The organism is Oceanispirochaeta sp. M1 (assembly GCF_003346715.1).
Classification (GTDB): Bacteria; Spirochaetota; Spirochaetia; order DSM-2461; family DSM-2461; genus Oceanispirochaeta.
This window is the reverse complement of sequence record NZ_QQPQ01000022.1, coordinates 1-57,671: the sequence shown is the minus strand read 5'-3', so window position 1 is coordinate 57,671 and position 57,671 is coordinate 1. Positions and strand designations below refer to the sequence as shown.

51 protein-coding genes and 2 tRNA genes (1 of these 53 running past the window's edge) are annotated in these 57,671 nt (G+C 44.8%); 14 read left to right on the top strand and 39 right to left on the bottom strand.

Annotated elements, in window-relative coordinates:
• The 31 genes from DV872_RS15965 to prs all read right to left on the bottom strand — a co-directional run.
• On the bottom strand, positions 1–92 hold the 5' end (the start) of the coding sequence (locus tag DV872_RS15965) for a type Z 30S ribosomal protein S14 (RefSeq protein WP_114630951.1). Its footprint begins 94 nt before the window's first position; 92 of the gene's 186 nt are visible here — the first part of the coding sequence; it begins with the start codon at positions 90–92; its stop codon lies off the left edge, out of view.
• Between the two features lie 10 nt (positions 93–102).
• Positions 103–651, bottom strand: coding sequence for a 50S ribosomal protein L5 (rplE, locus tag DV872_RS15960; RefSeq protein ID WP_114630950.1), 549 nt, complete (start codon positions 649–651; stop codon positions 103–105).
• Positions 651–968 (bottom strand): 50S ribosomal protein L24, encoded by a 318-nt coding sequence (gene rplX, locus DV872_RS15955; protein WP_114630949.1) that lies wholly within the window; start codon positions 966–968, stop codon positions 651–653. The genes rplE and rplX overlap by 1 nt, the downstream gene beginning before the upstream one ends.
• 12 nt (positions 969–980) lie before the next feature.
• Positions 981–1,349 carry a 50S ribosomal protein L14 gene (gene rplN, locus DV872_RS15950; protein WP_114630948.1) on the bottom strand — a complete coding sequence of 123 codons (369 nt, stop codon included), beginning with the start codon at positions 1,347–1,349 and terminating at the stop codon, positions 981–983.
• Between the two features lie 15 nt (positions 1,350–1,364).
• Positions 1,365–1,628 carry a 30S ribosomal protein S17 gene (gene rpsQ / locus DV872_RS15945; protein ID WP_114630947.1) on the bottom strand — a complete coding sequence of 88 codons (264 nt, stop codon included), beginning with the start codon at positions 1,626–1,628 and terminating at the stop codon, positions 1,365–1,367.
• 2 nt (positions 1,629–1,630) lie between these two features.
• On the bottom strand, positions 1,631–1,831 hold the full coding sequence (gene rpmC / locus DV872_RS15940; RefSeq protein WP_114630946.1) for a 50S ribosomal protein L29: 201 nt from the start codon (positions 1,829–1,831) through the stop codon (positions 1,631–1,633).
• Between the two features lie 2 nt (positions 1,832–1,833).
• Positions 1,834–2,250, bottom strand: coding sequence for a 50S ribosomal protein L16 (gene rplP, locus DV872_RS15935; RefSeq protein ID WP_114630945.1), 417 nt, complete (start codon positions 2,248–2,250; stop codon positions 1,834–1,836).
• A gap of 3 nt (positions 2,251–2,253) precedes the next feature.
• On the bottom strand, positions 2,254–2,955 hold the full coding sequence (gene rpsC / locus DV872_RS15930) for a 30S ribosomal protein S3 (RefSeq protein ID WP_114630944.1): 702 nt from the start codon (positions 2,953–2,955) through the stop codon (positions 2,254–2,256).
• On the bottom strand, positions 2,956–3,318 hold the full coding sequence (gene rplV, locus DV872_RS15925) for a 50S ribosomal protein L22 (protein WP_114630943.1): 363 nt from the start codon (positions 3,316–3,318) through the stop codon (positions 2,956–2,958). It lies immediately after the preceding gene.
• Between the two features lie 7 nt (positions 3,319–3,325).
• Complete coding sequence (rpsS, locus tag DV872_RS15920) at positions 3,326–3,607, bottom strand: 30S ribosomal protein S19 (protein ID WP_114630942.1); 282 nt, start codon at positions 3,605–3,607, stop codon at positions 3,326–3,328.
• 9 nt (positions 3,608–3,616) lie between these two features.
• Positions 3,617–4,441, bottom strand: a complete 825-nt coding sequence (rplB, locus tag DV872_RS15915) for a 50S ribosomal protein L2 (RefSeq protein WP_114630941.1) — start codon at positions 4,439–4,441, stop codon at positions 3,617–3,619.
• 15 nt (positions 4,442–4,456) lie between these two features.
• On the bottom strand, positions 4,457–4,771 hold the full coding sequence (rplW, locus tag DV872_RS15910; RefSeq protein ID WP_114630940.1) for a 50S ribosomal protein L23: 315 nt from the start codon (positions 4,769–4,771) through the stop codon (positions 4,457–4,459).
• Between the two features lie 8 nt (positions 4,772–4,779).
• A complete protein-coding gene (gene rplD / locus DV872_RS15905; protein WP_114630939.1) occupies positions 4,780–5,406 on the bottom strand; it encodes a 50S ribosomal protein L4 in 627 nt (208 codons plus the stop codon).
• A 9-nt stretch (positions 5,407–5,415) separates the two neighbouring features.
• The gene (gene rplC, locus DV872_RS15900; protein ID WP_114630938.1) at positions 5,416–6,036 is read right to left on the bottom strand and encodes a 50S ribosomal protein L3; all 621 of its coding nucleotides are present in this window, start codon (positions 6,034–6,036) and stop codon (positions 5,416–5,418) included.
• Positions 6,037–6,058: 22 nt separating this feature from the next.
• The gene (gene rpsJ / locus DV872_RS15895; RefSeq protein ID WP_114630937.1) at positions 6,059–6,367 is read right to left on the bottom strand and encodes a 30S ribosomal protein S10; all 309 of its coding nucleotides are present in this window, start codon (positions 6,365–6,367) and stop codon (positions 6,059–6,061) included.
• Positions 6,368–6,421: 54 nt separating this feature from the next.
• Positions 6,422–7,609, bottom strand: coding sequence for an elongation factor Tu (gene tuf, locus DV872_RS15890; protein ID WP_114630936.1), 1,188 nt, complete (start codon positions 7,607–7,609; stop codon positions 6,422–6,424).
• Between the two features lie 379 nt (positions 7,610–7,988).
• Positions 7,989–8,459, bottom strand: a complete 471-nt coding sequence (gene rpsG / locus DV872_RS15885) for a 30S ribosomal protein S7 (RefSeq protein WP_114630935.1) — start codon at positions 8,457–8,459, stop codon at positions 7,989–7,991.
• Between the two features lie 11 nt (positions 8,460–8,470).
• Positions 8,471–8,845, bottom strand: coding sequence for a 30S ribosomal protein S12 (gene rpsL / locus DV872_RS15880; protein WP_114630934.1), 375 nt, complete (start codon positions 8,843–8,845; stop codon positions 8,471–8,473).
• Positions 8,846–9,157: 312 nt separating this feature from the next.
• Positions 9,158–13,396, bottom strand: a complete 4,239-nt coding sequence (rpoC, locus tag DV872_RS15875; RefSeq protein ID WP_114630933.1) for a DNA-directed RNA polymerase subunit beta' — start codon at positions 13,394–13,396, stop codon at positions 9,158–9,160.
• 17 nt (positions 13,397–13,413) lie between these two features.
• Positions 13,414–16,911 carry a DNA-directed RNA polymerase subunit beta gene (rpoB, locus tag DV872_RS15870; RefSeq protein WP_114630932.1) on the bottom strand — a complete coding sequence of 1,166 codons (3,498 nt, stop codon included), beginning with the start codon at positions 16,909–16,911 and terminating at the stop codon, positions 13,414–13,416.
• A gap of 92 nt (positions 16,912–17,003) precedes the next feature.
• Positions 17,004–17,375, bottom strand: a complete 372-nt coding sequence (rplL, locus tag DV872_RS15865) for a 50S ribosomal protein L7/L12 (protein WP_114630931.1) — start codon at positions 17,373–17,375, stop codon at positions 17,004–17,006.
• A 102-nt stretch (positions 17,376–17,477) separates the two neighbouring features.
• Positions 17,478–18,008, bottom strand: a complete 531-nt coding sequence (gene rplJ, locus DV872_RS15860; protein WP_114630930.1) for a 50S ribosomal protein L10 — start codon at positions 18,006–18,008, stop codon at positions 17,478–17,480.
• A gap of 3 nt (positions 18,009–18,011) precedes the next feature.
• Entirely contained in the window at positions 18,012–18,686 is a 675-nt protein-coding gene (gene rplA / locus DV872_RS15855) for a 50S ribosomal protein L1 (protein ID WP_114630929.1), read from the bottom strand.
• Between the two features lie 3 nt (positions 18,687–18,689).
• Positions 18,690–19,121 carry a 50S ribosomal protein L11 gene (rplK, locus tag DV872_RS15850; protein ID WP_114630928.1) on the bottom strand — a complete coding sequence of 144 codons (432 nt, stop codon included), beginning with the start codon at positions 19,119–19,121 and terminating at the stop codon, positions 18,690–18,692.
• A gap of 74 nt (positions 19,122–19,195) precedes the next feature.
• Positions 19,196–19,750: a transcription termination/antitermination protein NusG gene (gene nusG / locus DV872_RS15845; RefSeq protein ID WP_114630927.1), complete on the bottom strand. Its 555-nt coding sequence runs from the start codon at positions 19,748–19,750 to the stop codon at positions 19,196–19,198.
• Positions 19,751–19,777: 27 nt separating this feature from the next.
• Positions 19,778–19,957, bottom strand: coding sequence for a preprotein translocase subunit SecE (secE, locus tag DV872_RS15840; RefSeq protein ID WP_114630926.1), 180 nt, complete (start codon positions 19,955–19,957; stop codon positions 19,778–19,780).
• A 114-nt stretch (positions 19,958–20,071) separates the two neighbouring features.
• A tRNA-Trp gene (locus DV872_RS15835) sits at positions 20,072–20,145 on the bottom strand.
• A 10-nt stretch (positions 20,146–20,155) separates the two neighbouring features.
• Positions 20,156–20,332, bottom strand: a complete 177-nt coding sequence (rpmG, locus tag DV872_RS15830; RefSeq protein WP_114630925.1) for a 50S ribosomal protein L33 — start codon at positions 20,330–20,332, stop codon at positions 20,156–20,158.
• 64 nt (positions 20,333–20,396) lie between these two features.
• Positions 20,397–20,469: transfer RNA gene (locus tag DV872_RS15825), tRNA-Thr, on the bottom strand.
• Between the two features lie 134 nt (positions 20,470–20,603).
• Entirely contained in the window at positions 20,604–21,986 is a 1,383-nt protein-coding gene (locus DV872_RS15820) for an FGGY-family carbohydrate kinase (RefSeq protein WP_114630924.1), read from the bottom strand.
• A 20-nt stretch (positions 21,987–22,006) separates the two neighbouring features.
• The gene (gene prs, locus DV872_RS15815) at positions 22,007–23,242 is read right to left on the bottom strand and encodes a ribose-phosphate diphosphokinase (RefSeq protein WP_114630923.1); all 1,236 of its coding nucleotides are present in this window, start codon (positions 23,240–23,242) and stop codon (positions 22,007–22,009) included.
• Between the two features lie 178 nt (positions 23,243–23,420).
• Between prs and DV872_RS15810 the strand changes: the two genes are divergently transcribed.
• The 7 genes from DV872_RS15810 (at position 23,421) to DV872_RS15780 (ending at position 31,339) form a co-directional block, all read left to right on the top strand.
• A complete protein-coding gene (locus DV872_RS15810; RefSeq protein ID WP_114630922.1) occupies positions 23,421–24,485 on the top strand; it encodes a BMP family ABC transporter substrate-binding protein in 1,065 nt (354 codons plus the stop codon).
• Between the two features lie 30 nt (positions 24,486–24,515).
• The gene (locus DV872_RS15805; protein ID WP_114630921.1) at positions 24,516–26,027 is read left to right on the top strand and encodes an ATP-binding cassette domain-containing protein; all 1,512 of its coding nucleotides are present in this window, start codon (positions 24,516–24,518) and stop codon (positions 26,025–26,027) included.
• Entirely contained in the window at positions 26,024–27,064 is a 1,041-nt protein-coding gene (locus tag DV872_RS15800) for an ABC transporter permease (protein WP_114630920.1), read from the top strand. Before DV872_RS15805 ends, DV872_RS15800 begins: the two co-directional genes overlap by 4 nt.
• Entirely contained in the window at positions 27,061–27,897 is an 837-nt protein-coding gene (locus DV872_RS15795; RefSeq protein ID WP_114630919.1) for an ABC transporter permease, read from the top strand. The genes DV872_RS15800 and DV872_RS15795 overlap by 4 nt, the downstream gene beginning before the upstream one ends.
• A 175-nt stretch (positions 27,898–28,072) precedes the next feature.
• A complete protein-coding gene (locus tag DV872_RS15790; protein WP_216664402.1) occupies positions 28,073–29,722 on the top strand; it encodes a Na/Pi cotransporter family protein in 1,650 nt (549 codons plus the stop codon).
• 30 nt (positions 29,723–29,752) lie between these two features.
• Entirely contained in the window at positions 29,753–30,058 is a 306-nt protein-coding gene (locus DV872_RS15785; protein WP_114630918.1) for a hypothetical protein, read from the top strand.
• A gap of 27 nt (positions 30,059–30,085) precedes the next feature.
• Entirely contained in the window at positions 30,086–31,339 is a 1,254-nt protein-coding gene (locus tag DV872_RS15780; protein ID WP_114630917.1) for a FecR domain-containing protein, read from the top strand.
• Here DV872_RS15780 and argH read toward each other — a convergent pair.
• The 4 genes from argH to DV872_RS15760 all read right to left on the bottom strand — a co-directional run bounded on the left by argH (position 31,325) and on the right by DV872_RS15760 (position 37,499).
• On the bottom strand, positions 31,325–32,695 hold the full coding sequence (argH, locus tag DV872_RS15775; protein WP_114630916.1) for an argininosuccinate lyase: 1,371 nt from the start codon (positions 32,693–32,695) through the stop codon (positions 31,325–31,327). The genes DV872_RS15780 and argH overlap by 15 nt on opposite strands.
• A gap of 100 nt (positions 32,696–32,795) precedes the next feature.
• Positions 32,796–35,732: a hypothetical protein gene (locus DV872_RS15770; protein WP_114630915.1), complete on the bottom strand. Its 2,937-nt coding sequence runs from the start codon at positions 35,730–35,732 to the stop codon at positions 32,796–32,798.
• Positions 35,729–37,168: a hypothetical protein gene (locus DV872_RS15765; RefSeq protein WP_114630914.1), complete on the bottom strand. Its 1,440-nt coding sequence runs from the start codon at positions 37,166–37,168 to the stop codon at positions 35,729–35,731. The genes DV872_RS15770 and DV872_RS15765 overlap by 4 nt, the downstream gene beginning before the upstream one ends.
• Complete coding sequence (locus DV872_RS15760; RefSeq protein ID WP_158547006.1) at positions 37,152–37,499, bottom strand: chitobiase/beta-hexosaminidase C-terminal domain-containing protein; 348 nt, start codon at positions 37,497–37,499, stop codon at positions 37,152–37,154. Before DV872_RS15760 ends, DV872_RS15765 begins: the two co-directional genes overlap by 17 nt.
• A gap of 290 nt (positions 37,500–37,789) precedes the next feature.
• Between DV872_RS15760 and DV872_RS15755 the strand changes: the two genes are divergently transcribed.
• The 4 genes from DV872_RS15755 to DV872_RS15740 are packed head-to-tail and all read left to right on the top strand — an operon-like array spanning position 37,790 to position 45,461.
• Positions 37,790–40,642: an adenylate/guanylate cyclase domain-containing protein gene (locus tag DV872_RS15755; protein ID WP_158547005.1), complete on the top strand. Its 2,853-nt coding sequence runs from the start codon at positions 37,790–37,792 to the stop codon at positions 40,640–40,642.
• Entirely contained in the window at positions 40,626–43,361 is a 2,736-nt protein-coding gene (locus DV872_RS15750; RefSeq protein ID WP_114630911.1) for a FecR family protein, read from the top strand. The genes DV872_RS15755 and DV872_RS15750 overlap by 17 nt, the downstream gene beginning before the upstream one ends.
• Complete coding sequence (locus DV872_RS15745) at positions 43,351–44,760, top strand: hypothetical protein (protein WP_114630910.1); 1,410 nt, start codon at positions 43,351–43,353, stop codon at positions 44,758–44,760. The genes DV872_RS15750 and DV872_RS15745 overlap by 11 nt, the downstream gene beginning before the upstream one ends.
• Positions 44,757–45,461 carry a hypothetical protein gene (locus DV872_RS15740; RefSeq protein WP_114630909.1) on the top strand — a complete coding sequence of 235 codons (705 nt, stop codon included), beginning with the start codon at positions 44,757–44,759 and terminating at the stop codon, positions 45,459–45,461. The genes DV872_RS15745 and DV872_RS15740 overlap by 4 nt, the downstream gene beginning before the upstream one ends.
• 17 nt (positions 45,462–45,478) lie before the next feature.
• Here the strand turns inward: DV872_RS15740 and nudC are convergent, their stop codons facing one another.
• A complete protein-coding gene (gene nudC / locus DV872_RS15735; protein ID WP_158547004.1) occupies positions 45,479–46,297 on the bottom strand; it encodes an NAD(+) diphosphatase in 819 nt (272 codons plus the stop codon).
• A gap of 61 nt (positions 46,298–46,358) precedes the next feature.
• Here nudC and DV872_RS15730 point away from each other — a divergent pair, with 61 nt between their 5' ends.
• Positions 46,359–47,465 (top strand): metallophosphoesterase, encoded by a 1,107-nt coding sequence (locus DV872_RS15730; RefSeq protein WP_114630907.1) that lies wholly within the window; start codon positions 46,359–46,361, stop codon positions 47,463–47,465.
• 74 nt (positions 47,466–47,539) lie between these two features.
• On the top strand, positions 47,540–49,075 hold the full coding sequence (locus tag DV872_RS15725; RefSeq protein ID WP_114630906.1) for a hypothetical protein: 1,536 nt from the start codon (positions 47,540–47,542) through the stop codon (positions 49,073–49,075).
• A 46-nt stretch (positions 49,076–49,121) separates the two neighbouring features.
• On the opposite strand, the gene clpB is transcribed toward DV872_RS15725, so the two are convergent.
• Positions 49,122–51,701, bottom strand: a complete 2,580-nt coding sequence (clpB, locus tag DV872_RS15720) for an ATP-dependent chaperone ClpB (protein WP_114630905.1) — start codon at positions 51,699–51,701, stop codon at positions 49,122–49,124.
• A 171-nt stretch (positions 51,702–51,872) separates the two neighbouring features.
• Between clpB and DV872_RS15715 the strand changes: the two genes are divergently transcribed.
• Positions 51,873–52,295 carry a DUF3783 domain-containing protein gene (locus tag DV872_RS15715; RefSeq protein WP_114630904.1) on the top strand — a complete coding sequence of 141 codons (423 nt, stop codon included), beginning with the start codon at positions 51,873–51,875 and terminating at the stop codon, positions 52,293–52,295.
• A gap of 1 nt (position 52,296) precedes the next feature.
• Here DV872_RS15715 and DV872_RS15710 read toward each other — a convergent pair whose 3' ends face one another.
• Complete coding sequence (locus tag DV872_RS15710; protein WP_114630903.1) at positions 52,297–56,229, bottom strand: hypothetical protein; 3,933 nt, start codon at positions 56,227–56,229, stop codon at positions 52,297–52,299.
• The coding region (locus DV872_RS26610) for a hypothetical protein (protein WP_158547003.1) at positions 56,226–57,671 on the bottom strand (1,446 nt) is incomplete at its 5' end. The genes DV872_RS15710 and DV872_RS26610, both read right to left, overlap by 4 nt.

Below are 57,671 nucleotides of genomic sequence, written 5' to 3'. Positions count from 1 at the left end.
CGAGGTCTTCCACAGATTCTGCATCTGTTATACTCGCGGGTACTGTACTTCTGTTTTCTATTACATTTAACGATCATAGATTTCTTTGCCATCTATAAACTCCTATTTCCTGAAAGGCATGCCGAACTTGGCAAGAAGAGATCTTGCTTCGTCATCGGTACCAGCCGTTGTTACAATGGCTACGTTTAGACCGTTGATCTGCTCAATCTTATCGTAGTCAATTTCCGGAAAAATAATCTGCTCTGTAATTCCCAGAGAATAATTTCCTCTTCCGTCGAAAGCTTTAGGATTTACACCTCTAAAGTCCTTTACACGGGGGAGGGAAATATTGATCAGACGATCCAGGAATTCGTACATTTTTACTCCTCTCAGAGTAACTTTTGCACCAATCTCCTGTCCTTCACGAACCTTGAAGTTCGCAATAGATTTTCTTGCTTTAGTTTTCATGACTTTCTGACCAGTGATCAGAGTCAATTCTTCCACAGCAGATTCAAGAAGCTTTTTGTTAGCGATTGCCTCACCAACTCCCATGCTTACAACAACCTTTTCAATCTTGGGAATCTGCATTTTTGACTTATAGCCAAACTCAGAAAAAAGTTCCTGAGCGATCTTTTCTGTATAAACAGTTTTTAATCTTGGTGTATTCGCCATTATAAAGCTTCTCCACATTTCTTGCAAACTCTTACTTTACTATCTCCGTCTACCTTGATACCAACCCTGGTGGGTCCGCATTTCTTGCAGAGAAGCTGTACATTAGAGAGATCGATAGCAGCTTCAAGTTCAATGATGCTGCCCTTCTCGCCCTGAGCTTTAGGTTTCTGGGCCTTTTTGACCATATTCAAACCTTCAATAATAGCCCGGCCGGTATCTCTCTGGATTTTAAGGACTCGGCCTGATTTACCACTGTCTTTGCCAGCAATAATCTGTACCTGATCACCCTTTTTAATCTTATATTTCACTTCAGCCATCTTCTTACACTCCTAAAGAACTTCGGGTGCTAAAGATACAATTTTCATAAAATCGGCATCTCTAAGTTCTCTTGCTACGGGGCCAAAAATACGCTTACCAACTGGTGCAAGGTTTGCATCTACAATCACACAGGCATTGTCATCAAAACGGATATATGTTCCGTCGGGACGTCTGTATTCTTTGTGCGTTCTTACAATAACAGCCTTCTTCACCTCACCCTTTTTAATGGGGGCATGGGGAATTGCGTCTTTAACAGCCACGACAATAATATCGCCAACACTGGCATATCTTCTATGACTTCCGCCGAGAACCTTGATACACTGTACCTTTTTAGCACCAGAGTTATCAGCTACATTCAAATATGTATTATCCTGAATCATTTATATCCTCCGGTGTTATTTGGCTCTCTCAAGGATTTCCTGAAGAGACCAGCACTTATCTTTACTGATAGGTCTACATTCTACAATGTTGACTGTATCACCGATATTAGCATCATTTTTTTCATCATGTGCTTTGTATTTAACCGAACTAGTAATGTACTTTTTGTACAGAGGATGCAGTTTTTTAGTTGTAATCTGTACAACAACTGTCTTTTCCATCTTGTCACTGACAACTACGCCGGTTAAAACTTTTTTATTAGTCTTCTGGGCTTTTTCCATCACTACGCCTTCCTGATTCCGAGATCAAACTCGTTAACCATTGTGTTCAAACGGGCAATGCTTCTTCTCAGATTTCTTTTATCCATCCGATTTTCTACATGTCCCAGAACCATATCAAATCTCATTTTCTGTAGCTTGTTGCTAAGTTCTTCGCGTTTGGCGATAAGCTCTTCAACTGACAGATCATTGAAACGTTCTTTCATGACTATCTCGCCTCCTTATAGACGAACTTAGTTTTAATAGGCAGTTTGCTGCCGGCAAGTTCCATGGCTCTTTTAGCCAGGTCTTTGTCAACACCACCGATTTCAAACATAACAGTCCCGGGCTTAACTTCAGCAACCCATTTTTCGGGGTTACCTTTACCTTTACCCATTCGAGTTTCAGCAGGCTTTTTGGTATAAGGGATATCAGGAAAGATTCTGATCCAGACCTTACCGCCTCTCTTAATGTGCCTAGTCATGGCAACACGAGCAGCTTCAATCTGTCTAGCAGTAATCCACTTGTTATCCAGAGCTACCAATCCGCATTCGCCGAAAGCAATTGTATTACCTCTGGTGGCGTTCCCTCTAAGAGGTCCGCCTCTCATTTGTTTTCTATATTTGGTTTTCTTAGGACTCAGCATCTCTTAGCTCCTTGAAGCCTTGTCTCTCTGGTTTCTGCTAACCAGAAGTCCGGCGTCATCTTTCTGTTCATGTCCGTAAACTTCGCCTTTGAAAACCCAGACTTTAACTCCGATCTTACCGAATGTTGTATTTGCTTCCGCAAATCCGTAATCGATATCAGCTCTGAGAGTATGAAGAGGAATACGTCCCTCTTTTACTTCCTGAGTTCTGGCCATTTCAGCTCCACCAAGTCTTCCGGAAATCTTAATTTTGATTCCTTTCACACCGGACTTCATTGAATTGGATGCAGTCATCTTCAGAACTCTTCTGAAGGCAACACGTCCTTTCAACTGACGGGCAATGTTCAGAGCAACAATCTGTGCGTTAGCCTCGGGCTTCTTCACTTCTTTGATTTTTACCTGAATTTTCTTGTCTGTCAGCTTCTGGAGAGCCTGACCGATTTTTTCAATGTTGGCACCCTTTGTACCAATGATCACACCAGGTCTTGCTGTGTAAATCATCATAGTAATGCGCTGGGGCTGTCTGATGATTTCAATATCACCAATTTCAGCACCGCGTGCTTCAGGGCTGTCCATAAGGGCTTTCCGAAGCGCCAGATCTTCATGCAGACAATTAGCATAATCTCTGGGGTCAACATACCATTTTGACTTCCAAGTTTTATTAATACCCAGTCTGAGACCGTAAGGGTTTACTTTCTGTCCCATTTATTCCCCCGTACTTCCTAATTCATCTACTACCACAGAAATATGTGAAGATCTTTTAAGCAGTCTGTCAGCTCTACCTCTTGAACGGGGCCACATTCTTTTCTGAATGGGTCCACCATCAATAAGCAGTTCAGCAATATACAATGAATCTTCATCAAGCATGTTGTTCTGATTCAATGCATTAGCTGCAGCAGATTTGACTACCTTGATCAGCAGTTTAGCGCCTTTGTTAGGCAGATTCTCAAGAATCGCAACCGCTTCAGAATAAGGTTTCCTTCTAATATTATCAGCAATAGGTCTGATCTTAGTGGGAGACATAGGCAAATTCTTAGCTATGGCTTTATAACCTTTCTTTGCTTCCATCACTCACCTACCTTTTAGATTTCTTGTCGGAACCAGCATGTCCTCTGAACATTCTGGTTGGAGCAAATTCACCAAGTTTATGACCAACAAGATTTTCTGTTACATATACAGGAACCCATGTTTTGCCGTTATAAACTGACACTGTCATACCGACCATCTCAGGAATAATAGTGGAGGTTCTGCTGTAGGTTTTAACCATAGCTTTCTTAGAACCAGACTTATTCTGTTCAATGATCTTTTTATACAGGCTTTTGGCAATAAACGGTCCCTTTTTAATTGATCTAGACACGTTTTACTCCTATTTCCGTCTCTTGACAATAAAATTGTCAGAGTTCTTATGTTTCTTCCTTGTCTTGAAACCCTTGGTCGGCTTTCCCCAGGGGGAAACAGGATGACGTCCACCGGAAGTCTTACCTTCACCACCACCATGGGGGTGATCAACCGGGTTCATAACAACACCTCTTACCTTAGGTCTTTTGCCCATCCATCTGGATCTACCGGCTTTACCGATTTTCACATTCATGTGATCTTCGTTTCCGATTTCACCAATGGTTGCCATACACTTGTTTAAAACAAGGCGCATTTCTCCGGAAGGCATTTTTATTGTTACATAATTACCTTCTTTTGCAGCGATAAGCGCACCACCACCGGCAGTTCTTACCATCTGAGCACCACGACCGAGCTGAAGCTCAATACAGTGTACAAGACGACCTACGGGAATGTTTTCAAGGGGAAGTGCGTTTCCGACTTCAATAGGAGAGTTGGGACCATTAAATAGAACAGTTCCTACTTCCACACCCTTGGCAGCTACAATGTAGCGTTTTTCACCGTCGGCGTAATGAATCAGAGCGATATTGGCAGATCTGTTCGGATCGTATTCGATCTGAGCAACCTTACCGGGGATATCAAACTTATTACGTCTGAAATCGATCTCTCTGTATTTTCTTTTATGTCCACCACCACGGCGGCGTACACTAATCCGTCCTCCGGCTCCACGACCGGCTTTTGAAGACTTACCGGAAGAGAGAGACTTTTCGGGCTGGCTTCTGGTGATTCCATCAAAAGTCAAACTCTGTCTGTATCTCTGGGACGGTGTCCTTGGATTATACGTTTTTATACCCACAGAAATTCTCCTACCTTAAACGCCTTCAAAAGCATCGATCTTCTCACCTTTGGCAAGAGTTACAATTGCTTTCTTCCAGGATGCTGTTTTACCAAATCCTCTTTTAAAGCTGGAAGCTGAAATAGGAGTGTTCGCTTTTTTCTTACCACGAACATTCACAATATTACAGCTAACAGGATTAACAGAGAACAGTTCTTTAACTGCACCTACTATCTGGATCTTATTCGCTTTCTTATCAACCTTAAAGACATACTTCTTAGATTCACCATCACGGAGAACATTAGATTTTTCTGTCAGAACAGGTTCTATAATTACTTTATAGGGTTCCATACTCAACCTCATCCACCATAAAATTCATTCAGCTTCGAAGCAGCACCTTCAAGTACCAGAACATTCTTACCGTAAAACAGAGTGTGTGCACTCAGTCTGTTGTAAGAAAGGAATCTGACATTGGGAAGGTTGCGACCTGCCTGTCTGATTTTTTTGTCGTCGTCCTTAAGAACAACAACAGTTTTTTCATCATTTACCAAAGCTGTCAGAATGGCTTTAAAATCTTTAGTTTTTCCGGAATCAACCGTAAAATCTTCAATAATTCTAAATGTATTCTCATCCTGAGCTTTAAGACTCAGTATGGATTTCATAGCTAACTGCTTTACTTTTTTCGGAAGAACATAGCTGTAATCTCTAGGCTTAGGCCCGAAAACTACACTTCCACCAACCCATACAGGAGATCTTCTACGTCCGGCTCTGGCTCTACCAGTTCCTTTCTGTCTCCACGGCTTAGCTGTTGTTCCTCTTACTTCACTTCTGGTAAGTGTGCTGGCTGTTCCAACTCTTTTATTAGCAAGCTCATTTTTGATGGCGTTGTAAATAGAACCATCGCTTACTTCACGTGCAAATACTGAATCTTCAAGAGTTATTGTCCGCAGCTCTTTTCCATCAATTGAAAAGACTTTTCTGTCCATAATAATCCTCTATTTTTTCTTGGCGTTACGTACTAAAACAACACTGTCTTTCGTACCGGGTACAGCACCCTTCACCAATACAACATTCTTTTCAGCATCTATTTTTACTACTTCCAGGTTCTGAACGGTTTTTCTCTCTCCGCCCATACGTCCGGCCATCTTAGTTCCCTTAATTACTTTTGAAGGGTAAGCGGCCATACCGGTTGAACCACCAACTCTATGGAATTTTGAACCGTGTGTGGCACGGCCTCCACTAAAATTGTGACGTTTCATTACACCCTGGAAACCTTTTCCCTTAGATGTTCCGATCACGTCAACGTAGGAAAAACTTTCCATCAATTCAACACCGAAAGAATCGCCAACATTACATTCTTTCTCAAAATTACGCAGTTCCATAACAAGTTTCTTTGGTGTTACGTTTTCCTTAAACTGTCCAGCGTAAGGTTTACTTACGTGGTTAGCTTTCATTTCAACAGACCCAAGAACAACCGCGCTGTAGCCATCTTTTTCTACAGTTCTATTGGCTACTACTACATTAGGCTCAACCTTAATAACAGTAACAGGAGTCAGTGTTCCTTCAGAATCAAACACCTGCGTCATTCCGGCTTTTTTGCCAATTAAACCAATCATCTAATACCTCAACAATTCTTACTTACTGCTTGATCTCTACATCCACTCCAGCGGGCAGCTCGAGTTTCATAAGAGCATCCATTACAGCAGAGGTTGGCTCTAAAATATCTATAAGTCTTTTGTGAGTTCGCATTTCGAACTGCTCTCTAGACTTCTTATTAACAAAAGTTGATTTCAACACAGTGTACTTATTGATCCGTGTAGGCAGAGGGATCGGTCCAGAAACTTTACTTCCTTGTTTCTGAACGGCCTGAACAATGGCCTTAGCACTCTGGTCAATCAACTCAACGTCAAATCCTCTTAATCTGACGCGTATCCGTTCCTTACCCATTAGTCCTCCAGAAAACCGCCCTGCCGGATAGCAGGGCGACTCTTTCATTACTTCTTATTCTATGATCTCAATGACCTGACCGGAAGCTACAGTTCTACCACCCTCACGGATAGAGAATCTAAGCCCTCCGTCCATCGCAATAGGATGAATCAGTTCACCAGAAATCTCGGTGTTATCACCAGGCATTACCATCTGCTTCTCTTCGGGAAGAGTTACAGTTCCTGTAATGTCAGTTGTTCTAAAGTAAAACTGAGGTCTGTATCCGGAAAAGAAAGGATTGTGACGTCCACCCTCTTCCTTAGTCAGACAGTACAGAGTTGCTTTAAACTTTGCGTGGGGAGAGATAGAACCAGGTTTACAAAGAACCTGTCCTCTCTGAACCGCTTCTTTATCAATACCACGAAGAAGAGTACCGATATTATCACCAGCCTGACCTTCATCCAGCAGCTTGTTGAACATCTCAACACCTGTACATGTAGTAGTCTGATTGTCTCTAATACCAACGATCTCAATCTGGTCACCAACATGAAGTACACCTTTCTCAATACGACCGGTTACAACAGTACCACGGCCGGAAATTGAAAAAACGTCTTCAATAGGCATCAGGAAGGGCTGATCTACAGCTCTGTCAGGAATAGGAAAATAAGTATCCATAGAATCCAGGAGCTCCTGAATACATGCAGTCTTATCACCATCTTCAATATTAGACATAGCTTCGAAAGCTGAACCTTTAATGATGGGTGTATCGTCTCCGGGGAAACCATACTCATCGAGGAGCTCACGTACTTCCATCTCTACCAGGTCAACCAGTTCGGGGTCAGCAAGGTCGAGTTTGTTCATGAAAACGATCAGCTTAGGAACGCCAACCTGTCTCGCAAGAAGGATGTGCTCTCTAGTCTGAGGCTCGGGTCCTGAGTCTGCAGCAACGAGAAGAACGGCTCCGTCCATCTGTGCAGCACCGGTAATCATGTTCTTGATGTAGTCAGCATGTCCGGGACAGTCAACATGTGCATAGTGACGATCCGCTGTTTCATACTCAACGTGACGAGTATTGATAGTAATACCACGCTCTCTTTCTTCGGGAGCGTTATCAATATCTTCATAACTCATGATCTTAGCACCAGACTTAGCAGCGCAAAACATAGAGATTGCAGCAGTAAGAGTGGTTTTACCGTGGTCAACATGACCAATTGTACCGACATTGATGTGCGGTTTGTTACGTTCGAATTTTTCTTTAGCCATTTCTACCTCCTAGGCTCTTTAAAAAACAACTTTCTTTGGATTAACCCTAGCGGGTATCAGCGTGATAGTAGCAAATACTGCTATTACACGGCAACATCCAAACGACCGAAAACATATTCATTTAACAGATTTTTTCACTAAAGAACAGAATAAAGTAGAGAATACTTCAATTGTTGTCATAATAACTCTTCCACCACCTATACATCTACAAAGAAATGCACGGTTTGGATCACCGGAAGACTAGCAGTCCAGAAGACTGATCATCATGTTAACCTCTGTCACAGTAGCGGCCTTTTCAATCACAAGTGACAGAAAAGGCATTCCGTCGAGGGGTCTGCCACCTGAGCAGCAGACCTTTCAAATACTTATCTAATGCAGCCTACCACTTATAGTGGGAGAATGCCTTATTAGCTTCCGCCATTCTATGGGTATCTTCTTTCTTCTTGAAAGCAGACCCAGTAGAGTTTGAAGCATCCATGATTTCCGCACTGAGCTTATCACACATGCTTTTACCACTTCTGTTTCTTGCAGCTGCGATCAGCCATCTCATAGCCAGTGCATCTCTCCTGGAATCCCGAATTTCTACGGGAACCTGGTAAGTAGAACCACCAACTCTTCTTGACTTAACCTCGACTGCAGGTTTTACATTTTCAAGAGCTTTCAGAAATGTCTGAAGCTCATCTTCACTACCCTTTTCTTTAACAACAGCAAGCGCGTCGTAAAGACATGCTGCACTGGTAGACTTCTTACCACTAAGCATCATTCGCTTAATGAATTTTTCTACAGTAGTGTTGTTATATTTTGAATCGGGCATTACCGGTCTTACCGGTGCCTCTCTTCGTCTTGCCATTATCCCTTACCTCACGCCTTAGGTTTCTTGGTTCCGTATTTAGAACGGGACTTTCTTCTTCCATCCACACCGAGTGTATCTTTTGTACCACGGATGATTCTATAACGTACACCGGGAAGGTCTTTTACCTTACCGCCACGAAGAATAACCACAGAGTGCTCCTGAAGGTTGTGTCCAATACCAGGAATATAAGCAGTCACTTCGATACCATTGGTCAATCTGACCCTGGCAACTTTACGAAGCGCTGAGTTCGGTTTCTTAGGAGTTATGGTCATAACCCTTGTACATACGCCTCTTTTCTGAGGACAAGCTTGGAGGGCGGGTGCCTTTGTCTTCTTAACTGAAGACTTACGACCGTTCCTGACTAACTGATTTATTGTAGGCATTTATACTACATTCTCCCGTTAAATAATTATATTAAATGCATAGCGACTCTAACAATTCTTCAATTTAGAGTCAAGCATTATTAAGAGATATATTGTATTTTCTTTAAAAAGCGATACACTTCGCAATATCAAGAAAATCATTATCGAAAAGACCAGCATAATCTCCCCGGTAAAAAACTTAGGCATCACTGCCGTATTCCTCATTAAAACAAACTTAAATAAGGATTTATTTCGATTTCAAGGCAGAAAAAAGCGAAGTTTGCGAAATGCAAATAAGCCATTTTCCAGCGCTGAAATCGGAAAATCAACTACTTAAGCCTCGGTTTTTTCGTCGTATGACTCATCAAAGGGCTCCCGATTCATACTCGCCAATTCCTGTTCTTTCTTTCTATTCTCCAAAATCTGAGCAACATGTGAGTCCAGATCCTGACTATCCTTATTGAACAATTTCATGTTCCGGTATTTTTTCATACCGGTACCGGCAGGAATGATATGACCGATAACAACATTTTCCTTGAGGCCTCTCAAATGATCGACATCTCCGGCAATGGCTGCATTGGTCAGAACTCTTGTTGTCTCCTGGAAGGAGGCAGCTGAAATCCATGAATCAATATTAAGTGAGGCTCTGGTGATACCCAGAAGAAGAGGTATCGCAATTGACGATTCTCCACCTTCTCTCTTAACTCTTTCATTTTCCCTGCGGAAATTATATTTATCAATCTGCTGACCGTAAATAAAGTGTGTATCACCCACATCGATGATTTCGATTTTTCTCATCATCTGACGAATAATTACACCAATATGCTTATCGTTGATATTTACACCCTGCATCCGATAAACTTCCTGAACTTCATCAACAAGGAACTGCTGTAGAGCATTTTCTCCGAGGATGTCCAGGATATCATGGGGATCTTTAGATCCTTCACATAAAGGTTCACCGGCTTCAACAAGGTCACCGTCTCTTACAAGAAGATGTTTTCCCATGGGAACAAGATGTTTAAACTCATTATCCCAGGGGTCAACAACGGTCAGAACACGTTTACCCTTAACGATTCCGTCAAATCTGACTTTTCCGTTAATTCTGGACATAACTGTTGCGACTCTTGGCTTTCTGGCTTCGAAAAGCTCTCCAACCCTGGGAAGACCACCGGTAATATCCTGTGTTTTTGTAGATTCTTTAAGCATCTTGGCCAAAGTTCTACCGGCTTTAACTTTCGTTCCGTCTTCGACGTTAAGGTAAGCATTTCCAGGCAGATAGTAAGAAGCCAGTTCTTCACCGTTAGAGTCCAGCATCACAATACGAGGCTGAAGTGACTCAAGTGAAAAATCGGTAATTTTCTTTTCAATATTACCAGTATCTTCATTTACTTCTTCTCTCAAAGTTGTACCGATAATGATATCTTCAAACTTAACTGTACCGTTCTGTTCAGCGATAATCGGATCTGAGAAGGGGTCAAAGTAAGCCAGTGCTTCTTCAGCAGGAACTACAGCACCCGTTGCTACCTGTACGGTAGATCCGTTTCTGACTTCAAGTTTCTGATCCTGAGCAACCAGAAGCAGCTTTTTACCGACGATAGAAACGAAGGCAATCCGATCAGCAACGACGTCACCGTCTTTTGTTTTAAGGATGGATTCACCCTTAATGACCTTCTGTCCATCTTCAACAAGAGCTTCAACACCCTTTTTCAGATCGAAAGAGTCCAGAACCTTGGCTACAATGATTGCACCCTTTCTGGTAAACAGCTTTGAGCCGTTATCCATATCAACACGTGTACCGTTGATCTCTCTTACAAGAACGGGGTAACGCAGTGAGACTCTGTTATCTTCGGCGATAGTACTTGCTGTACCACCAACGTGGAAGGTTCTCATGGTAAGCTGTGTACCGGGCTGTCCAATAGACTGGGCAGCAATAATACCTACAGCTTCACCGATATTAACGGTCTTCTTGGTAGAAAGGTCACGTCCGTAACACTTTCTACAAACACCGTGTTTAGCTTCACAGGTCAGTACGGTTCTGACTTTTACAGCCTCAACACCGACTTCTTCGATTGCCTTGGCAATTTCATCTGTGATTTCTTCATTTACATCGATGATAACTTCACCGGTGATAGGGTGTTTTACTCTTTCAAGTGTAAAACGTCCCTGGATTCTGTCAGCCAGTGATTCAACAATATCCTCACCATCTTTCAGTGCATGAGTTTCAATACCGTTGATGGTACCGCAGTCTTCTTCGTTTACAACCATATCCTGAGCAATATCTACAAGACGTCTTGTCAGGTAACCGGCATCCGCAGTTTTCAGCGCGGTATCCGCAAGTCCCTTACGGGCACCGTTGGTTGAGATAAAGAACTCAATTACAGATAGACCTTCTTTAAAGTTGGAACGGATAGGCAGCTCGATAATATCACCTGAAGGTTTAGCCATCAGACCACGCATACCGGCAAGCTGACGAATCTGGTTCCTGGAACCCCTCGCTCCTGAGTCGGCCATCATAAATACGTTGTTAAATCCACCCTTATCATGCTTGAGTGTTTCCATCATGACATTGGTCAATTCTTCGTTGGTCTTACTCCAGACCTCAACTACACGGTTATAGCGCTCTTCCTGAGTAATATGTCCGGAAAGATACTGACCCTGAATCTTAGAGACTTCAGCATTGGCCGCGTCAATAAGTTCTTTCTTATTCTCAGGAATAATGATGTCATCCATACCGATGGAAGCACCGAATTTGGTTGCATACTTATATCCTGTATCTTTTACGGTATCCAGCATCCTAACGGTTATATAAGAACCATGGATTTCATGTGTCTCTGTAATCAGGGCTCTGATCTGTTTATCACCGAGAGTCTCATTAACAAAATCAACTTCCTTGGGAAGCAACTCATTGAAAATAACTCTACCGGGGGTAGTTTCCTTGAACTCGCCATCAATTTTAACCTTAATCATTGCCTGATAGGCTACAGACCTGGAATCGAGAGCCATAAGAACTTCGTTTCCACCTGTAAAATAGCGTCCTTCACCCTTGGCACCGGGTCTGTGTTTTGTCAGGTGATACAGTCCGAGAACCATGTCCTGTGAAGGAAATACAACGGGCTGACCGTTGGCAGGGTTCATAAGGTTTGTATCAGAGAGCATCAGAGTCCAGCACTCAATCTGAGCCGCATGGGTCAGAGGTACGTGAACAGCCATCTGGTCACCGTCAAAGTCAGCATTGAAAGCATGACAGACAAGAGGATGCAGACGGATAGCTTTACCTTCTACCAGTACAGGCTCAAAGGCCTGAATACCAAGTCTGTGAAGAGTAGGAGCACGGTTCAGAAGAACGGGGTGTTCTTTAACGACTTCGTCAAGAACGGCCCATACTTCAGGAGTTTCCTGCTCCACAAGAGTTTTAGCTTTTTTAATATTGTAGACGATATCTTTGTCTACAAGTTTCTTCATAATAAATGGTTTGTACAGCTCCAGAGCCATCTTTGCAGGAAGGCCGCACTGATGAAGTTTCAGATTGGGACCAACAACAATTACGGAACGTCCGGAGTAGTCAACACGTTTACCAAGAAGGTTCTGTCTAAAACGTCCCTGTTTACCTTTAAGAAGGTCGGAAAGTGATTTAAGAGGTCTATTAGAAGCACCCTTAACTACTTTTTTCTTCTTGGAGTTGTCAAAAAGGGCATCAACAGCTTCCTGAAGCATCCTCTTTTCATTACGGATAATGATATCGGGAGCATTAAGAGCCATAAGTCTTTTCAGACGGTTGTTTCTATTGATAACTCTTCTGTACAGGTCATTAAGGTCGGAAGTCGCAAAACGTCCACCGTCAAGCTGTACCATTGGTCTCAATTCAGGGGGAATTACGGGAATTACATCCAGAATCATCCACTCTGATCTGTTTCCTGAGTCTCTGAAGTTTTCTACGATTTCAATTCTCTTAAGAAGTCTCTTGTCTGCTTTAGGTCCTTTTTCAACCATTTTTGCACGAAGCTCTACAGAGAGAGCATCAAGATCAAGACCTTCAAGAAGGCTTCTGACCGCTTCAGCACCGATTCCGGCTGTAAAAGACATACCGTAACGATCCTGAGCTTCCATAAACTCTTCTTCAGAGAGAAGCTGCATTTTCTTAAGGTCAGTATCACCGGCCTCAATAACTACATATTTTTCGTAGTAAAGGATAGAACGGAGAGCTGCAATGGAAAGATCCAGAAGCAGACCCATCCTTGAGGGCACTGAGCGGTAATACCAGATATGAGAAACAGGAGAAGCCAGCTCAATATGGCCCATTCTTTCACGACGGACCTTAAAATGAGTAACCTCAACACCACAACGGTCACAGATCACACCCTTATAACGGATGGACTTGAACTTACCGCAGTAACATTCCCACTCTTTTGTTGTACCGAAAATCCTTTCACAGAACAGGCCGTCTTTTTCCGGACGAAGGGTTCTGTAGTTAATGGTTTCTGGTTTTTTGACCTCACCGTAAGACCATGCTCTGATCTGTTCCGGAGATGCCAATTTTATCTGTAGACTATCAAAATCTTGTATCTCTTTCATCAAAAGTCCCCTCCTGCCTAGAACCGGCTGCCCTGTCTGTTAATCAGTTCCTCATCACGCTCGGTGAAAGGAATCTGCTTGCCTTTTGTGTCATAAATTCTGACATCAAGGGCTAACCCTCGCAATTCTTGTACGAGAACGTTAAAGGATTCCGGGATACCGGCAGCGGTAGTCGCATCACCCTTAACAATGCTTTCATATATTTTAGCTCTTCCGTTCATGTCATCCGACTTGATCGTCATAAGCTCCTGGAGAGTATTGGCAGCGCCGTAGGCTTCAAGAGCCCATACTTCCATTTCTCCCAGTCTCTGTCCACCAAACTGAGCTTTACCACCCAGTGGCTGCTGTGTAACCAGCGAGTAGGGACCGGTTGAACGTGCATGCATCTTGTCATCAACAAGGTGATGCAGTTTCAGGTAGTACATGTAACCGACAAATACATCGTTTTCAAAAGGTTCACCGGTATATCCGTCATACAAAGTTATCTTTGAAGAACTTGGCAGGCCTGACTTCACAAGTTCAGCTTCGATCTCTTCAGTAGAAGCCGAATTGAATACAGGTGTTTCATACATATGACCCAGTCTGGCACCAGCCATTCCGAGCATGGTTTCCATGATCTGACCGATATTCATACGCGAAGGTACACCAAGTGGGTTCAGACAGACTTCCAGAGGAGTTCCGTCTTCCATATAAGGCATGTCTTCTTCAGGAAGAACACGGGCAATTACACCCTTGTTTCCATGACGACCGGCCATCTTGTCACCCTCTTTCAGCTTACGCTTGGTGGCAATCAGAACTTTTACAACTTCATCAACACCGGGAGACAGATCATCACCCTCAGAGCGTTTAAGTCTCTGAATATCGATTACAGTGCCTTCTACTCCATGGGGGAGCTTCAGGGAAGTATCTCTTACCTCTTTGGCTTTTTCACCGAAGATAGAGTTCAGAAGTTTAAACTCCGGAGTTGTTTCTGTTTCAGACTTGGGAGTTACTTTTCCAACCAGGATATATCCTGATTTTACCTTGGCTCCTACTCTGATGAGTCCCTCTTCATCAAGCTGCTCAAGCGACTTTTCAGAAGTGTTGGGAATATCACGAGTCAGTTTTTCAGGACCGAGTTTAGTTTCCCGCACCTCAGTAACAAACTCTTTAATATGAATTGAGGTGTAATAATCGTCCTTAACGACCTTTTCAGAGATAAGAACAGCATCCTCATAGTTGTATCCGTTCCAGGGTACAAAACCTACAAGCAGGTTACGCCCCAGAGAAAGTTCACCATTTTTAGTGGAAGGACCGTCAGCCAGAACATCACCGGCTTTAACTTTTTCACCCAGTTTAACAATGGGTTTCTGGTTAAAACATGTATCCTGGTTGGTTCTCTGATACTTGATCATTGTATAATGATCATTAACCTCAGCATCACCACCCTCTGGAGCAATAATAACTTCTCCGGAAGTAACTTTGGTGACAGTTCCACCCATTTTAGCCTTAATACATACACCGGAGTCATATGCCGCTTTCTTTTCCATTCCCGTTCCTACCAGAGGAGCTTCGGGGAATAAAAGAGGAACAGCCTGACGCTGCATGTTACAACCCATGAGTGCACGGTTAGCATCATCATGTTCAAGGAAGGGGATCAGAGAAGCCGCGGTAGAGATAATCTGCCGTGGCGAAACGTCCATGTATTTGATATCCGCAGGACTTTTAATTGTATAGTCACCGGTCTTTCTTACAGCAACAAGATCTTCTACAAAGCCGCCCTTCTTATCCAGTGCGGCACTCGCCTGAGCAATATAGTATTTCTCTTCATCCATGGCGGAAAGATACTCAACATCCTTTGTTACGCGGCCGTCTACAACCTTACGGAAAGGAGTCTCCAGAAAACCGTAATCATTGACTCTGGTAAAGTTGGCCAGAGACACGATCAGACCGATATTCGGACCTTCAGGTGTTTCAATAGGACACATACGTCCATAGTGAGTATAGTGTACATCTCTTACTTCGAATCCCGCTCTGTCTCTGGAGAGACCACCGGGTCCGAGAGCATTCAGTCTTCTTTTATGTGTCAGCTCGGAAAGAGGATTAACCTGGTCCATAAACTGAGATAACTGGGAAGAACCGAAAAATTCTTTTACAGCAGCCACAATGGGTTTGATGGAAACGAGATCCTGAGGCTTCAGGGACTCAACTTCCTTCAGAGACATTCTTTCTTTGGCGATTCTTTCCATTCTGGAGAACGCTGTCTTCAGAGAGTTGGAGAGAAGCTCACCTACGGAACGAATACGTCTGTTACCAAGGTGGTCAATATCATCGATAGATGCATCACCGTCGTAAACCTTAATAAGGAAGCCCATTGTATTAACAATGTCCTCTCTGGTCAGTACGTGTACATCTTCAGGATTTTCATAATCAAACTTTTTATTCAGTTTGTAACGACCGACTCTACCAAGATCATATCTTCTGCTTGAGAAAAACATGGAAACCAGATCTTTTTCGGCACTGTCTACGGTGATAGGTTCACCGGGCATCAGTATTGAGTAGATTGAAGATAATGCATCTTCTTTTGTAGGTTCGTCCTGATCGGGATCATCCTGATTATATTTAGCCTCTTCTCTCTCAAAACAGTTGAGAATCAGTGAAGAGTTCAAAGATTCGGCATGATCAAAGTCTATAACTTCGATAGATTTGATTTTAGAGTGAACCAGTTCATCAGTATCATGGGGATGAATTTTCTCACCGGCACGGTAGATTTTCTTCCTTACACCTTCAACTTCCGTATATACGGCACGTCCGAAGACCATGCCTACCAGAGATCCGGCACCGTCCCTCTTGTTATTTACTTTAACTTTTTTGATCTTGTAAAACTGATCTATAATTTTTTCCCGGGTATCCAGCCCCAGAGCTCTGAGGAAAAGGGAACCGAGAATTCTTTTCTTTCTATCAATTTTGGTGAAAACCAGTTCTTTCTTGGGATCGACTTCAAATTCCAGCCATGATCCGCGGTAAGGGATGATTCGTGAGGAATGAATACCCTTCTCCATAGAAAAGATAACACCGGGAGACCTGTGAATCTGTGAAACCACGACTCTTTCGGCTCCGTTTATAATAAATGTTCCCCTATCTGTCATAAGAGGAATATCGCCCATATATATTTCTTTTTGTCTAATTTCTCCAGTTGACTGGAAAATCAGATTAATACGGGCCTTAATAGGAACAGCATAAGACAGGCCTTTCTTTTTACATTCGGCCTCGGTAACTTTTACACCGTTATAATCCAGGGTATAATAATCATAATCAAGAACCAATTCGCCATTGGCACTTTCAATAGGGAATGTAGCCTGAAATACTTCTTCCAATCCCTGACTGACCATTCCATGATCGCCCTGAACGGCATTGGTCTGCAGAAATTTTTCGTATGAAGAGAGCTGGATATCTATCAATCCAGGCAGATCTATTACTTCTTCATATTCATTACCGATATAGTTTCGGCTTTCTAACTTATCCCTTTCAAACACTCAAAACCCCCTGATATACACTAAACCACAAGAGACCAATGCCTCTTGTGGTTAAATGAGAAAAAAATCAACCCTGTATAGAATACACAGAATTATTTAATTTCAATAGTAGCGCCAGCAGCTTCGAGCTGCTCTTTAATCTTGGCTGCATCTTCCTTAGAAATGGCTTCTTTAACAACGCTATCAGCGCCTTCTACCATTTCTTTGGCTTCTTTCAGACCAAGACCAGTTATGCTTCTAACTTCTTTAATAACACCGATTTTTTTACCATCAGCGAATCCCTTGAGGATTACGTCAAATTCGGTCTGTTCTTCAACAGCTTCGGCAGCAACAGCAGGACCAGCAGCCACAGCTACGGGTGCAGCAGCAGTTACACCAAATTTTTCTTCCATTGCTGTTACCAGCTCGGAAACTTCCATTACGGACATTGATGCTATTGCATCCAGAATTTCTACAGTTGTCATATTATCTTCTCCTTCTAATTATGTTTTAGGGTGACGATAGCATAAACAACTATCAGAAGACTAACGTCACCTATAATAAGTTCCTGGAACACCAGGAAATTCTTATTCTTCGCCTTTTTGTTCAGCAACAGCAGCCAGAGTTCTGACAAGCTTAGTTGTAACGCCGTTAAGAACAAGCGCAACATGCTGAACGGGTGCCTTCATGGTACCCATAAGTTTAGCAATGAGTTCCATACGGGTGGGAAGCTTAGAAAAAGCTACAACACCGGGTACATCAAACACACTGCCATCAAGATATCCGCCCTTCATTTCTACAGGGGCATCTTTTCCAAAATCAAGAAGAGTCTTCGCAACAGGACCGGCTTCATCACGAGCCAGAGCTACTGCAGTAGGACCTACGAGAAGATCTGAAATACCTTCGTTACCAAGATCTTTCATGGCAATTTTTGCCAGATTATTCTTGATTACATGATACTCAGCATTCTGTTCACGTAACTTATTTCTTAATTCAGTGACCTGCTCAACTGTCAGACCTCTGTAATCCGTAAAGAAAAAGCTATTTACTCCGTCAAACTGCTCTTTAAGAGCGTTAACGGCATCGATTTTACTCTGCTGTACTTTCTTTTCTGCCATATCTTACTCCTTCACCACTACTTTGACGCCGGGGCCCATAGTAGAAGACAGTGCAATAGACTTGATGAACTCGCCCTTCACATCGGAAGGTCTTTTCTTAATCAGGTCACTCATGAAAACATCGTAGTTTTCGGCAATACTGGAAGCATCCATCGAAACCTTACCGACAGCCAGGTGTACAACACCGGTTTTATCAGCACGATATTCAACACGACCCTGTTTCAATTCAGCCAGAGCACCCTTGATGTCCATAGTAACGGTACGTGTCTTGGGGTTAGGCATCAGCCCTCGCCTACCAAGAACAGGACCGAGTTTACCAACTTCCCTCATCATATCAGGAGTAGCAACACAGACATCGAAGTCCAGCCAACCGTCTTTGATCTTTGCAACAAGATCTTCATCACCGACATAAGCGGCACCGGCTTCCAGAGCTTCTTTAGCTTTATCACCCTTGGCAAATACAAGAATCTTCTTTTCAGCGGTAAACTGATTGGGAAGACTGACGGTATCACGGATAGAATGATTCTTTTTAATATTAAGCTTAACAGAAACCTCAACGGTTTCATCAAACTTTGCGAAAGCTGCTTCTTTTACAAGACTTACGGCTTCGGTGGTTTCATAAACCTTTCCGAAATCAACCTTGGCTGCAGCTGCTATGTAATTCTTACCTTTAGCCATAGATTAACCCTCCACCTTGATACCCATAGAGCGGGCAGTTCCAGAAATAATACTGATTGCAGCTTCCATGTCGTTAGCATTCAGGTCAACCATTTTGGTTTCGGCAATTGCCTGAACCTGTGCACGAGTCACTGTGGCAACCTTAACTTTATGGGGTTCAGCAGAACCCTTATCAAGTTTGGCAGCCTTCTTCAGCAGTACTGCTGCAGGGGGTGTCTTGGTGACAAAAGTAAAACTTCTGTCGGCAAATACTGTAATTACTACAGGAATTGTGAGTCCAGGCTCGTAATTCTTAGTTCGATCATTAAACTGCTGAACGAACTGAGGAGCAGGAACACCATGAGGACCGAGGGCCGGTCCTACAGGAGGTGCCGGGGTCGCTTTACCAGCGGGCACCTGTAGCTTAATATAAGCTGTTACCTTTTTCTTGGCCATTAAAATCTCCTTGTGGTCTTAACATCCTTCCCCAACGGAAGGACTCCCATCTATTTAAAACGACTAAGTCGTCTTTAGATCTTTTCAACCTGAGAGAAATCTACTTCTACAGGAGTACTTCTTCCGAAGATACCCACCATAACTCTCAGTTTGCCTTTTTCCTGGTTAACCTCTTCGATATTACCGGAAAAAGATTCAAAAGGTCCTTCTACAACACGAACCTCTTCGCCCACAGCAAAATCCTGCTTGGACTGATATCGGCGCTCTGCTTTAATAGCACCGGTTTTCTGAAGAATCGACTTGGCTTCATCATGACTGATGGGCTGAGGCTTTGAACCGGATGCATATCCTACAAAACCTACAACACTCTGAATCTTCTTAATCTGAGTACAGACGTTTTTCCAACCTCTGTCAGGTAGATCCATCTCAAGCAAAACATAACCAGGCAGGAATTTCTTAGAAACGGTACGCTTTTTTCCATTGCGGACTTCCACAACATCTTCAGCAGGAACCTTTACATCAAGAACAGCTCCCCCAAGAGAACCGTCTTCCATATAGAGTCGAATATATTTTTCAACCTTGTTTTCATACCCCGAATAGGTATGAAGAACGTACCATCCCTTTGCCATTACACATCCTTGCCTCTGGGGGCTTGATTAGAAAATAAAGAAAAGTCCTTTCAGAAGAACAAAATCAACCACACCAAAAAAGATAGCAAAAAGTGCTGTAGAGACAAGAACAACCTTGGTAGAGGATGCAACTGAATCTTTTCCGGGCCATACGACCTTCTTCAACTCTCCGTAACTTTCAGAGAAAAACGCTTTAATCTTCTTCATAAATAATAAGCTCCCGATGATAAACAGTACCGATTTCTCGGCACCTCTTTAGACAAACAAACTCCGACACAAAGGCCGGAGGTCTGTCTAATCAGAAAATAAAATTAAAAAAAACAGGCCAGGTAGGACTCGAACCTACAACATCCGGTTTTGGAGACCGGCGCTCTAGCCATTGGAGCTACTGGCCTGTATATAAACTTATTTAATTTTGGTCTCTTTGTGATCAGTAGACCCTTTACACCATTTACAGTACTTCTTCATCTCAAGTTTACCCTGGACGTTTCTTCTGTTTTTAGTAGTTGTGTAGTTTCTACGTTTACAGGTTGTACACTGAAGAGCAATCAGTTCAACTGCTCCCTTCTTTGATTTAGCCATAATTATTATCTCCCGCCTAAAAAGCCGAATTTTTCGCTCAGCAAAATATCTAAAGTAAAAATAAAGCCTCCGACCGGATTCGAACCGGTGACCCCAACCTTACCATGGTCGTACTCTACCGACTGAGCTACAGAGGCATGTCCTAAAATGCTCATAGAAAGTACCAAAATGCTTTTCCTTTGTCAACTCTTTTACCCAAAAAATAATTTATAAAAAAAGAAGTCAAATATTTCCCTATCCTGAAAAAAATTATTTCAAAATAAATTTTCCCTCAATCCACAGCCGGATAATCTTTATAAAAAGAAACAACCGCAGAACAGGCTTCCCTGTAGCGCTTATATTTCCTGTCATAAATTTCATAATACTCAGCCCGGGGTTTGATCTCATGCTTTATTTTCACAAGAGAATCTACAGCAGCCGTTATGCTATCATACCGACCTAAAGCCACAGAAGCAAGACAGGCACAACCAAGAAGTTCAGCATCTTCAATCTCGGGAATCAGCATTGTTTTCCCTGTTATATCGGCTTTCATCTGATTCCAGACATGACTTTTGGCCTGACCTCCGGAAATTCGAAGCTCTTTAACAGGCAGATCCAACTCTTCAAAAATCTCCAGACTCCGTCTGACGGCGAATCCGATTGCCTCCATTACAGAACGCCCCAATTCAAACTTACCCTGTGAAGGATCGAGCATAGTAAAAAGACCATTTGAAAATTCCCATAGGTTTTCACCCTTCATACTGGGGAAAAAAAAGGGATGATCCTGGGTGGCGGGAATGCTGTCCACACCCTTCATGGTTTCGATGTAGTTGTTTTTTTCCTGACCCGTAAGAGAGCGATACCACTCAAACAGAGTTCCCGTGGAAGATAAAATGGCAGCGATATTGGTAAACCCTTCCAGTGCATGAGGCAGCTCTCTCACCCTACTGTCTCCACTGGGAGCGGTTGCACAGTAATTAATCCCTTCAGAAGTACCGGCACGGTCACAGATCCGCCCCGGTCTGACTGCACCCGAACCTATAAGAGAAGCAATAAAGTCACTGCCGCAGGCAATCACCGGTGTACCCGGCTTCAAAGGAGTCTTTAAATAGGCATCTTCTGAGACGGGGGCCACGGGGACTCCCATATCAATAAGCTCAGGAAAAGCATCCTTTCTGAACCCCAGTCTGTCCAGCTCATCTTCTGACCAGACATAAGGCAGATACTCTCTATGGGGAATAACCATAACAGAGCGGCCTGTAAGCTGGGTATAGAGAATTTCAGGGCATGATAAGAAATAATCAGCCTTGTCATATGCAGACCTATCTTCTTTTCTCAGCCAGTTGATTCTGGACAGATAGTAAGAACTGCTTTGAAATTCAGGATCACTGTAATCCCTGTTCCACATCAGAGCGGAAGTCAGAGGGCGTCCGGACTTGTCTGCCGCAACCATTGTGGGACCGTTCCCGCTTATGGCGACAGCAGTGATTCTGTCGGTTCCGATATTTTCCAGTATTTCCTGAAACCCCTGTGACCAAAGTTCAGTAGAAAAGGATTGATCCCCCCGGATTACATCCGAAGGAAAACTAATCCTGTGATATGAGAAAAGATGCCCCTCATCTGTAATAAGCCCTCCCTTCATGGAGGAGGTTCCTATATCTACGGCAAGTATCACTGATTACCCCAGTGTCTGTATTATTTTTTCTTCAGCATTCTCTGAATCATCTTGCTGTTATCCAATAGAGGTGAAACAGAACGATTATGATGAACTCTGGAGATGGATCGGGCAAAAAGGTTTGATACACTTGCAGAAAAAAACCACTCCTTTGAAAGGATCTCTTCGGGAAGGGTTACTGCGTTGGTTCCTACGATATAATCAAAGTATCCTTCTTTATACGCCTCATCAAAATGCTCTACTGCAGAACCTGAAAACATGGGCAGGGAAACAGAGCATATTATTTTCTTTGCTCCCAGCTCACGTATAAGCTTCATAGCCTTTATCAAAGTACCGCCGGTACCCAGCATATCATCCGCCATAAAGACAGTTTTTCCGGTGACATCACCCAGAAGGCGGGCAGAGATGATATTTGAATCTGCTGCAGAGCGAGTGACTTTGGAATAATCCCTCTCCTTGTAAAGGAGAGCTAGAGGCTTTTTCAGGGAGTTGGCATAAAATTTATTCCTCTCAATGGCACCTGTATCCGGAGAAACAACTACAAAATCCTCATCCATAAGATTAATCTTGCTGTTGAGCTGTCTGAGAATTTGATAAGAAGCATGCAGATTTTCAAGAGAAAGCTTGTGAAAACAGTGTGATATTTCCTTTGAATGAATATCCAGAGTAATGATGCGGTCAACACCCATACTTTCATACATGCGCCCCAGAGTTGAAGCGGTCAGTCCTTCCCGGCCTTTTGATTTATGCTGACGGCTGTAGGGATAGGTTGGCAGAACCAGAGAAACCCGGCGGGCTCCCGACTTCATGGCGGCATCAATAGTCACATAAAGACTCATTAGGTGGTCATTGACCGAACAGAGACTCTTTTCGTCTGAACCGGAAAAGCGAATGGGTGTCATATTAGCCATATCCTGAACAATATAGACATCCGCTCCTCTGATAGATCTGAGGATCTCCGCCTTCAGTTCCCCATTGGCGAATTTAGTAATTTTACAGGGGATCTTAAAAGAAGGACTCCTGTAAGTTGAGGAATCACCCACAGCGGAAACACGATGTGAAATGATATCATTGGCAAAATTGGATTGCTTGCATACTTCCTCTCTATCTATATTATAGAGACGGGAAATATAGCTGACTTTTTTTTCGAACCGTGTCCTGTAAATCGTCTTTAAATGGGAGGTGATTTCATTAGCAAATTGCTCTCCCCCCGGACAGGCGATCACACCAAGAGACGTGGGTTTGGAAAAACTCATCTAATATCCTTATTATTTATTGATTTATGTTCTAAAAAGATAGCACAGCCATAAAGCGGGGTCAATAATTAGGGTTTGCCTGTAAGTCCAAAAAAAGCATAATATGCCCCCACACCGGCACATTCCTTAGATTATAAAATCCAATTACAAATGCCCATGTGGGTATAGGAGAATTTTCATGTCAAATTCAATTAAATATTCCACCCTGCGGCTGCTGCCGGCAGCCTTGATTTTCTTATTGTTTTTATCCTGTAGCCCAAAAGAACAGAGTTCTGCCGAAGAATCCTCAACAGAATCATCAAGCTCAATAAAAGCTATGTCCCTTGCAGTCTTTATCCCGGGAGTCCTGGCCGGAAGCCCCACCTACGAAATGATGGATACGGGAGTCAGAAAAGCCGCCGGAGAAAAAGGTGCAACAGTAAAGACAGTGGAAGGCGGTTTCAACCAGGCCGAATGGAAATCCAAGGTACTGGCACTTGCCGCCGAAAAAAAATACGACCTCATTATAAGCTCTAATCCTTCCATGCCCGAAATATGCAGAGAGATTAAGACAACTTTCAAGGATCAGAATTTCCTGATTCTTGAAGGAAGCAGAATTGAAAATGATACTGTATCTACTTTTCTGTTCAGCCATCTGGAGCTCTCCTATATGCTGGGTTATCTGGCAGGTCTTGCCACCCAGTCCGACGAACTGCCCGGTGCCGACAGCATGCTGAAAGTGGGCCTGATCGCCGGACAGGAATACCCTGAGATGATGCAGAGAATAAAACCCGGATTTACACGGGGCCTTCAGGCCGCTGCTCCGGAGGGAGAACTTGATTTCAGAGTTATTGGTAACTGGTACGATGCCGCCCGGGCTTCCGACCTGGCTATGAGCATGTTTGATGAGGGTGTAGATATTATTCTAACAATCGCCGGAGGGGCCAACCAGGGAGTTGTCTCTGCTGCAAAAAAAAAGGGGAAATATGTACTGTGGTATGACACAGACGGTTACTCCATAGAACCGGGAGTTATCCTTGGAAGCGGTATAATAAGAGAAGATATCGCAGCCTACGAACAGACTCTTCTGGCTCTTGAGGGAAAACTCGAAACGGGGTCCTCTGTATACGCAGGTGTTTATGAAGGTTATGTCGATTTCCTTGATGATGAATCACTTTACAAGGAACATGTTCCCGAATCTATCCGCAAGGCCATGAAAGAAGAGACAGACAAGCTCAGAAACGGCAGCCTTAAGTTCAGATAGACATCAGAGAGACAGGAAAAATACAAAGCTTTGGCAGATGAAACAGCCCCTTCAAATATTCTGGAATTAGAAAACATTACTCAGATTTTCCCTGAAAACGGAATCCGGGCCTGTTCAAATATCAGCATGGTTATCCGCAGAGCCGAGATTCTCGCAATTATGGGAGAAAACGGTGCCGGGAAGTCTACTTTAATGTTCCTGATTTCCGGCTTTATGGACGAAACCGAAGGGGTTATCAGAACTTCCGAAGGGACAGATTCTGTATACAGAAGAGACCTGGTGGGGATGGTTCATCAAAAACCGCTCCTGGCGGGAAATTTGACGGTTATGGAAAACATCATCCTCGGTCCGGAAAAAGGATTCTTCCGAAGAGACAGAATACTGAATGAAATTACTGAAATTCAGGAGCACTATGGCCTGCCCCTGGACCTTAATCTGAAAGCCCGCTATCTCACGGCCCCCCAAATTCAGAGATGTGAACTGATCAGAGCCCTCTGGAAGAATAAAAAGATTATTATCCTTGATGAACCGACTGCCAGCCTCTCCCCCAGTCAGAACGAAGAACTATTCAGCCTGATATTCAGACTGAAAGAAGAGGGAAAAACCATACTCTTCATCAGCCATAAAATCCATGAAGTAATAAAGGCCGCTGACCGCATCGCCGTGCTCAGGCGGGGAGAACTGCAGGGGGTTTCTGAGAAGAAGGATTTAAGCCCCTCTGATATATCCAGACAGATGATCGGAGAAGACGACGGGACAGAATACCTTGAAACCATAAGTCCCCCCCGTGATATGGATACGGATGAAATGCCTATTCTCGAGCTGTCAGACATTGAGTACAGTGAGCTGGGAAACAGGCGTCTTAAAGATATCAGTTTTAAACTGTACCCCGGAGAGATCCTGGGAATGGGCGGCATCAGGGAAAACGGACTGACCTTTATCGAAGATCTCCTGAGTGGAATAATTCAGCCCTCTTCAGGAACTATATTCATAAATGGTAAAAACAGGATGCCCCTGAGCCCATATAAAGTAAGACGAAATGGAATATCCTACATCCCTGCAGACCGACTGAGCCGGGGAGCTGATCCTGAATCCAGTCTCGCCGAAAACCTGTCGGTTCTTAAAAGACAGACAGGCAAAGGAAGTTACCGCAAAAGACTGATTCACTGGGCAAAAATTTTCATAAAGGAACAGGACATCAAGGGTGAAGCCGAACAGCAGGTAAAGACACTCTCGGGTGGAAATATCCAGAAAATGATTGTAGCCAGAGAACTGGAAAAGACAGCTCCTCTTCTGTTTGTTTCAGAACCCAGCTGGGGTCTCGATTTCAAGAGCAGGAAAAAACTGCATAATCAGCTGCTTAAGGCCAGGTCAGAGGGGATTGCCATTCTCCTGCTCACAACGGATCTGGAAGAACTTCTGAGTCTGAGTGACAGAGCCTGTATTCTCAGCGATGGATTTCTTACTGAGATAGAAAGAAGCGAAGAACAGTGGAACAGAAATTTTATCGGAGAAAAAATGACGGGAGCAGACAGAATATGAAGATAGATCTGACCCGGGGGATGAAAAAAATCCGCATACCAGGCACTTTGCCTGTACTTCTTCTCTGCCTTGCAGCAGCTGCGGTAGTGATTCTGTTCTTCAGCAATACTCCAATGGAGACGCTTTATTACTTCTTCCCGGGAGTTTTATCCAACAGCCTGTATCTGGGAGAAATGCTCAACACCATAGTCCTTTTGAGTATTACCGGCCTTGGAATTGTCCTGGCCTTTAATGCAGGATCGTTTAACCTGGGAGGAGAAGGTCAGGTCTATACCGGAGCGATCTGCGCAGTATTGACTGCCAGACTGCTCCCAGAGATGCCGGGAATCCCCGGGATTTCAGTATTATTATTAAGCGGAATAGCCGGAGGTGCAGCACTTGCTTTTATCTCAGGTGTATTAAAGGCCCTCTGGGACGTGGATGACCTGATCAGTACCTTTCTTCTTTCTGCAGGAGTAGGAAAACTGATCGATTATCTGATTACAGGCCCCTTAAGGGATTCTTCAAGCTATCTGATGACAACGGCGCCTCTACCTGAAAAATTCAGACTCCCCTCTCTGCTTATACCAAGTCCATTCAACATATCTTTTCTGCTGCCTCTCCTGCTTCTCCCACTATTTCATTACTTTCTGAATCATACCCGCCAGGGATATGAACTGCAGATAACAGGAAGGAGCAGCAGCTTTGCCAGACACAGCGGCCTCAACATGAGAATCTACCAGACACTCCCCCTCACAGCCAGTGGAGCCCTTCACGGTCTGGCCGGGGCACTGGTATTGACGGGGACCTATTTTGCAGGAATACAGGGACTCACCTCGGGACTGGGCTGGAACGGTATAGCCGTTGCCATGATTGCAGGCCGGAAAGTTCCAGGATTGCTGCCGGCAGCTCTCTTTTTCGCATGGATAAGCCAGGGTTCAAAAATAGCGGTACTCCATTCAGACATATCCCTTGAACTGGGTGCCATTATTCAGGGTGTTCTCTTTCTGCTGATATCCTCTTCGGTTCTCCGGATAAAATCACGGAGGAGAAGATGATACTTGTAATTCTGGCCAGCGCAACTCCACTGATTTTAGCGGCTCTGGGAGGGCTTCTCACAGAGAGAGCAGGAGTACTGAACATAGCCCTGGAAGGGATGATACTGGGTTCAGCTTTTGCAGCCGTATTGATCGCCGGATTAAGCGGCAGTATTTTCCTGGGTACCCTGGGAGCTCTTTTTGCAGGAATGCTTATCTCCATGCTCTTCAATCTGGGAACCTTTACTCTCAAAGGCAATCCTTTTATAACAGGTTTGGGAATCAATGTGCTGGTTCCGGCACTGACGGTATCCATATCCCAGCGGATTTATGGAAACCAGGGCATTATCCGCCCGGAGAATATATCTTCTGTATTCAAGATTGCAGGAATGGATATGTTCACAATCACTGCCCTTGCAGCTGCTGTGATCATGCTTATAGTATTCTTCAGAACCAGGCAGGGGCTGATTATCCGCTCCTGCGGAGAGCAGGAAGACCTGCTGATCAGCAGAGGGATAAATCCTGTAAAGGTCAAGAAACAGATGGTCCTTTTATCCGGAGCATTTTCTGGTCTTGCTGGTGGGGCACTCTCTCTGAACCTTGGTGTATATGTGCCCGGAATGTCAGCGGGAAAAGGATGGATTGCCCTGGTGGCCATCTATCTGGGATACAGGAGAATCCCCGGTGTTGTTCTTGCCTGTATCCTTTTCAGTATGGCCGAATGGGGAGCCAACAGAGCTCAGGGATTCCTTGGTATCCCGCCGACTCTGATACTCAGCTTCCCCTATTTCCTCACCCTGGCAGCTCTGTGGCTCTTTTCTATCAGAAAAAGCAGAAGCAATACAGGCCTCTGAGCTATGTTGATTTTTTGTTAGATTTTGGTTAATTTCCTAACATAAGTATTGCTTTACATCCATGCGACATATAGACTTTGTATCAGTTCCAAAAGGCAAGCTCCGGGAACTTCCAGACCTTTCATTAGAATATTATTACTTATACTACATACAGATACAGGAGATTTATTAAAATATGACCATAGTCTTGAATATAATGGAAATTATAGGAGCCCTGGGTGTATTCCTCTTCGGAATGAAAATCATGAGTGAAGGAATACAAAAGGCAGCCGGTGAAGGACTGCAGAGTGTCCTCAACCATATTACATCCAACCGTTTCGTTGCTGTTCTTACCGGATTTCTGATTACAACAATCATCCAGTCTTCTTCAGCAACCACAGTAATGGTTGTGAGCTTTGTAAATGCGGGGCTTCTTACCCTGACCCAGTCCATCGGAATCATCATGGGTGCCAATATCGGTACCACAGTAACAGGATGGATCGTCTCTCTCCTGGGATTTAAATTCAAGATAAGCGCCATGGCCCTTCCCATAATAGGCCTCGGTCTGCCTCTCTATTTCTCCAAGTTCGCCAAGAGACGGGACTGGGGTGAGTTTATGATTGGATTCGGTATCCTATTCCTGGGTCTCTCCTTCCTGAAAGACTCCATGCCCTCCATGGATGCCGGAATGGTCGGGTTCCTGGAAAGTTATACAGACAAGGGTGTACTTTCACTGGTTATCTTCATAATGGCAGGTGCTCTTATCACCGTTATTGTTCACTCCTCCAGTGCCTCCATGGCCATCACACTGACCATGGCACATAACGGACTGATACCTCTGGAGGCAGCGGCCGCCATGGTAATGGGTTCAAATATCGGTACAACCATCGACGCCCTTCTGGCCTCACTGGGAGCCAATGTCAATGCGAAAAGAGCCGCAAGGGTTCATATACTATTCAATATTGCCGGTGTAGTTGTATTCTCCTTTATATTCAATCCCTTCCTGAGGATGGTTCAAGCCATCGTTCCCGGGGATGAAATCACAACCAACCTGGCCATGTTTCATACTATGTTCAATATTCTGAATACTGTGATTTTTATCGGTTTTGTTCCTCAAATTGCAAAACTTGTAGAAAAGATGATTCCCATGGGAGAAGAGGAAGCGGGTCTTGGAACATATACCCTCAGCTATATAGAACCCATGATGCAGAGTATTCCTGAAATCAATATAATCAAGGCACAGAAAGAGGTCTCCCACATGACCAAGGTTGTTGAAGATATGTTCAGCATCTACCTTGAAGTCTGTAACAATCCCGATAAGAAAATGGGTGCACAGGTCAAGGAAATAAAGGAGATGGAAGACTACAGTGACCAGATGCAGGAGGAAATCACAAAATTTCTTATTGCCTGTTCCGGTGAAAGTCTGAATGAAACAGGCCGTAATAACGTCAGTGCCATGATGAGAATTGTTAATGAACTTGAAAGTATCGGTGACAGCTGTTACCACCTGATTCTTCTATCTGAACGCCGTTTCAAAAAAAATATTCCCATGCATGACAATGCTATGGCCGAACTTGAACCCATAGCCACCATGGTACAGAATTTTCTGTTTTTCATAAAATCCCATATCAACGAGCATATGGATAAGGAATCCCTGAAAGAGGCATATAAAATGGAGGAAAAACTCCAGACTTTCAAGAAAGGCCTGAACAAGGGAATCAGGAAAAACATTAAAAAGGGTGCGGATATTAAGGGAGAACTGCTGTATCTTGATATTGTCGGACACGTAGAACAGATTGGAGACTACTGCCTGAATATCGCTCAGTCTCTGAGAGCTTTCTATTAAGCCATAGAAAAGTGTAACACAGGAGGAAGCATGCTGGTTGAGATAGAAAATGTCCGCCAGGTTCCCGGCGAGGATAACCGCAAATGGTTTGTAGATGAAAATACTGATCTAATTGTCTGGTATGACTCTTCAGAAGAGAGAATAACAGGCTTCCAACTGTGTTATGACAAGAAATCGGTTCAGCGCTGTCTTACCTGGCAATTAAAAGAAGGCGGTAAAACCCTCCTGAGTGCAGACGGCCGTTACAGTAAAAGACGAGTGATCAGACTTTTTAACTCAATATCAGCCGAACTTCCCCCTGATCTGAAAGAACTGGTGGAAGAAGCACTGAATTAAGACTCAAGCGCCTCAGGATGGTAATCCATGAAATCAATTGTAAAATCAATACTTCTTATACTCGCCGGAGCCCTGGTTGCCGGTGGACTTCTTTACGGATACTCGATCATTATCAAGTCAGCGGGATACAGTGCAGATGATGAAATACTCAGTTTTGTTGAAATAAAACCCGGAGATGCGGTAATCTCCCATATTTCCGGCGAAGTCTATATTATCAGAGAAGAAAAGATACTCAGTCCCCGCCCCGGAGATACAGTAAGGGAGGGAGATGTCATCAAGGTAGTAGATGACTCCTGGTGTCAGGTCCATTTCGTTGGAAAGGCTACCATGAACCTCCGAAGCAATACCCTCCTTAAAATACAGAAACTCCTGACCAGTACAAAAGACATTGATGTGAGAACCGAACTTCTCACGGGTTCCATGATTTATAAAGTTGACCGCTTGAGTGCAACAGATAACCTTGAAGTTCAGGCACAGGAGAAGATCTACCGCGTCGAAGGTACAGAGTTCTATATAGAAGCCTTCACAGACGGCGGAAGCAGGGTCTCTGTCAAGGAAGGCAAGGTGGCAGTTCTTCAGTCTAAAGGAGAGGAGGAACGCCTTCTCAAAACAGTTCCCGGCGGCCAGTCGCTTAACCTGAAGCAATGGGAAAGCGGAACGCCTCTCCCTGAGACAGAGGATCTCAACTCCAAAGACATAAAGATCTTCAAAGAAGAGAGTCCCGTGCTCTTTGATATGAGTGAAAACTCTCTTGTCTACCTTGAAATAACCACCCTTCCTCAAGGGGCACAGCTCTATCTGGATGGACGTCTTAACAGCAGAGGGAATCTCACAGGACTCTTTGCTCCGGATGAAACTCTGAATATTCTTGCCCGTAAGAGAGGATACAGGGATATGAGCATGAAGCTGCGCCCGGGAGAACAGAGCAGCTCAAGGGTTATTCTGAAAATGGAGCCTCTGGGTGTGGAAGAGAGCCTGAAGGAAGAGTCTGAGAATCCTCAGACAGAAACTCTGGAAGAGTTGAAGGTCCGCTTTGAAACAGAATCCGAAACCCTGACTGGCAGTTTCACAAAGCAGATAAGAGAAAGTGAACTGCAGCTGGAAGAGATGAAGAGTCTCAGCCTGAGCCTGCAGAACGATATAAGGAATCTGAAAGGAAATAATTCCGAATTGTCTGATGAGAAAAAAGAACTTGAATCCAAGCTGGAGAAAAGTTTCGAAGAGCAGGAAAAACTGAAACAACTTCTCCTGCAGATCCAGGAATTGTCAACGGATCAATAGATTAATCGGCTGTCCCATCAGAGATTCCAGTGCTTTATTTATAAACTCTTCCCTATCTCCATTTGTCTGCATAAGATCTTCCAACCGCTCCTGTGCTTCCTCAAGACAGAGATTCCCACTTGTACCCGTATAGGTTCTGGAATGGATAGACTCATCGGGATTCTGATCCTCAAGCTTATCCAGTGCCAGCCCCACTTCCCTGTAGGCGTCTCTGAAACTCTTTCCGGAAGCCACAAGATCAAGGGCTACATCGGTGGCATAGATCTCCTTTGAAAATCCTGCACGCAGCTTATCACCGTTAACCTTGAGCTCATTAAAAGTCAGGGTCATCATCTTCAATGAAATGGAAGTGATATCACAACCCTTGAGAAAAGGTTCTTTTGTCTCCTGGAAGTCACGGTTGTAACCGCTGGGCAGGGAGCGCAGAATATTTCTGATCTGTGTTCCGCAGGCACTCACAGTACCGGCCTTTGCCCTCATCAGTTCAAGACCGTCGGGATTCTTTTTCTGAGGCATGATGCTGGACCCTGTACAGAGCTGTGCAGGAAGGCTGAAATAACCGAACTCCGGAAGTGAAAAGAGGATAAGATCCTGAGCAATTTTACTTAAGGTCAGGGTAATCTGATCCAGAATATCAAGAACCATAAGTTCCATCTTCCCTCTGGAGTTATTTACATAAATCACATTGTTCTGAATGCGGGAGAAGCCCATAAGTTCAGTGGTCATCTCTCTGTTAAGAGGGAGGGGCACACCATAACCGGCAGCGGCTCCCAGAGGATTCTGATCAAGAATTTCCCAGGCCGATGAAAGAAGCCTGATGGAGTCGATAAGCTCCTCGGCAAAACCTGCGGCCCAGAGAGCTACGGATGAAGGCATGGCAATCTGCATGTGAGTACGTCCCGGCATGGGAGTCTCTTTATGTTTCTCAGCGAGCTTCAGAATAGCCTGGATCAGATCAGCACACTCACTGATAAGATCGAGGACTTTGGCTCTGCCATAGACACGGACAGCTGTTACAACCTGATCATTACGGCTGCGGCCTGTATGGATTTTCTTTCCCGCATCTCCTGCCAGTTCGACAAGGCGGTTTTCAATGGCCGTATGGCCGTCTTCATCGGAGCGTTTAATTTCAAAGGTGCCCTGTGCATGTTCTTTCAGGATCTGATTCAACCCGTCTTTGAGGGCCTGAAGCTCATCTGCTGTAAGAATATCAATGGACTGAAGCATGGTAGCATGGGCCAGTGAGGCGGCACAGTCTGAGGGGATGAGTTTCTGATCCAGTATATAGTCGATCCCGACTGTAAACTCTTCTATAAGTTCATTTACTTCATAGTCTTTGGCCCATAGCTTGCTCATCTCATCTCTCCTAGAAGGGGAATTTTAGAGCCTATGTTAGCATAAAAAAAAAAGAACCGGAAGTGATCTTCCGGCTCTTCAAATTTATGAACTCGGTAAGCTATGGGACATGGACACCCTCATATGCACCTGCTTCAGGAGCTCCGTCCTGAACACGGTCAGCCATTTTCAAATCGTAGGGAAAGGGCTCACCGGTAACTTCATTTCCATCTGCATCCGTCCACTTAGTTATGATATGGCTCTCTAGTCCAAAACCATACATAAGCTCTCCATTACTGGCGGAATGAAGATTATCATCAGAAGTTTTCCAGATACCATCCGTACCACTGGGGGAAGCCGTATTGAAAACACCGGGAGGTCCCTGAATCGTATCAGGGGGATCAAGATAAATCGGGGACTCAATGATAGAGGCAGTCAAATCATAAGCACCACCTGAATAATCAAAATCAGTGAGTCCTGCAGCTGTATTATTAACAAAAATACTGCTCAGCAAATGAATATCCGAATTGACTCCATAAACAGTCCCGCTGCCGGTTGCAGCATTTGTAGAGAAGCTGCAAAATGTAATTGCAGCATCAGACTCTTCCATGTATATAGCTGAGCCATTTCCGCTTCCACCATTCGCCTGATTCCCTGTGAAAACCATATTAATGCCTACCAGGGAACTGTTTACCTTGTAGATGGCTCCCCCCTCTCCGCTACTGCCATTATTCTGGTCAAAGATTGTGTTGGCAATAAAAAGTTCTCCCCCTTCCTGATAGATTGCTCCACCCTTCATGGCTTGATTACTGCTGAAAATACAGTTATAAACCATCAGCTTTTCTCTACTGATAATTGAACCACCTTCCGGGGATCCTGCATTACCGCCGCTGTTAAAGTTTATATTCCGCAGAAAAATAACTTTATCACTGCCGCTGTCTTTGTCATCAATAATTATATGGGGATCCATACCGTTACCAATGACAGTCAGACCGCCGTCAGAACCCATAAGTTTAAGATCAGAACTGATATAAAGAGACTCAATCAGATTGAGTGTATAACTACCAGAGGGATATACAATTGTATTGACATCTGATTCTGTATTACAGACATGAATAGCCTCTCTGAGGGTCAGATTGTTCCAGATACCGTCATAAAGATCCCCACCGGGATCTGTGACAGTAATTGTCCCTCCTCCAAGAACCGTATAATCTACTTCAACAGGACCCCTGCTCCAGCTCTTTCCGTCATTATCATTATGAAGATTATTGTATAGATCACGAGTCCATACAGAACTGAGAGTCTGCCCCTTATAGGCTACAGTTAGGGGAACTGTGGATGATGGAACAAATAAGCAATCATTTATATAGCTGTAATAATTAAGAAAACGATAATCTGAATTGGAAGATGAATCAGCATATCCCAGGGCATTTATCTCCTTCGCTTTTTCCAAAAGAACAGATCCATCTTGAACATAAAGGGGTACTCCCAGATTATAAGAGCTGAAATTATTATTTTGAAGTAAATCCGGTCTCATTCCACTGCCGTTTTCCAGGAAGCAGATATCCGCCGGCATTCCGGCTGCAACAGAAAAAATATTATTGATAAAGGAGCCGCCGGACTCATTTAATTTGACAGCCATGCCCTGAGTACTTCCCTTGCCTTCAATAAAATTATTGTAATACCAACCACCCGCACCGCTGCCATCGAGCTGCAGGGCAACTCCCGTGCTTGAGAGGGGAGCCTCAAGATTATAAGAACTGATTCGTGAAGAAATAACCCTAGGTTCTCCGTCAGATCCGACATTTAAACCAACAGAATACGTACCGGCATCTCCCAATAATTGAGAGCTGAAGATATAAGGGGAGGCATTATAGACAGAGAGGGCACTGCCATCTGATACTGAGGAGCCTAAGAGGTCTGTATACTGGATAGTGGGAGAGGCTCCATCAAGGATTGTAACAGCCGATGTAAAATTCTCTACACCGCCCATGGCAGAGACACGCACTCCCTCCAGGATTGTATTGGGACCTACGGCAGCACCTTTATAAGTAATTGATCCCTTATGCTCATCGGCAGTCCCGGAACCTCCTCCTGTGAGGATGATATTACACATCGTGCCATTCCTGATATCCGGGTTCTCATACATCCTTAAACTCCAGTCTGTACTGTCATAGCCGCCTCGGATTGAAAGATTATCCTCTATCACAAGATTCGTACTAAGATTGTATGTGCCGATGGCCAGTCTTATCTCTTTAATTCCTTTACTGGCGGCGTCCGAGATTGCCTCTTCTATATCATTGAGAGGATTATTCTGGGAACCTGATGCTCCGGCTGAACCAGTATTTGAAACATGGATATACTTCTGAACTTCAACATTGGTTTTAACTGTATAGATCTTTGTTGTACCATCATCAAAATCGACTCTGAGAGTTCCACCATTTGCAGGATTAAGAAGAGGGGCAGCATCGCTGTTAAGAACAACTCCATTATAACTGACAACAGCCGTCCCGGATGTTACAAAACTGGGGATCAGCGGCTGCACATTTGTTTCAAAAGGAAAATCAAATACAATAGATTCACCATCGATTCTACCATCGACTGTCACCATAAGACCTGCATTCAGACCAGCCTGAAAAGCAAAAGATTTTAAAGACGTTGAATCATTATCCCCATGACCCGCAACAACTGTGTATTGAACCCGGCTGTTATCTGTCTTGATAAGATCATAAAAAACGGGCGCTGAGAAATTCTGCACAGAACTACCGCTCACCTGCCATATACCATCAACCTGCAGTCCCTTGCCAATGAGTTCAAAACTGGGAATCAGAGAGCTGCTGTCTGTACCTGATGATAAATTAAAATAAATTGTAGAGCCTTGTATCTCGGCTTCAAGATCCGACTCAAAACCTGTGTTTATACTGCTGCTGAATAAGAATGAGCTAATGAGCTGATCACCACTATCAGGGTTGAGATCAATAGATGGTTCTTTACAGGAAAGGATGATGAGAAAAATAATTAACAGGGTTGTAGTAATTTTAAGAGTCCTGTTTTTCACTGATAGAACCTCCCTATTAAATCACCTGTAACATCATCTTTCATAGCTGTGAAATAAGTATTTATCACTCCCCTGGATAGAGACTGAACTGAAGGTGCTGAAGGAGAACTATCATTGCCTATTTTCACCCAGGACTCACCATCCCAGTTGAGAACAGTTGTACCGTAGGCAATGGAAGGGCTGTTCTCAAACCAGCAGATATCCAGAGAAGTATAATCAGATTCAGGAATATAAAGAGCTTCTATATAATCAAGATCTGTCCAGACTCCGGCCAGCTCATTGTAATAGAGTGCTTGTATCGTAAAGGTATTCTCATAATTATGATTACTGCTCCGCGTAAAAATGACTGGAGCCTGCTTTTCATTGTCGTAAAACATATCGATTATGATTCTGTCGGCATCTTCAGAAGAAGAACTGCTCTCATAACTGACACCGGTCCAGGCACTGGAACCCTTATCAAATTTAAAAAGATGAATCAGCCCTTCTGCTTCTCCAAAAGTACAGGCTGCAAAAACATTTGCCCCTCCGTCCGAGACAGCTCTGAAACTCTGGGCATGCAGTGATACTCCATAAGCATCCTCAACCATTGAACTGCCCAGGGGCTGCCAGGCAGCACCATCAAAAGCCCAGACCACAGGATTTTTGCTTAGAGATGAATCATCAATCCATGCAGCAAAAAGATAGTTTGAAGATGCCGTGAAGCTATGTAAACCGGCTGCACTGCCGGTATATGGGGTCGCAATTACAGGACCGGACCAGGCAGCAGGAGGGATACAGGACTGGGCTTCAATATTACCTCCGGGCCCGGTTGTCTGATATACAGACCAAATCTGATAATTCCAGATTTGTGAGTCAAAATTTTCAACATTATTAGCCCCTATACCAAAGGGGTTCCAGGTAATTCCATCCACCATATCAAGGGTATACGCGGATAAGTCGTTTATACTATTTCGATAGACAATGTAGGGGCTCACATTATTCAGGAATCCAGTTCTTATGGAAGCAGCCAGGGCTGCTGCCAGAACCGGACTGGAACCCAGATCCTGCCAACCTGGCTGCAGGATCAATTCCACATCAAACTGTTGAATCATACCGGAGTCGGCTGTCAGTGTATAAGTAACAGGATTACTGAAATTGACCTGAGAGCTCCCGCTGCTCTGCTCCACACCTTCCACTTCCACAGAAACTGCATCCGTAGAGAATCGGGGTGCCCATTGAAATCCGGGAATAGAATAATCAGGATATTCGAGGATGATAGTATTTCCATCCTGCTGCCCTGTCACATCAAAGGCAAGACCGGCATTATCATCTATGTACAGATCAAATGAGTAAAACTCCGTATCCAGCAACCCTAGATCCTCCATATCAGAAGGCTGGGAACAGGAAAAGAGAAGAATTATCAGTATGATGCAAAACAGACTAATCCTGGGGGTCATAATAATACTCCACAAGAGGTCCCGCGGGGTAACCGACACGTACGGCGACTGCCTGAATATGGACCGTATTTGCTGCCAGATAGAGAGGTTCTTCATATATTAGTCCATGGATTTCACTGGGTGTTGAATCATCAATTGTATAACGGATGACTGCATTTTCATCTACACAGACAATACTCAGCATTTTTCCCGGCCTATCATCTCCCGGTTCAGATTCTACAAATTCCGGAAGCTGTATAAAAAAAGGATAGCGCTCGGAGCAGGAAATGAAAAATGACAATATTAACAGAACGGCTGCCGCTCTTATAAATGTATTGTTCTGTCTTGGCACCTGATCCTCCGGGAACATTTTTTAAATTTATCGGCTAGACCCCTTTTTAAGTGAAGTAGTAAAGCCGGTTGATATAAAAAGAGGCAGGAATACCTAACTTTTATTATAATGTAATTAAGGGGATCTATCAGGGCATATTTAAAGATTTCCCAAAAGAATCTGGAGATTCTGCAGAAACAGCTGGTCAACTTTTACTCATTCTTTTGAGTATTTCGGCAGATAATAAGATGAGAGGAAGGACCCTGTGTTTGAAATCAGGCTTCCCTCAATCCCCAGGAAGTGAGAAGGGCATGCCTCAGAATTTGTTACCCTATTTCAAGAAGAACCTGAAAAATCTGGAGACTCTGATTTCCCAGACGGAATCTATGATCCGGCAGTCAGCCACACAGCGCGGCAGAACCGGCAGCGGGCTGATCCACGCATTCTCCGAACTCCACTACCTTGCAGGTTTTTTAAACCTGATAAGCCTCAGCCGACTGAGTTTTCTGGGCGGATTATACCTGACCAGCAAGGCTTCCGGTTCAAGACGCCTGTCAGGAAGAGAAAAGTCTCTTCTTCTGACACTCATGAAACAGATCCGTCAAATCTATGACAGCATCACTATGGCAGAAGACTATGGAAGCTTCATAACTCCTTCCCAGGTAATGATATATCCATCTGTCGAAAGAATAAATGAAGAATCTCTAAAATGGATAATCAAGCGTTTTGCCAGAGAGGGTGTCAGCCTTCCTGCACGTTTCCCCCTCCGGGCAGTATCCATGGAACGTACCCGGACAGGTGACTGGGATCTGAAGGTTCCGGACCCCGTCTTTCATCAGGCAGGCAGGGGAGAATACCTCTCAATCGCCTATATAGATTTAGCAAAATGGGAAAATCCCCTATCCCTTGTCGACAGCCTGAGAACCTGGAAACAGGAGGGAAGTCTTCAGTTTCACGGGCCTCTGGAACTCCCTTTGGAGGAAGAAGCCGATGCACCGACTCTTCCCTATTATTTTATAATCAAAAGCAGGGTTGAACCGGAACGGTTCTGGGAGAAAAACAGGATTCCTGTTCGACTTCTCTCCACTCTTTCCGGCCCTGATCAGAAGATAAAACTGGTTCGAAATGCCGAACCTGACGATAAAAAACTGGATTTTGACCCTGAAGAAACAAAAAATCTGGAAGATCAGACACTCTTTTTTGATCCTGAATCTGTTGCAGAAAGCGAATTTCCTGTAGCAGAAAAAAAGATAACTCATCCTGAAGAGGAAGATCTGGATCAGCTGGATGAAGAGAACTCCGAATTTAATCGCAGGGGCAAGGCTGAACCGGGAACAACCATCAAATATCCCATCGGGATAAAGATGAGTATTATTACCTCACTGATCATTATAATTGCCCTCACAGGTATGATCATGCTGGCTACCTATTTCTTTCTTCAGGACAGTCAGGTCAGAGTGGAAGAGAGTAACCTTAAGATATCTGAGACAATCGCGGCACAGGTTGAAGAGAGTCTTCTGGCTATCGGCAACAGCGCCTCACTCCTTCTTCTGGGAGTAGGAGACGAGGATTCTGTCAGTCAGAGGAACTTTAAAAGCTACTATTTCAGAAGTGAAAGAAATATCCTCTTTGCCGGAATAACCGAAGAAGGCCGGCTCTTCTACAATGAAAGCCTTCTGGCGGAACTGGATGTATCTGAATCCTTTATTCAGGGAGTCATAGACGACCACAGTGAACAGATCCGTCTTGCTAAGGGCGGAACTGCCTCAGTATTCAACGTATCCACCTACTTCGGCATACCCGTTTTGGGAATCACAATTCCCTACAAACAGGAACAGGGAATTAAAACCCTCTTTATACTGACGGATATAAGGGACAACCTTCAGAAAGCCGTACAGTCCAGAGGAATCACAAGCACTTTCATAGTAGATTCCACAGGAAACCTGATAGCTCATCCTGATAAGACTATTGTCACATCGGGAGTGAACCTGGGAGACCTGACCATTGTAAAAGAACTCTTCTCTTCGGCTGTAAACACAGGACAGATCCGCTATGAGCAGGAAGATAAAGAGGTCTTTTTCGGATCGTACAAAAAAATCAGCTTTGGACGCCTGGGTGTTATTACAACGGTACCCGAGGAACTTGCCTTTGAAGCTATATACAGAATTCAGCGGCGGAACATACTTCTGATGATCATGTTTGTAGCCCTGGCTATTCTGATCATCTACTACTACTCAAAATCCCTTTCCGGTCCCATCAGGAAACTTGTGGGTGCAACACAGGCCATTGAAGCGGGGAATTACACACTGGATCTCAAACCCAAGAGCCAGGACGAAGTGGGAGTTTTGACCAGAGCCTTCCTCAACATGGGAATGGGTCTGGAAGAGAAAGAAAGAATCAAAGATGCCTTTGGACGCTTTGTAAACAAAGAGGTAGCCGAACTTGCCGAAAAGGGAGAGATTCAGCTCGGAGGTGAGATCAAGAATGCCACTATATTCTTCTCGGATATCCGCTCCTTTACGGCAATATCTGAACAGCTGACTCCTGAAGAGGTTGTAATCTTCCTCAATGAATATATGACCCTTATGGTAGACTGTGTGAATCAGACGAAGGGTGCTGTAGATAAGTATATAGGTGACGCAATCATGGCCATCTGGGGTGCTCCCATCTCCCACGGAAACGATGCGGAAAATGCCGTAAACGGTGCACTTCTCATGCGTACAGCTCTTAGAAAGTTTAACCAGGACCGCGGCGGAGACCGTAAACCAATTATCAAGATCGGATGCGGACTGAACAGCGGTGAAGTTCTGGCTGGACAGATAGGGTCAAACTACCGGATGGAATACACGGTTATCGGAGATGCTGTAAACCTTGCATCCCGTATCGAAGCTTTGAATAAGCCCATGGGCTCGGATGTACTGATTTCACAGGGTACTGCGGATATCGTAGAGGGTATTTTCGATCTGGTTCCCATGAATAAAATCATGGTTAAAGGAAAATCCGAACCCCAGCAGATCTATGCGGTGCTGGGACGAATGGATAATCCGGACAGACCAAGATCCATGAAGGAACTGAGAGAGAAGGTCGGCATAACAGGCGACTTTGACAATATTGCTGATGTAAACATGGAGAAAGAAGAAGTCAAATATGAGATCATTGATTAAAGACATCTTTCTCAGTATTTTCCTCCTCTCTATTTTCGCCGGGGCCGGTTATTTGTTCTACGAAGACCTCCATGGCGAGATAGGCAATGAGGGTGGAGAGGTGATCGGAGAGATCACCTTTATTGAAAACGGAGCTCAGAGAAAGTTTTCGGGACGCGCCGTCTGGGGTGAGCTTGAGACCAGTGCTCCTGTTTATAACTATGACAGCCTGAGAACAATTGATAATGCCGGTGCCATAATAAAACTGATTGACGGCACAGAAATAACTCTGGCGTCAAACACTTATATTGTTCTTGAGTGGGGAGAAGAAGCCAGAAGCATTGAATTTCTGGGCGGAAATATCTCTGCAGCCGCAAGCGGTAGTGATTCGGACCTCCAGATTAAATCCGAAGATACAGTTATTGCCCTGAATCGAGCCAGTGTAACCCTGAACAAACAGGATGGAGAAGATATCAATCTCTCTGTTGATGAAGGTACTATCGATATTACCAAAGATGGTAAGACAACTAATATAGAAGAGAACTACAGAGCCAGCATCAGTGATGAAATCATAGTGGAACAGGAAGCGGTTAAACTTAAATATCCCTCCAACAACCGTCTTATAGTCACGACATCGGCAGCGGTCCCCATGGAATTCTCATGGGAATCCATTCTACCTCTGAATAATCCCCGTCTTGAGATTGGAGAATACAAGGATTTTTTCAGATTTACAGATTATGAACTGGGACGAAACACCGAGCTCTATTCCATGAACTCCATTCCCGGAACCTATTACTGGCGGATCAGCGGAGAGTTTACTGACGGTACCGAGTATCACAGCCCTCCCAACCGGGTTGTAATTATCAGAGACAATGCTCCCGACCAGCAGGTTCCCTATGTGGATGAGGTTTTTGAATACCGCAACACAGCCCCTGACCTGGCCTTCTCATGGGAAGCATCAACCCTGGCCAACGGCTCCCGGCTGCAGATCGCCACAGACAACGGATTCAACAGCCTTGTGAGCAATACATCTGGTCCGAATAATTTCAGCACCATCAGCAGCCTGACGGAGGGGAGCTACTTCTGGAGGGTCATTCCCCAATATACCGCTGCCGATCTGGTAGCCTATTCAAGCCCGGAAGTCAGGCGATTCTTTATTGAAAAGAATGATAGTCAGGATCCGGCACAGCTGATTCTTCCCCTTGCGGATGAAACGGTTAATCCTCTTAAAGTCAAAGAGGGACTCAGATTCAGCTGGAAGGCGGACAGGGAGATCGGTACTTATCATATCCTTATCTCAAAAGACAGGGAGATGAATGCCCCACTCACGGACCAATGGCTCAGCAGAAACTCCTATCTGATGGAGGATCTTCCCCCTCAGGGAGACTACTACTGGATGATTGAAGGACTGGACCGGGAGAATAAAGCCGTTCCTCCTTCTGAATTCAGGAAGTTTACGGTTATGGAAGCAGTACTTTCCATCGATCCTGTCAAACCCGCAGCCGAAAGCCTCAGCATTGTTGAGAGCTTTGATAATATCCACTTCGCCTGGGAAAGTACTCTGGACGGCCCCTATAAAGTGGAAGTTTTTAGAAAAAGCGGCGGAGGTCTGCCCCTCGTAACACAGGTTACCAATTCAACATCCATAAATATTGTTCTGCCGGGTGCCGGAGAGTATTACTGGCAGGTAACTGTTCTGGATGAAAATGAAAATATAGTCCTGTTAAGCAGTCAGACTGATTTTGAAATGGTTCAGAGGCTGAGTCCTCCTCGTATCACAGGCCCGAATGAGACTGAAGTACTCTCTCTCCTTGGTTCTACTCCTCTTGATATCCGATGGCAGCCTGTAGCCGGCGCATCCTACTATACGGCAGATCTGATTCCCGGAAATGCTGCCTACCCCTCCATGGAACGGGAATCCTCAGCTGAAACCGGGTGGAGTATTATAGAGAAGCGGAATCTGCGTGCCGGAGGATATACCCTTCATGTCCAGGCTCATACCCCTCTCGATGGCGGAATTACAAACAGCAGCCGGAGTGCCATCCGTTCATTCAACCTGGACCAGGTCCAGGATTACGGAGCTCCCCGCCTGACCTATCCGGCCAACGAACAGAGTATCTCCCGTCTGAATATAATAGACAACAAACCCTCTTTCAGATGGGTACAGACTCCCCCATTGGCCAGACAGAGAATAAGGCTCTCTAAAGATCCTAACTTCAGCACACTCATACTGGATGAAGAACTGAGAACTCTCAACAGAGCCATCCCGGATCTGGATCAGGGAAGCTATTATCTGCAGCTTATGGCAAAAGATGAGAAGGGCAATAAATCACCTGACTCCACAATCTACTCCTTTTCCGTCAGCCCAGTACCTCCCCTGCCCGGAGTACAGAGTTTTGAACCCCTGGCTGAACAGATTATTGACATGGAGACAAGGGATGATCTGAAATTCAGCTGGTCATCCATCCCCAAGACTACATATTACAGAGTAGCTCTTTATCCGGAAGCTTCGGCAAAAGCCATATTCAAGGAAGAAAAATGGAGCAGAACGCAGTATAATTTTACTAAGCTGGAAGATCTGAATATCGGGCGGTTCCGCTTTGAAGTTCAGGCCGTGAGAGAGATGGATGGAAAGATTTTCCAGGAAAGTTCTGTTCTCGGCGTCCCTTTTGAACTGACACTTCCGGAGATAGCGGAGATACCTGATATACTTTCACCGGAGCTGCAGTATGCGCGTTAATTTTAAAGTTTTTTTCCTCCTGATACTCCTTCTCACTGCCTGGAATCTGCCGGCAGAGACAAAACTGGTTGAACAGTATATATCCTGGGGCGCCATTGAGGGTGCCTGGGGTTATGAAGTTATTATCAGGCAGGGAGAAGAAGAGATAGTAAGGACCCAGATTAGAGAGGCTGAATATACCTTCTCTCTTCTTCCGGGTGAATATGAGATTCAGATTGCCGTTCTTAATAAATTCAAGAACACCGTAAACTCCACGGATTGGCAGCCCCTTGTAATAAGGGAGGCCCTGCAGCCGGTGATAAGGGATTTCACACCCCGGGAATACTTCCTTAGATCCGAAGGTGATCTGCTGCTTACAGCCCAGGTATATCAGGCTGTGGAGGACAGTCAGTTCTTCCTTATTGATGAAGAAAAAAACAGGACTGCCGGAAAGATAACATCCCTTGAAGGGGAGACAGTTGAGCTTCATTTTGACCTGAACACCCTGACAGCGGGAAACTACATGCTCTACATCCTGAATCCTTCGGGACTTGAAGACCTTGGCGAAGCCACTCCCCTTACTCTTCACCCTGTTATCAAACCTGAAATAAAAGATGTCAGCCTGCGGGATATTCAACAGCAGCAGGTATATAACGATATTGAAGTCAGGGGTAAAAACTTTGAAAAAACAATTGAAGTACGGATAACCCGTCAGGGCCAGGAATTCACACCTTATGAAGTAAAATGGCAATCCGGGGAACTTCTTCTTATTTCGCTGATCACAGGAAACAGACCACCAGGGCGCTACTCCCTTGAACTAATTAACCCTTCGGGAGAATCGGATCTGAAAAAGAACGCCTTTTTCATGGAAGAAGCACCTGAGATGATTGAAATCCGTCATACGCCGCCCTCTGATACCTTCAGTGTTCTGGGAGGATATAATTTTGCTGTCAGCCTGGATCAGAGCCACGGTGATTCTGACCCTATACCATTTGGACTCCTCCTTAAAGCCCGGCATGAGCTGGTAAACTCCAGATTCTGGAAAGCCACCGGCCTCCGCCCTCTGGGTGTGGAACTGGCTGTAAACAGCTCACACCTGGACTATAAAAATGCCCCCTTTGTATACTCCGAGTTATTCACCGGCTTCTTTATGTACTATCAGGTAAAGCTGACAAAGGGCTGGTCTCTCATACCCCGCCTGGGCATGGGAGTCAGCTATCTATGGGTCAATGAAGATGGGATATTCGGTGAACCGATTCAGGGTGATACAGGAATATCCTTCGGTGGTGGAAGCAGTCTGCAGAAAATATGGCAGTCCGGAGTTTTAATAGAAAGCGGATTTGATTTTAGATTCACATCTTACACAGGCGGCTCTTTTTTCTCCATGTACCCCTGGATTGCAGGAGGCTACAGATTTTGAAAAAAGTAATCATACTGCTGCTGTGCAGCTTTGTATTTAATATAACCATTCTCACGGCTCAGGAAACCCCGGTTCCACCATCAGAAGCGGACTCTGGAGAATCTGAAGATCCGGAACTGGAAGCCTACAAAAAGGAGCAGCAGGCATATTTTAATACCGGATTTGAACTCTATATTCATTATCCCATAAGCATGCACTTCCCGGGCTGGAGTTATCCGGAAGTGAATTACGATCTGTGGATAATGGAGTTTCAGCTTCCCGGTCCCAATGTCAGCTGGGGAGGCCTGGGCGCAGGGTTCGAAATTGACTTTGGCAGCCGCAAAAAGATACTTAGAAATATGGGAATTGGAAATCTGACAGAGATCAGTATTCTCAGCTCATTCAATATGATGGATGGAGTTAAGCTCGGTCTGTTGTTGAACTACCCGTACATCTACTACTCAACAAAGAGGGAGAAGGGATTGAACTTCACTTTCAGAGCTGGAGTCGGTTTGGGAATAGCAATAGACTCGGAAGAGCTCTTTGCCTACCCTGAGGAAAAAGACCACCCCTTCGGAGCAGTCTATGCCCTTGAAGGAGCGCTTGTATTTCCTGTAGGACGATTCCGTTTTCAGACTGGTGCGGCTTACCGTTTTCTGGCGATCAACAGCAAGAATATCCATATGTTTACCCCCTTGTTCAGGGCGGGTTACAGATTCTAGGAAAGCCTCAGAAAGGGTCAGTGCCTATCGCGATAATCCATCAGCATTCTGCCGGCAATACTCCCGGTTGACGGAATCTCGGGCATAGTCTCTCTGGTAAACCATTTAGCATCATCGATTTCTTTGCCGTCAGGGATTGGTACGGCATCCGGATCGGTACATTCGGCCGTGAATGCCAGCATCAGAGAGTGCGGCATGGGCCAGGACTGGGAATCAAAAAAGCGTAGATTCTCCACCTCAAGCCCCACTTCCTCCATGACTTCCCTGCGGACTGTCTGTTCCAGGTTTTCTCCTGGATCCACAAATCCGGCTACATGAGAATAGAGACCTTCGGGAAAGTTCACATTATGAGCCAGAAGGATCTCATCTCCCCTGGTAATTCTTGTTATAACAGCCGGTGCTATTACCGGATACCAGGCTTCTTTACAATCAGGACAGTGATATGCATTCTCTGTTTCAGACTTTACTGTCCGGGCAGCGCAGGCTCCGCAGAAACGATGTGTCCTGCTCCATTCAAGAAGCTGTTTTGCCTGGCTCAAAGGGAACTGTCTCTCCCCGTCCATGGCTCTGAAGACAGTAATAAATTCGGTCCATTCCAGGGCTGATGGAAGATCTATTTTTTCCTTGAACGACAGTACAGTACAGTTTTTACAATCCACTGTACCTATAAAAAGCTTATCCGCTGCTTTATCAGTTGTGTCATTAATCTCAGGAGATGAATCCAGAAAGGGAATTCCCCTCTGATTCACAGCAATACTTCGCTCATTTTCGGAAAATATGATATAACAGCCAAAACCGGAAGTCTCCGCTGACTCTAAACCGGGAATAAATTTCATTTTAGGACTCCATGTACTAAACTTGTATAATATAGAAGGCATCTAGCCAAGAGGTAGAAATGTGGCAGAAACTCTGCTGGTAGGAAATATCATACAGGAGAACCTGGAAAAGACATACGACCGTGCCAGACGGATAGAGATAGACAAGAAAAGCAAAATTATTGTCCTGAGCGATTTCCATCTGGGAAGCGGCAGACACCGTGACGAATTTAAAAAGAATGCACAGCTGGTAATGACTGTATTGAGGGAGTGGTATCTCCCCCGGGGTTATACCCTGATCCTGAACGGTGACATAGAAGAACTGCACAGATTGAGACTTCACACCATAAGTCAGGCCTGGGAAGAGTTATACATCCTTTTTCTTGAATTCAAAAATGGCCCGGGTCTTTATAAGATTCAGGGTAATCATGACAGCGGCCCTTCCTTTGCCTGGAAAACAGGACGGAGTGCTGCGGAACTGGAAGTAAACAGTGAAATTCTCCCTTCAGTGATCCTGGAATACGAAGAAGAGGAGATACTTGTACTCCACGGACATCAGGCCTCTCTCTACAATTCCCCCATGAAACACAGGATTAATCAATTTTTCCTCCGCTATCTGGCCCACCCTCTTCATATCAATAATATCAAGAGAGATTTTCTGAGCGATAAACCCCTGAAGGCGGAACAGAGGATTTTTGAATTTGCCAGGAAAAAAGGTATTGTTGCTATGGCCGGACATACACACCGGGCCCTGTTTGAAGGCCATTCAGAAGAGGAATATCTGAAGATCCGGATAGACAAGATGATCCGTGAATATATGCTGCAGAAAGAGCCTGTGGATGAAGAGCTGGTAAATGCAATCCGCAACACCGCCGTAATTCTTCAGCAGCTCCTTGAAAATGAAGACTATAAAAGCAGAGGCAGCATTTATGATCCCCTCTCCATAGCCTGCCTTTTTAATTCGGGCACCGTTATCCACAGATTCGGAGCCACCTGCCTTGAGATTGACCGGGGAAGAATCTATCTGAATGCCTGGTTTGACAAGAATAATCCCCAAAGCCGGATTTTTCTCTATGACCCCAACTACAAACCAATAAAGGAGGCTACCTGGATTCAAAAATATACTCTGAAATCGGACGATCTGGACTATATATTCACAAGACTCAACCTGCTTAATGATAAGAAATAAAGAAAGAGTCTGAAAAGCATTGCAGAATCTCCGGTTTTAATTTAATTATTAAGACAGGTTCCAAAGATGAAAGTATGCAAACAATAGAGAATCAAGCATTTAAGACATCCATTGCAGAAGACCTGCAGGATCTGCTGTCCATATCTACAGGACTCAGTGAATACAGGGCTGAAGAAGTCAACAGACCCCTGCTGGGGCGCCTGTATCTGGAATCCTCACGCTGTGAGGAACTTCTGGATGCCTACGGGGCTCAGCATAATGACCAATGGAGTCCTTTAAGAAAAATCACCGCTGTTATCAAGGCCTTCTCAAAGGTAGGCTACAGCCTTCTTCATATAAAAAACGCAGCCCCCTCTTACAATCTTGTTCAGCTGGATGAGAACTTTGCTGATGCTACAGATCGTATGATCGCATCAATTTTCAGCATACTGATGAAATCCTGTAAAGAGATATGCCGGCTGAATGAAAGCCTGGATATCAATCATGATCTTAAACCAATGAGCTCATACCGCTTCGGTGAAAATGAAGTTCTGGGACGTCTGCATTCAGACAGAATCAGAAAGGCATCTGAATACCCCGGTAAAACCGCAGTTTATCTGGCAACTTCATTTCTGAATCTTGCAGAAGAGAGTATCATGCTTAAAATCTACAAGAAGCTGAATGAGGAAGAGTACAGTGCGGCCATTCCCGAAGAGGTTTCCGAAGAGAAACTGAGACTTCTTGAAAATAAGTTTCATAATCTGCAATCCCTTTATGACACATACCTTTCGGGTTCCGATGTAGCCCAGAAAGATCCCAGCCTCCCCGTACTTCGAGGACATATATCCGTGGTCTACCACCTGCTGGAATGCGCCACAAACATGACCCATTACTATGAAAGACACAGCCTGTATTTTCATGAAAAGACAGTGCTCACTGCTCCGGTACAGGATAAGGAGCTGCTCACACATCTGATGCAGTACTTCATCTCCTTTCCAGAGCGTTATATTCTTGCTTCACAGAAACTATGTAAGGAAATTCTGAAGCATTACGCCGAGATGGGAGAGATCAAAGTTCCCATCCCCAATTACAGAGGATTCCATGTGCGGCCCTCTACTCTGATAGCAAAGATTGTTGTTCATTACGGAAGTGATGTGACCATGATGCTGGGAAATAATGAGTATAACGCCTCCATGCCTCTGGAACTGTTCAGAGCCAATGAGGAGATCAATCAGGTCAAACGGAAGAGTGTTTCCCAGTGCCTGGTAACCCATAAACTGATTGCCCAGGATATTTCGGCACAGTATGATGTTCCCCTGATGAAAAAGATTCTGAGAATCGTATTTCTGGATCTTCTGGAAAAACAGAAAATAATGATCTACGACAATAACTTTTCATTTGAGGACCTGACTCCATTGGAGAATGAGACTCTTGGTGAGTTTTCCAAGAGAGGAATTGCTCTCTATCTGGCTATGGGTAAAATCGATATTGTCAGTGATACGACGGTCAGCTTCAAGGGAGACAAAAGAGTCCTTCAGGATCTTGAGACCCTGGCCAACCACGGCTACGGAGAGGACAAGTTCGGAAACAACATCGTCCTCCCCCCCACTCTTTCCTATCTTAGACGCTGATTCATTCAGGCCGGGATTTCTCCCAGACGCCGTCTATAATCAAGAATTAAATTTCTGTTTTAAAAACCAGCTGATCCCCTTCTTTTCTGCAATACACCGTATCCCCTTCAAGAAAAGTTCCTTTAAGCAGCTCCTTTGAAAGAGGATTTTGAATCAGATTCTGAACGGCTCTTCTTAAGGGACGGGCTCCGAAGGCAGGATCAAATCCCTCTTCCGCCAGCCAGTCCAGGGCATCATCACTGATATCAAATTTCATCTTCTTCTCTTTCAGACGCTCAGTGAGCTGAGCAGTCAGGAGACGTACGATTCCTCTGATATGCTCTTTCTGCAAGCTGTTAAATGTAATAATATCATCAATTCTGTTCAGGAACTCGGGCTTGAAAGTCCGTTTCAAAAGATCCTGGAGCAATTTGTTTGTTTCGGTTCCTGTCCCCTTCTCCATAATTATTTCAGAACCCAGGTTGCTGGTCATGATAATGATGGCATTCCTGAAATCGACAACCCTGCCCTGGCTGTCTGTCAGGCGTCCGTCATCAAGAAGCTGCAAAAGAATATTGAATACATCGGGATGTGCCTTCTCAATCTCGTCAAAAAGTACGACTGAATAGGGACGGCGGCGTACGGCTTCGGTAAGCTGTCCCCCTTCCTCATAACCCACATATCCCGGAGGAGCTCCTACCAGGCGGGAGACGGAGAACTTCTCCATATACTCACTCATATCTAACCTGGTCAGAGACTTTTCATCATTGAAAAGAAAATCTGCCAAAGTCTTGGCCAGCTCTGTTTTTCCCACTCCTGTGGGTCCTAGAAAGATAAATGACCCCAAGGGCCTGCCCAGGTCGGAGAGGCCGCTCTTGTTCCTCCTGATAGCATCAGAGACAGTCTGTACGGCTGACTCCTGTCCAATCACACGTTTTGAGAGGATCTCTTCAAGAACCAGGTATTTTTCCTTCTCAGAGGAGAGCATCTTGTCCACAGGAATACCGGTCCATGTGGAGACTACCCTGGCGATATCCTCTTCACGGACTTCTTCTCTCAGCAGACTTTTTTCTCCCTGAATTCGCTGAAGCTCCATAGAAGCGGCAGCCAGTTCGGTCTGAGCCTGGGGAATGGCACCGTGCTTGATTTCTGCTGCTCCCGCCAGATTACCTTCTCTCTCATACTGGGCTTCCTGACGCTTCAGATCTTCCAGTTTTGAGTTGATGTCACGTATACCGGAAATAACTCCCTTCTCATTCTGCCACTGCAGATGGAGAGCATCTCTGTCTACCTGGAGATTACTCAAAGTCTTCTGAATGACTGCCAGCCTCTCCTTAGATGCCGCATCGGGCTCAGAGGAGAGGGACTGCTTCTCGATTTCCAGCTGCAGTATCTTCCGCTGCAGACGGTCCAGCTCCAGGGGCTGACTCTCAATTTCCATCTTCAGACGGCTGGCGGCTTCATCAACCAGGTCAATGGCCTTGTCCGGGAGAAAACGTGAAGTTATATAGCGGTCTGATAGAACAGCTGCTGAGATCAGGGCTTCATCCCTGATACGTACACCGTGGTGTACCTCATACCGTTCCTTGATTCCACGCAGAATTGTAATAGAATCTTCAACACTTGGTTCCGCGGTATAGACCTGCTGAAAGCGTCTTTCAAACGCCGGATCTTTCTCGATATGCTTTCGGTATTCATCCAGGGTGGTTGCCCCCACGGTCCGTAGCTCTCCTCTGGCCAGTGCGGGTTTCAGAAGATTGGATGCATCCGTAGACCCCTCGGCGGCGCCAGCCCCCATAAGGGAGTGAAGTTCATCTATAAAGAGAATAATTTGTCCGTTGGCATCGGTGATCTCCTTAATAACGGCCTTTAGGCGCTCTTCAAATTCCCCGCGGAATTTCGCACCTGCAACAAGGGAGCCGAGATCCAGGGCCAGAAGCTTTTTATCCTTGAGTGAATCGGGAACATCCCCCTCCACAATACGCAGGGCAAGGCCTTCAGCTATGGCGGTCTTACCAACACCGGGCTCCCCGATCAGTACGGGATTGTTCTTAGTACGGCGGCAGAGAACCTGCATTACACGGCGAATCTCCTCATCCCGGCCGATAACAGGATCAAGTTTGTCCTGTCTGGCGAGGGCAGTCAGATCCCGGCAGTAGCGGTCCAGTACCTGGTACTGGGTTTCAGGATTCTCTGAGGTAACCCGATGGGACCCCCGTATGGAGACAAGAGCCTGCAGAACCGCATCTTTACTGACTCCGTGGCGCTGCAGCATTTTACTGCCGATCCCCTTTGAAACAGAGAGAGCCAGAAGCAGATGCTCAGTGGAGATAAACTCATCCTTTAAATTGCCGGCTTCCTGTTCCGCCTGCATGAAGATCTTTCTTAATGCAGGAGCGGCCGAACTTTCCATGGTATCACCATAGGCTCTTGGTTTTGACTGGAGCGCTGAGACCAGTTCATCCTGAAGGGATTCCTTGTGAATACCCAGGCGGTCCATAAGAGGCGGAATGACTCCGTCTACCTGCTCCATCAGTGCCAGGAGCAGATGTTCCTCATCGATAAGAGTGTGATTGTATTTCTGAGCCAGACGGGAAGCTTCTGAAATTGCTTCCTGAGCTTTTACTGTAAAATTCTGGGGGGCCATATTTTCCTCCGTCAGGAATTATAGATAGTATAGCTTTAAAATACTGCCGGAAGAGCGCCGGGTCAAATAAGAAGAACGATTTCATTGGAAAGGAGAGAAAAAAAGGAGTACATTTGCATTATTCCCCCTCCACTGTCCCGGTAGGAAGCAGTGAGAAACAAGGACTAAAAAATGGTACAGGAAATTTGCCTTTTAAGAGGTTTTACAAAAGAACAGGCGGCTCAGGCCCTGGAAATAATATCTGCCGAGGGTGGAGAGTTTCAAACAAGCTTTGCTCCCATGACCGATGAGATGACAAAAATGAAGATGGAAGCACTGCTGGAATCTCTTTTTGAGGGGAAAACAGTTGGCGGCAATCCCCTTCGCGAAGGGCACAGAGTTGTAATTATGGGAGTCGCCGCCAAACCAAGGGCTATCTCTATAATGCGGGCAGTAAAATCAATCTCTGCAGAACCCCAGGACATTGTTTTTGCAATGGTGACTCAGACATCACTGAAGTGGACACTCCAGGAGTACATCAATCATGTGTCTGAGGAACATGAGTATATGAAGACTCATAATCCGGCGGAAGACCCGGATATGAAAAAAATCTGACTTACTTCCACTCGGGAACTATGACCTTCAATACAGAAATGCCGTCCATATCAGCAACATAGGCATATGAGCCTGACGGGGCGGCATCCACAGCAAAAACATCTTCACAGAGAGACACTTTCAGAGGCTGCAGCGCATCATCAATCCTATACACTGACAGTCCCATAATTCCCTCTGACAGATAGAATAGATCACCCTTATACTGCATGCTTTCAGCATCATTACTGGAAATCACAGCCTTGATAACAGGATGTTCAGGATTCCTGATATCCAGCAATGTGACACCCTTTTTATGGAGAACGTAAAGAATATCGCCCCTGATCATCAGCTGCCTGATTCCCAGGTACTCTGTAAAACGCTCAGTTTCCATAAACTGATCATCCAGCTTCTCAGCCAGAATAAGACCATCTTTATTATCACCCAGAAACAGACTTGTTCCATAGAATGCCGCATCCCGGGGATCTGTTGAATAGAAGCGTGAAGCATATGTCAGATTATGACTGCCCCCTGTATCTTCATCAAGAAAGATCAGCCCTTCACCCGATGAGATAACAGCAAGCTGTGAACCGTAGGGAATAATCCGTCTGGCACGGCCGGTAACAGGGTGAACCAGCATGGGTTCGGGGGATGAATCGGAGAGCCTGAAGAGTTTAACTCCTCCCGGGCCGTCTGCCACATAAAGGACATCATCCTTTATGAGAATATCCTCTGCAAAATCTGTATCAAAACGTCTGAGGAGACTCGTCTCATTCATATTGGCCGGACTGCCTGCCTGATATACTGAAACTCCGCCCTGCCTGTCAGTAACCCAGAGCCTTTGGCCATCTGCAATGACACCGTAAGCCTTACCGGGAGTAACCCAGTTGTGCTGTACAAAGGACTGACCGAAAAGGTATGTCCGGACAACCTTCAGACCGCCGATATCCGCAAGAAGTGCATAATCATCGGCCATGGCCAGAGCCTTGACCTCAGTACCGCCGAAGATACCGAAATTCCGGGGATCTTCAGGACGGCTCACATCAACTGCCTTCATTCCGCCCTTTCCATCAGCAATCATGGCATAGTCTTCCCATAGACGGATCATGCGGGCATCACGGCTGGCAAAACGGCTCAGCTCATTCCATTCAGATTCCGATCTCTTTTCATAGATAATCATCCCTTCAGAACCGCAGGCCAGATAGATAAGACCATCCTTTACAAGAATGTCATGAACAGGAAATTCATCGATTGTATTAACAAGCCTGGGACTGTAGGGGTTGGAAATATCCACAAGGACCATTCCGTCATCACCCATTGCACCATAGAGATAGGAATCCTGCAGATCCAGCTGTGTAATTTTCAAATCACGCATGGTACTGAGACGCTGAGGATTCTGTCTGTCTGAAATATCAAAGATCTGAAGTCCAAGCTGGCTGTCTGCCAGAAATACAAAATTGTCTCTTCCTGCTACCGAAAGAGCCCCCGGTGTTACACGGGACATTACAGTATAGGGTCTGGTGGGCTCTTCAATATTTACAACCTGAAAGCCCTCATCCCCGGAAGCCAGATATACATATTCCTCACCCAGATAGACATCTTTGACTCCCTTCTGATCAAGGAATCCGATGCTCTCAGGCTTCTGAGGAATTGAAATATCCATGATATGAAAACCGCCGTCACCGGCAGCGATATAGGCATAGTCACCCTGCACCGAGATCTTCTCGGGAATAATCTGTCTATAGTGGGAGGAGAGAGTAATCTTCTCTGAGGGAGATTCCACACTGGCTGCGGGTACGGCATAACTCAAAGGTCCTGAAACCGCAGCAGGTTCTATACGGTAGAAATAGCTCACTCCATAGGTGGCTGTTGCATCGATATATTCCTGACCCCTGTGATTATCCACCAGGAGGGAAAACTTTTCCTCATCCTCTGTTCGTCTCCAGATTCTGAAAGAGTCGGCAGCAGAAATGGAATTCCAGCTCAGCCTGACCTGTTCAAATCCCCCCTCGGCTTTCAAATCCAATGTGCCGGGAGCAAGAGGTACAGCCTCACTCACTTCTGACCAGAAACGTCCCTCTTCAGTCAGAATCTCAAGTTTTGCCCTGTAGAGTCTTCCATTGACAGTTCTGTCGAGAACAAGGGGAGGTTTAATATTAGTGAAGCTGGCGACAGGATTCTTATCGGGTTCTACACCCGGATTATTATTAAGATAGAGGTTCTGCTCGAGAGCACCGCTGACTTCTTCCCATGAGAATACAAGACGTCCATCCTGAGGCTCCATGGCAAAGCTCGGAATATCTCCGCTTCCGGGAACAAGACGGATCACCACTGTTTCCTGAGAATCATTATTCCCCCGGGCCTCCAGCTGGAGCATCTGCTCACCCATCCGGTCTTTCATATTCAGGGCCATATTAAAGCTTCCGTCACTTTCCACACGGATCGAACCGCTTAATGCCTCATTACCCAGTTCACGATCCTGGGGAACAAGCCTGTAGGTCAGAGACTGAATACCCTCCAGCCCGGCAATTCCTTTATAAGGATCGATCAGCTGACCTTTAACAGCCAATAGAGCTCCGTAGCTTCTCTCTGCAGTTTCAACATCTGTCACAATACCAGGAGGCTGATTTCCATCCTGAAGGTTAAAACTCTGCCGACTCACACGCCCTGCAAAGTCTTCTGATTCCAGAATAAGAACTTGAGTCCCCTCAAGACCGGCTGTCATCAGATCCATCTGAAAACTGCCGTTTTCATCCATAAAAACTGTATTAGTATAATCACCCATGCCAGGGATCTTCCAGGTCAGAGAGCGGACACGACTATCTTCATCCCCTTCTTCTACAGGAATACACTTTCCTTCCAGCAATAGGGAGGATCTGTAATATCCATCAGGACGGGGACTGTCTATCAGAATCCGGGGACCTTCAATCAAAACAACTGGAACTTCAACTATTTCTTCAACAGCCTCTTCAATTACAAGTTCTTCTACCACAATTTCTTCAGGTTCAGCTTCGGGAGGAGCAATTACAAGGGCCGCAGGCTCTTCTTCTAAAGGTTCCTCTTCAACAATCAGAACAGGTTCTTCTACAGGGATTTCCTCCGGGACTATAACAACCATTGGTTCTTCTACAGGAGTTTCTTCCGGGACTATAACAACCATTGGTTCTTCTACAGGAGTTTCCTCCGGAACGATTACAACCATAGGTTCTTCTACTGGAGTTTCCTCCGGAACGATTACAACCATAGGTTCTTCGACGGGAGTTTCCTCCGGAACGATTACAACCATAGGTTCTTCGACGGGAGTTTCCTCCGGGACGATAACAACCATAGGTTCTTCTACAGGAGTTTCTTCCGGGACGATAACAACCATAGGTTCTTCCACAGGAGTTTCCTCCGGAACTATAACAATCATAGGTTCTTCTACAGGAGTTTCCTCCGGGATTATTACAACTACAGGTTCATCTGCAGCAATTATGACAGGGACTTCCTCAGGAATTTCCTCCCGGGGTTCTTCAACGGCAATAATAACAGGCACATCAGGTTCAGGAACAACCGGGTCTTTACCCGGAGGTTCAATACTCTCTGATGATCTTGTAACAAAGTTTTTCCAATCGTCAGGAAGGATGGCAGATTGACCTATTTCAAGAATTAACTCTACCCCGGGTTCCGGCATAAGAGGGGGCTGATCATAGGGGAGAGCCTGTATAACAACAGGAGCATCTTCAACAAAAGTAGCCTCTGGGAGAACAAGTTCTTCCCTGACCAAAGGAGGCTCTTCGACAACAGCAGGAGCAGGCTCCATGACCTGAGGAGGCTCTTCCAATACGGCAACAGCCTCTTCTACCGGTTCAGGAGTCTTCGCCAAACCAGCAGACTTATCTCTAAACACTAATAGCAGTACAACCGTGAGAATAATTAAAGATAACAGCAGGATCTGAGTCCGCTTCAAGGATTTCATGTTTTACTCATTTTCTTCAGAACCATTACAAATCCGATGGAAAGCAAAGCCATTAGCAATACTCCCATAATCTGAATAAGCAGTGCACCCGAAGTTTTTTCACTTATTTCACTCTCAGTACCCACAACAACCTGAATCTCTGTTGCAGCACCCATCAGGAATGGAGTTGCCGATACGGTTATGGTTTCAGGTTCAACAATAACCGGTTCTAATGCATTGACCATATCTTTCAAACGAGCTCTGGACAACTTCGGAGTCATCAGACTCTGGAGCTGTGCTTCATATTCTGCTTCATTGAAGGCGATCTCATCCATTGCTCCCTTAAGAACAGTATCCGAGGTATCAAGATCTTCAATAATCCTATCAGGAACAGGTATATCAACTGCGGCAGATCCTCTTCTGTAACTGACAGGATAAGCCATAAAAGCACTAGCCTTCTCATGAGAACTGATTTCAGACATATCGGCCGAAACAAACTGTTCACCCTCTTCAGCTCTAATGGAATTACTGGATGAATAGTCATAGGTTCTGACTGATTTGTAGCTTGTAGGGGTAGTATCAGGGATGAGATCCGGCTGGAGGGTCATGATGGGGGTGGATAGACCTGAATCAGCATTAGCTCCAGTTGAAGTGAGTGTATAATCAGTATAGTTTGGGTTACCCGCAGTATCTGGATATATATCATCCGAGATTACATAGCTCTGCTCATTAAAAACATATGTAGTAGTAGTGTATGTATATACAGTATTCCCACTAGAAAGAACTGGTGTTTTATTTTGAGGTAATGAATCCGCAAGGGTTATACTACTGCCTCCGGGATAAGCATCCTTAAATGTAATTACGACTTCATCAGTATCAATTCCAGTAATTGAATCAATTGCACTCTCTTTTTCTGTATCCAGGGTAAAACCTATTGTTTTTTCATCATAGTTACCTGCCTCATCATATACCCGGAGCGTAAGAGTATTACTTCCCTGTAAAGCATCCGCCGAGTAAGTCGAATAGTCGATAGAATCGGCACTAATGTCATCAGCACTGGTTTCAGATCCAGTAAAGCTACCAAAAGTATATTGATAACCGCGGAAATTATCATCCAGATCCGACAATGACGTGCCTCCACTGCCATCATTAACACTTAGTGATATATCAGTATCCGTATCATTCGCATAACCATTGATATAGGTCGTCCCACCATCAACAACGATTCCATCACTGACAATAGTATTATTATCTGTAAATGCGAGGGTTAAATAACTGATAATGGGTGCATCATTATCATAAGTAATAGAGCTATCACTTACAGGGAGCTCATTATCGGCTCTATCATAGACTGTTGACGTAAAAGATATTGTCGTATCTTGAGTTGGCTCGACAGCAAGACTGCTGATCAATTGAGTCTTGGAATAAGATTTAATTGATCCTGCCTCTTCAAGATCCACGCT

What these genes read in the sequence shown, in the direction of transcription:
- secE (WP_114630926.1), bottom strand. Translation starts at nt 19,957, where the DNA reads ATGAAGAAGATTAAAGCGTTTTTCTCTGAAAGTTACGGAGAGTTGAAG.
- rpsC (WP_114630944.1), bottom strand. Translation starts at nt 2,955, where the DNA reads ATGGGACAGAAAGTAAACCCTTACGGTCTCAGACTGGGTATTAATAAA.
- DV872_RS15810 (WP_114630922.1), top strand. Translation starts at nt 23,421, where the DNA reads ATGTCAAATTCAATTAAATATTCCACCCTGCGGCTGCTGCCGGCAGCC.
- rpoC (WP_114630933.1), bottom strand. Translation starts at nt 13,396, where the DNA reads ATGAAAGAGATACAAGATTTTGATAGTCTACAGATAAAATTGGCATCT.
- DV872_RS15725 (WP_114630906.1), top strand. Translation starts at nt 47,540, where the DNA reads ATGCAAACAATAGAGAATCAAGCATTTAAGACATCCATTGCAGAAGAC.
- DV872_RS15750 (WP_114630911.1), top strand. Translation starts at nt 40,626, where the DNA reads ATGAGATCATTGATTAAAGACATCTTTCTCAGTATTTTCCTCCTCTCT.
- rpsL (WP_114630934.1), bottom strand. Translation starts at nt 8,845, where the DNA reads ATGCCTACAATAAATCAGTTAGTCAGGAACGGTCGTAAGTCTTCAGTT.
- rplJ (WP_114630930.1), bottom strand. Translation starts at nt 18,008, where the DNA reads ATGGCAGAAAAGAAAGTACAGCAGAGTAAAATCGATGCCGTTAACGCT.
- rpmG (WP_114630925.1), bottom strand. Translation starts at nt 20,332, where the DNA reads ATGGCTAAATCAAAGAAGGGAGCAGTTGAACTGATTGCTCTTCAGTGT.
- rplW (WP_114630940.1), bottom strand. Translation starts at nt 4,771, where the DNA reads ATGGAACCCTATAAAGTAATTATAGAACCTGTTCTGACAGAAAAATCT.
- rplC (WP_114630938.1), bottom strand. Translation starts at nt 6,036, where the DNA reads ATGATTGGTTTAATTGGCAAAAAAGCCGGAATGACGCAGGTGTTTGAT.
- rplD (WP_114630939.1), bottom strand. Translation starts at nt 5,406, where the DNA reads ATGGACAGAAAAGTCTTTTCAATTGATGGAAAAGAGCTGCGGACAATA.
- DV872_RS15790 (WP_216664402.1), top strand. Translation starts at nt 28,073, where the DNA reads ATGACCATAGTCTTGAATATAATGGAAATTATAGGAGCCCTGGGTGTA.
- DV872_RS15755 (WP_158547005.1), top strand. Translation starts at nt 37,790, where the DNA reads ATGCCTCAGAATTTGTTACCCTATTTCAAGAAGAACCTGAAAAATCTG.
- rpsQ (WP_114630947.1), bottom strand. Translation starts at nt 1,628, where the DNA reads ATGGAAAAAGCCCAGAAGACTAATAAAAAAGTTTTAACCGGCGTAGTT.
- argH (WP_114630916.1), bottom strand. Translation starts at nt 32,695, where the DNA reads ATGAGCAAGCTATGGGCCAAAGACTATGAAGTAAATGAACTTATAGAA.
- DV872_RS15795 (WP_114630919.1), top strand. Translation starts at nt 27,061, where the DNA reads ATGATACTTGTAATTCTGGCCAGCGCAACTCCACTGATTTTAGCGGCT.
- rplV (WP_114630943.1), bottom strand. Translation starts at nt 3,318, where the DNA reads ATGGAAGCAAAGAAAGGTTATAAAGCCATAGCTAAGAATTTGCCTATG.
- rplN (WP_114630948.1), bottom strand. Translation starts at nt 1,349, where the DNA reads ATGATTCAGGATAATACATATTTGAATGTAGCTGATAACTCTGGTGCT.
- DV872_RS15765 (WP_114630914.1), bottom strand. Translation starts at nt 37,168, where the DNA reads ATGACCCCCAGGATTAGTCTGTTTTGCATCATACTGATAATTCTTCTC.
- rplE (WP_114630950.1), bottom strand. Translation starts at nt 651, where the DNA reads ATGGCGAATACACCAAGATTAAAAACTGTTTATACAGAAAAGATCGCT.
- rpmC (WP_114630946.1), bottom strand. Translation starts at nt 1,831, where the DNA reads ATGAAAGAACGTTTCAATGATCTGTCAGTTGAAGAGCTTATCGCCAAA.
- DV872_RS15785 (WP_114630918.1), top strand. Translation starts at nt 29,753, where the DNA reads ATGCTGGTTGAGATAGAAAATGTCCGCCAGGTTCCCGGCGAGGATAAC.
- rpsG (WP_114630935.1), bottom strand. Translation starts at nt 8,459, where the DNA reads ATGGCAAGACGAAGAGAGGCACCGGTAAGACCGGTAATGCCCGATTCA.
- DV872_RS15780 (WP_114630917.1), top strand. Translation starts at nt 30,086, where the DNA reads ATGAAATCAATTGTAAAATCAATACTTCTTATACTCGCCGGAGCCCTG.
- prs (WP_114630923.1), bottom strand. Translation starts at nt 23,242, where the DNA reads ATGAGTTTTTCCAAACCCACGTCTCTTGGTGTGATCGCCTGTCCGGGG.
- rplL (WP_114630931.1), bottom strand. Translation starts at nt 17,375, where the DNA reads ATGACAACTGTAGAAATTCTGGATGCAATAGCATCAATGTCCGTAATG.
- rplP (WP_114630945.1), bottom strand. Translation starts at nt 2,250, where the DNA reads ATGCTGAGTCCTAAGAAAACCAAATATAGAAAACAAATGAGAGGCGGA.
- nusG (WP_114630927.1), bottom strand. Translation starts at nt 19,750, where the DNA reads ATGGCAAAGGGATGGTACGTTCTTCATACCTATTCGGGGTATGAAAAC.
- DV872_RS15800 (WP_114630920.1), top strand. Translation starts at nt 26,024, where the DNA reads ATGAAGATAGATCTGACCCGGGGGATGAAAAAAATCCGCATACCAGGC.
- rplK (WP_114630928.1), bottom strand. Translation starts at nt 19,121, where the DNA reads ATGGCCAAGAAAAAGGTAACAGCTTATATTAAGCTACAGGTGCCCGCT.
- rplA (WP_114630929.1), bottom strand. Translation starts at nt 18,686, where the DNA reads ATGGCTAAAGGTAAGAATTACATAGCAGCTGCAGCCAAGGTTGATTTC.
- tuf (WP_114630936.1), bottom strand. Translation starts at nt 7,609, where the DNA reads ATGGCTAAAGAAAAATTCGAACGTAACAAACCGCACATCAATGTCGGT.
- DV872_RS15715 (WP_114630904.1), top strand. Translation starts at nt 51,873, where the DNA reads ATGGTACAGGAAATTTGCCTTTTAAGAGGTTTTACAAAAGAACAGGCG.
- nudC (WP_158547004.1), bottom strand. Translation starts at nt 46,297, where the DNA reads ATGAAATTTATTCCCGGTTTAGAGTCAGCGGAGACTTCCGGTTTTGGC.
- rplX (WP_114630949.1), bottom strand. Translation starts at nt 968, where the DNA reads ATGGCTGAAGTGAAATATAAGATTAAAAAGGGTGATCAGGTACAGATT.
- DV872_RS15745 (WP_114630910.1), top strand. Translation starts at nt 43,351, where the DNA reads ATGCGCGTTAATTTTAAAGTTTTTTTCCTCCTGATACTCCTTCTCACT.
- rpsJ (WP_114630937.1), bottom strand. Translation starts at nt 6,367, where the DNA reads ATGGGTAAGGAACGGATACGCGTCAGATTAAGAGGATTTGACGTTGAG.
- clpB (WP_114630905.1), bottom strand. Translation starts at nt 51,701, where the DNA reads ATGGCCCCCCAGAATTTTACAGTAAAAGCTCAGGAAGCAATTTCAGAA.
- DV872_RS15710 (WP_114630903.1), bottom strand. Translation starts at nt 56,229, where the DNA reads ATGAAATCCTTGAAGCGGACTCAGATCCTGCTGTTATCTTTAATTATT.